Here is a 57,671-nt window from a genome sequence, read left to right as displayed (position 1 = left end):
TCGTATTATAATACAATAACGAATTAGTTATAACATATTTTCACAATACCGTACTATTCAATTTTCAAAGATCAAATTTTCTTAATTAGCTCGCAATATAATCAAACTGCTAAAAATATATTTGAATTGCGCACTAAAAAATACCGCATATTCACTTTGAATAATACGGTATTTTTCTTAAATTAATATTTAATTATAGTTTATTCTTTTCTTAAAATTTCTTTTGGGGCTTCTATTTCATTTGCAATTGTATGCTCAGTTAGTTCAGAAAGAATCCTTATCTTATTATTGATTAATGGTCTCATACAATTTGGTACATGCTCCATATGTGCTCTATGAATTGCTACACATTCCTTACAGTTTCCATGGTAACGACATGCTTTTTTACATGAGCAATGATCTTTGTCCTTATATTCTTCACGAAAAGCAGAGGCAAATTCTTCTTGTAATCTTAATCCTTCTTTTCGATCTCCTCTTCTAAATGCTTCCATAGCATCCTTTTCTTTTTGGTTTCCATCAATAATCATCTTATTGCCTCCTGTAAACTCTTATGTATAGAAAAATTATTTAATAAGATTGTCCAGTCCTTATATTTTTATTATATATAATATATGGTTATTATTCAATGATTTGCATTAATAAAACGGATTTTATATAAATATGAAATATATTCAATATTTAGATTTTATTATAATTATAAAGCTGCTCTACATATGAATAATACTGAAAATTTCATTCTTCCTGATAATGCTCCAGTAATAAGCGCTGGTGTAATTATTACAAACATCATTTTAAATGCTGCAAAAAGTTCATGTGGTATAGTAGGTGCAAGTGCTGAAGGTTCTGCTACTACTCCATTGAATAATATTTAACATTTACCTTCTTCCTCTTCTTCTATTTCCCCTAAATATTCTCTTATATCTAAAGTCCTTACCTTCATTCATCAATTCCTTACAAGCTCTACATCTTTCACTTGGATAATCCCAAGATAGCTTTTTACCACAGTTTATACAAACTCTTTCATGATCTAATAGATTAGTTAAAAGAAGTTCATTTATTCTATTTGCTGTATCTTCCTTTTCCATTGCAATATATCTATTATTTATCATCATATTAAAATTCTTACCAAAAGAATAATTTAATTCTAATGACTTATAATAACACTCAAGCTCATCAAGCTCCTTTTTTGAACTTACATTTTTCTTAAGGATTGGCTTCTTTAAGTTTACTGCTCCAGAGCTATACATCATGCAGTATTCTTCCCATAATGCACATACTGCCTTATTATTTTCTTCAAAGGGTATTGTTGCCATTTTTAAAAGGTCTTCTTTTGAAGCCTTTATATTAAGCTTCTTTAATCTATTTAAAAGATAAATTATTGTTGTTACATCTGATTTTTCATAATACCCTTTTACAGACATTACACTCCATGTTTTTAATGCATCTACAAGATCTATATTTATTTCAAGAAGAGAATCTGGTATTCCTATATAGCATTTTTCAATTTTCTTTGTTTTTGCAGTTAAAGCACCCTTTATTAAACTAGGATCGCTCATAGTAGCAACATATCCTGTATCATAAATTCCTCTTCTTCCTGCTCTTCCTGCTATTTGTTTTATTTCAGAAACATTTAATTTTCTTAAAGATACACCATCATATTTTCTTGTTTCTAAAAATACAATACGTTTTATAGGAAGATTTACTCCCATTCCTATAGCATCTGTACAAACTATTACTTCTGTTTCTCCATCTAAAAATCTTTCAAATTGCTTCTTTCTTGTGGAATATGGTAATGATCCATAAATTATGCTTGTTTTTATATTGTTATTAAGAAGCTGTGCTGAAACTGCAAGCGCCTTCTTTTTACCAAATACAACAAGTGCATCTCCTGGCTTAACATCTTTATTTAAATCAAACTTTTTATCTTCAAAAATAAGCTCTGTATCTCTTTTATGTTCCACAACTTCATATGTATCATTACAATCTTTTATTAACTTAATTATTACATCTTTTGCTTCTGGTGCCATACATATATGAACTTCTGGAGCCATTACACCTATTATGGCCCTTGTCCATGCCCATCCTCTTTGTTTATCTGCAATCATTTGAGCTTCATCTATAACACATATGTCATAAGGCGTTCCAAGCTGTAGCTTTTCAATTGTTGATGATACATGTCCTGCATATGAAATAATATCTTCTTCTTCTCCTGTTAATAAAGAACAAGATATATTTTCAGAATTAAGCTTATCTTGAATTTCAAGAGCTAATAATCTTAATGGAGCTAAATAAACACCAGTTTCTGCTTCCATAAGTCTTTCAATACTTGCATGTGTCTTTCCTGTATTAGTTTCACCAACATGAAGATAAAAGTGTCTTTTCATCTCTCTAGTTTCTTTATATTCATATATTGGATTATCTAAAATTACTTCTTGAATTTCATCTTTTGCTTTATTTTTAATATATATATTTTCTGATGTCCATACTAAACCTTTTATACATATCCAAGGAATACATTCCTTAAATTCTAACATGTCATCAATAGATGGTGCTTTTTTATTTTCTTTTAAATAACTCTTATAAAGGATGTTTTCAACTACTGCAATTCTTTTTATTATTTCATGAATTTTACCTTCTTTAGATATAAGATTTCTTCTAAAACCTGGTAAATTAACACTTTTATAATATCCAAAAACCATATTTTTAGCATCTTCTAAAAATAAACTCATATGTTCTTTTGTTTTATAAATATTCACATTAATAAGATTATCTAACCTTTTATCAATTGAATTAACAACCTTAACTTTAAGTCTATTTATTCCTTTTGTTGATGAACTTGCCTCTTCACAGCTTTCCACCATAAGCTTTATTAATTTTTCTTCATCATGACTTTTATCTTCTTCTACAATTTCTGTATAACAATCATTAGCAATTCCAAGTGCTGCACAGCCTTTATCATAAATATCTAATAAAAGTTTTTCTTCTAATGGTGCTACCTTAACTGCAACTGCTGCTCCCCATCTTGTTTTAAATCCATTTCCTATTTCTACTTTTATTTTTTCTTCTATGCTTCTCTTTTTATCATCATTTAATTCTTCTAAATCTAAATCATAATATACTTTTCCATCTCTAGTTCTCTTATACCACCTAACACTATTCCATATGAATTCATCATTATATTTACTTTTAAATCTTTTATATAATTCGCCTTTTTTTTGCTCCATTATAGTTGCTACTTTTTCATATATAACAGTAGCAATATCCTTTGGTTCATACTTATATACTGGTGTATCATCATCATTTTCTTCAATTTCTTTTAAGTCCTGAATATATGAACCTTCCCATGATACTTCATATAAAAAATCTTTCACATATGTATAATCATAAATATTAAACGATCCATTATCTATTAAATCAACTTTAGAATTTATATCATACTTATTGTAATTTGAATCATCTATTTGAACTTTATTAACTTCTTTTATATATTTAACAATTTCTTTTATTGTTTCATTAATAAATTCATTATCTATGTATTTAGCTATTTCATTTTTTGTTTCTTTTCTTAGTGTACACTTAATTGAGCTCATCCCATCATTCCTTTATAAATTACTTTGTTATATTTTATGAATCTTAATTCTTTATCTTATACCTAGTCATTATAATACTTCCATTTCTTTAAGAATAAGATATAAGCAGATATCACTCCAAGAGTAACTCCCCTTATGTTATAACAAATTCTAACTCTTAGATTGAGTTGAAATTCCATCTTACTCTAAAATCTCAGCTTATACTACATACATTTTCTCACTATAGGTAGTTTAACAAAAATATATGTATTTGGGTATTTATTTACACAATATATATAAAGAAATATTAAAAATAAAAGGTAGAAAACAGTTAAAAATATTGTTCTCTACCTTGTTATAGTTTTATATTTCTAAAATCAGTTATAAATTGCACCTTCACATTAAGATTAGTTTTATAAGAAACTATACCATATCAAACTAATAAATTCAATCTGATACAGCTCTCTCTTCAAATTTTTCTCCATTTTTATTTGTCAAATTTATATATTATAAAACAAGCCGTATTCACATTAAATTTAATAATTTAATCTGAATACGGCTTCTTTCTATTTCAATTAAATTTTATACACTAATCTTTACAGGTATCTTTATTACAAATTCTGTAATTGAATCACTACTAGAAACTGATACTTTTCCATTATTTCTTTCTACTATCTCCTTAACGATAGCTAGTCCAAGTCCATGTTCCCCATTATTATCTTCTTTTGTAGTAAATCCAATTTCAAAAATTCTATCTATTATTTTATCTTCAATTTTAGGTCCATTATTTTGTATTTTAATAACAACACTATTAAGATTATAATAAGTTCTAATTGTAATAAGACCTTTTTCATTCATAGCTGTAACAGAGTTATTTAATATATTTGAAATAACCCTTTGTATCTCCATTTCAGATACATTGACATCTTCCAATGAGGCTTGTTCGTCAACAAAAACATTAATACCTTTATGTTTTATACCATTAACTATCATAGAAATAATTGAATCATTATTAGATATCTCAACCTCAGATACAATATTATTATGTCCATCTATTATTGACTTTAAAGAATTTCCAAGCTTATCGTATTTTTCCATAAGACACATTCCATATAAATATGAAATTTGAGCACCATAATCATGTTTTACTTTCTTTAAATCATTTATTTTTTCTTCTAATGCTTTATTCAATAACATAATTTCTTTTGCCTTCTTTTCAACACCTGCAAAATATAATATAATCGCTATAATAAATAATCCTGTCATCGCAAATATGATATTCTTAAATATTGGATTGTCTAAATCATATATTATAAATTTATAAGATATTATAAAATCAACTACTACAGTAGTTATTATTAATGATATCATAGATAAGTTTTTACTTCTAACAAACAAGTAAATTCTATAAATTAAATCTTTTCTTAACAATATAAAAATATCCATTATAAAATGTGGTATATATATAATCATTACATATGCCAATTCTAAATTCTCAACTGGAATTACATGTTTAAAATATAAAAATAAATTAGACATAATAAGTGTATTAATAATTATAAATAAATACACTATAGATATAGAAGTAGTTGCTCCTAATGAATCTTTTTTAAATACAATAATCCCCATAAACATTAATGCCACATGAGTGAGAATTGTCCCTAAACTTGAATTCCCTACCAAATATGTTGTTAAAGTAATAATAAACCAAAAAGCTACTATTAAAAATCCGAGCCTTAACTTACTATTCTTATATTTAGTACAAAAATTGGGAATCAAAACTATCACTAGACTCTGAAGTATTGTATTAATTACATCTGCTAACTTTATAATTTCTGTTTTCATTACTTTTTACCTTTCATTATCTATCCATTCTATTTTCCTATTTTTCAACATTTTTCCCTATTAAATAACTATATAGCTTAATTTTTTCATATTTTCTTCTTAAATTATATCATATTTTTCCTTATTATTATATATTTTTATAATTAATATTAAATCTTTATAAGTTGTTTTCATATTATTAAGTAATGTACTAAATATATGTTATACGTCAACATATTAAAATATAAAATATATAAATAATTTTTATTATGTTATCATAGCATTAGAAATCAATAACGAAAAATATACAAGCAGTTATAAAACTTTCTTTATAACTGCTTGTATATTTACTTTTCATCCATTCAAAATTTTATTTTCAGCTCCTCATTCTGTACAAAATCCTGGAACATTAGTTACACGTAAATTATTTTCTGTTGCTGATTTTATATCTACGTTATTGTATCCAATACTTTGAAGTGAAATAATTTTTAAATTAGGAAGATTTTCTATAATATCTTTAGTCATTTCTTGATATTAAATAACTATCCCATCAAAATCATAGGCATATTCTATAAAAGATTTTTTCTTTATCTTTAACTTCAACAAGTTCTAAATTACTTACTCCCCACTCCTTTAATAAGGTTTTTTCATAATCTAAATTATCATCAACATTATAATAAAGAACCCTAGCGCTAACTACGGTTCTTTCTTTACCCTCAATATTACTCAACTTTAGTTTTATAAGCTTCCATCATTACAAATACAGCTGTTAAAATATGCATAATCATTCCTAAAAATGGTATCCATCCAAGTGCATTACCTACAATACCTAAAATACTACCTGTTATAGGCAAGTCTTCTTTTTTTGATAATACTAAATTTACAATATGGAATGCTAGCATAGCTGCTAATGGTACCCACACTAATCCTATTATTATACTTGCACCTATTACTGGAATTCCTAATAAAGCTTCAATTCCTCCTGCAACCCATTTGGTTACTCTTACTGTCTCCTTCATAATTCTCTCCTAATAAACTATTTATTAATTCCATATTATATATTCAAAATACCTTAATAAAATTCCTATATATTTAACTTAGTACCATCTATACATTTTTATTGGATTACATATATTATTGAGGCTACTTTTAATATATTATTTATACTAAATCTACACTACTAATCATTCTCTTATTAAAAGAAGGAATATCATCAACTTCTTTAAAATCATCATTAATAATTATAATTTCATTTCCATCAGTAACAATTCCATATTTAACAGTATCAAAAATATTCATACACATCTTAAGATGATTAATTTCATTATCTGTTCCTGTCCCTAATTTATTACTCTTAATAAAGATAAATGGTACTTTATCTTTATTTTCATAAATATATACAACAATATCAACTAATTCAGCCTTAACCTCTATATTAACTTTAACTTCAACATCTATTAACTCCCTAGGATATCCATATCTCTTCATAAGTTCATTAATAATCCATTGTCTAGTGATTTCTTCATTTTTATAAATATCGTCAATCTTATAAGTAAATAAATACTCATCAATATCAATCCTATGTAATTTTCTAAAATTACACTTAGAATTAATTCTTAAATACTTACAGCTTATATCTTTAATAAATTTAGATGGATTTCCATAACTACTTAAAAATAATTCTTCTGTAGCTCTAGTCATTCCTACATATAATAATCTTCTATCTATAGATTCAATAAAATCACTATCTTCAAATTCATTTGCAAAATCTCTTGAAGGTATAATCTTATCATTAAGTCCAGCTATTATAACAGCCTTAAACTGTAACCCCTTAGCACAATGCATAGTAAGAAGTTTTACACAATCTTCATTAAAATCTAATTCTTCATTACTTTTTAGCTCTCTATAAGGAATATTATTTTTTTCTAAGAAAATCTTAATATCCTTAAGCTGATTTTTAAACTTACTTATTATTGCAATATCTTTATAGTCATACTTATTTTTTAGCTCATTTTCTATTGTTTCAGCAATATATTCTGCTTCTGATACTTTATTTTTAAATCCTCTATATACTGGATAAACCCCTTGTTTATCAATTAATGATGGTTTTACAAAATTATCATCCTCAAGGATATTTTTATCATCTTCAATTAAACTATATGCTGCATATGCTATTTGCATTGTTGTTCTATAACTCTTTGATAGTGATGTAGATTTCCCTGTCATATCAAGCCCTATACTAGTAAAGCTTCTTCCCTTTACAAGCCAAGCTTCTGGATAAATGCTTTGTGCTGTATCTGAAACAAATAACATACTAGAATAGCTTCTATTCATATATAATGTTTTAATAAACTCTAATTGTACTCTTGTTAAATCTTGTGTTTCATCAACTATAATATGAGTGTATTTTTCTCCAACTTCCTTTTTTGATTGCTTTAATGCCATTAATGCAACATCTTGAAGATCAACTAACTTTTCTTTTTCTAAGTTATCATTATATTGAATCATTACTTCAAAAATAGCTTTTCTTATCTTAGAATTCTTTCTTAATTTATGTGTTGATTCCACATTATTATTTGATATTCTTCCTATTCTATCAATTGTTTGATATTCTTCAATGTCTATATAATTACAGGATTTCATCCACCTTATTTCTTCTATAATAAAGGTAAGATTCTTTCTATCTAATACGTTTACTTTTTCATACTCTTTTTTTACTACATCTATTGCATCTACCATAGCTTTATTTATTTGCTTTTCAGTAGCAACTCTTAATTTTTCTAGCTTTTCCTCTTTAATATATGAAGTAAAATACTTAAACATCATATTATCAATAGTTTCTATATATAGCTTGTCCTCATCTCCACTTTCATATATTCCTAATGTTAATTGTTCATTTTCTTTATTTCTTTCTATTTCTTCATATATATATTTAATATAATTTATTAATGATTTGTTATATGTAATAACAAGGATTTTATCATCTTTTTCATAAGTATAATCTTTTAATAAAAATGGTATTTTGTGTACTGCTACCGTAGTTTTTCCTGAACCTGCTACCCCTTTAACTAGTACATGCCCATTAGGTTTGTTTTCAATTATTCTTCTTTGTTCAACATTCAACCTCATTGTACTCTCTCGTTTCCCCTTTTATTTTATCTATAGCTCAATTATACCATATTTTGTATATCAACTCTTCTATAAATCCTTTTTTCTTCACTATTAAAACCTTAACTTTTTTAATTCTTACCATCCACTACTCTAAACTTGAATATTCTCATTTGTATTACACATAATAATCTTGAAAGGAGATTATTTTATGAAAAAATATATTTCTATATTTCTGATTTTAATTGGATTAATATCTACTACATTTATTTCAATACCTGCATTTACTAAAAATATCTTTAAAGAAGGCGTTTATAAATCATCTGATTTTAACTTTTCAGAAAATGAAACTTATTTTGTACAGAACGTTTCATCAGAAAATGCTGTTTTCTTAACCCTTTATGACGAAAATCAACTTATAATTCAAAGTATCCGCTTAGAACCTAATTCAAATAGATATGACTTAATTCCACTTAAGCCTGCTTATAGGATAGTCATAGTTGGAAATGGAGAGGTTTTTATTGACCCTAGAGCACAATAAAGTGCTCTTTTTATTACTTTGGTATTATTTAATACTTCAAATTTAACGAATAATTCTTTCATATTATTCGTTAATCTATTGCAAGGTTATCTTTTTATAAAATTTATTCATTCTTTACTTCTCAAATTTTATATTTCTACTAATATTTTAATAAATTACTCTTTAATATCTTTAAGCTTTTTATTTGAGTAATAATTTTATTTGCACAAAAAATACTAGTAAAAATAACCGTAATAGCAACTGAAACTCCAATTTTTTCTTGTTTAAATCCCATACGTTCAAATAGATATTTTGTCATGATTGCAAAAAAGGCAACATTTTCCCTTATTAAATCTATTTTCAGCGATTTCTTCATTTACAGAGTTACTAATTACATTTGACATCAATACATTCTTCAAAAATTCAAATACCTTACCTTGCTCATATGTATTATAAAATAGTTCCACTAATTCCTTGCAATATGATGTTTCATATCTTCTTATAATCACTGCTTATCTCCACTATAAATTATAATTTAATACTCTATATAAATAAATTGTAACATATTTTGTAAATATCATACTATTCAAATTTTAAAGCTTATTTTTTTATTGATTAATAAAAAAATACCGCATATTCATTTTTGAATAATACGGTACGGATATCTATTTGTTATAATATCTCATTGTTTCTCTAATGAATTTTCATCTAATTGGTTATATATTCATACTATAGCATAGCCTATTATTTTATTTTTTAAATTCCTTTCACCATATGAACTGTTTTCTCTTCATTATCTTCTTCTACTATAATAAAAAAACCTTTCTTTATCCAAAAATCAAATCCACCTGGAAGATGTCTATGAGTATGTAAGTATATATCCTCATAACCATTTTCTTTACAAAACTGAACTATACTGTCGAATAAAAGAGTCCCTACTCCTTGCCTTCTTAAATCTTGATTTATATAGCATCTTCCTATTTCTGCTGTTGTATCCTGCTTGTACCTTCCCTTTATAACGTCAAACCTATCGATAAATGGTTTTACAGCTATGGTTCCAACTAAATTATTTTCTCTATCAAAAGCCCCTATAATAGTATTTCTTTTTTCATTTATATAAAATTCTTGCATATTTATAATATCATTATGATACATTGGGTCTATATCATAGTTAAATAATTTTCTTATCATTTTAAATAAGAACTCTTGAGCAATAGGTACTTCTTCTATACCTATATTTCTAATGCTTATCTTGCATTCCATAAAATAATCCTCCTCATCTTTAAATTATGTTAATATATTTATTTCTATTGTAAAGTATGACCATGCATATTGATGTAGTTAACCATGTAATTGGATAAGTAATTGCTACTCCCCTAATACTATTCATTGACGGTACAATAAAGTATAATAAAATTACTCTAAGAAGACATATATTCACTAAAATTATTATCATAGGCTGAATTGATTTTCCCATACCTCTAATAGAAGCTGATAAAACTTCTAAAATAACATATAAGAAATAAAATGGGAAAGTTATTGATATTATTTCTATCCCCTTATTTATAACAATATTATCATTATTAAATAATCCAAACCAGGTTTCCCCACTCCATAATAATAATCTTGAGTTTATAAATGTTAATATAATTCCAAATATAATACATAATTTTGTTCCTTTTTTTACTCGTAAAATTTTATTTGCCCCAATATTCTGGCCAGTAAATGTCATAATTGCTTGTCCCATTGCAAGTATCGGATAATATAAAAATAATTCAACTTTAAAATATGCCGTGAATGCCGCTATAGAATCTATATCAAGCGAATTAATATATGATTGAGCTACTACATTAGATAACGATATTACTAATGTCTGTACTCCAGCCGGAATTCCAACAATTGCAATTTGTGAAAGTATTCTATTGTCTACCTTTAAATCCCTTAAATTTAAATTAAAATCTCTTTTATCTTTAATTATATATAGCATTACTAAAATAGCTGCTGTAGTTTGTGAGAAAAATGTTGCCCAGGCAGCACCTTTTATCCCTAATCCTAATATTAGAACAAATAGTGTATTTGCAACTATATTTGTTAGCCCTCCTATAAATTGTGAAATCATCGGGATACGTGAATTTCCTGATGCTCTAATAATTCCAGATGCCATATTATATGTAAGCATAGATGGTATAGAAATGAAATAAATTCTAATATATTCAAGTGCTGAATTCATTATTTCATCTGGTGTATTCATTAACTTTAAGAAGAATTCTGAACCTATTATACCTACAAATGTGAGCACAACTCCACCAATCAAAGCTATAGTTACTGCTGTATGCATTCCATTTTTAAATTTATTTTTATCTCCTGTACCAAATATTCTTGCCAATATTACATTTGTTCCTACTGCGATTCCTGAAAAAAATCCTATAATGCATGTAATAAGCATAGAACTTGCTCCTACAGCAGCTGCCGCATTCTTACCTAATATATTTCCAACAAAAAGTAAATCTACAGTATTGTACATTTGCTGAATAATACTTGATAGTAATAACGGTATAGCAAATAAAATAAGACTTTTTCCTATGCTACCTTTTGTCATATCCATTAAATTTTCTCCTCTTTTATAACTTATTTTAATCACTAATTATAGTATATTAATTTAAAACATATCTCCATATAATATTATAAAAATTAATCTCACAAATAATTTCTATTTGAGAGATTAATTTTTATGTTTTAGTGAATTTTATTTACATATTAAACAGCAACTACTAATTCTAAAATAAATGACATGCAACTTCATGATTCTGAGTAATTTCTTTCAATTTAGGTTTTTCTATCTTACATATTTCTTTACAATACTTACATCGTCTTGCAAATGCACAACCTTCTTTAATATCAATTGCACTAACTATTTCACCTTCAATAGCTTTTATTTCTTTATTTTTATCCATATTAATTGAAAATAATGATTCTAATAACATGTTAGTATATGGATGAAGCGAATTCTTCCCAACTTGGTCACTCGGTATTTTCTCAACTATATTTCCTAAATACATAACTGCAATTTGATGTGAAAAAGCTTTTATTAAAGCAATATCATGACATATAAATATTATGCTTATTCCTTTTTCTTTCTGTAATTTAACTAACAATTTAATAATTTTATTTTGAACAGAAACATCAAGTGCAGATGTAGATTCATCACAAATTAATATTTCTGGCTCAAGAGATAAAGCCCTTGCAATACCAATACGCTGTCTTTGTCCTCCACTTAAATTATGTGGATATCTATATAATATTTCTGATGAAAGTTCTACCATTTCAAGAAGTTTAAGTGCTTTTTCTTCTTTATCTTTTTTACTAATCATTCCAAAGTTTAAAAGTGGTTCCGTTAAAATATCAATTATTTTCATCTTAGGATTAAAAGATGCCAATGGATCCTGAAAGACCATCTGTATTTTTTTGCGATTATTCCTTTTTTCTTTTTTATTAAAAAACAAAATATTTTTCCCTTCAAAAATAATTTCACCACAAGTAGGATTTTCTAATTGAATTAATATTCTTGCTAGAGTAGACTTTCCGCAACCACTTTCCCCAACTATCCCTAGTGTTTTTCCCTTTAAAACTTGAAGGTTTATATCATCGCAAGCCGTTAACATTCTATTTCTAGAAGCTTTGAATTGTTTAGAAATATTATTCACCTCTAATATTACATCGCATTTATTAAACAAAACTTTCTCCTTCCATTTCAGGTATTGAATTTAGTAATTCTTTAGTATAATCACTTTTAGAATTATATAACAAATCTTCTTTTGTACCATAATCCATAACCTTACCATCCTTCATAACAATTATTTTATCTGCCATATATGTAGCTATCCCAATATTATGTGTAACTAATATAATAGATGTATTATATTCTCTTCTTAACTCCATCATTTGCCTTACAATTTGGGCTTGATTAGTTAGATCTAATGCACTTGTTGGCTCATCTGCTAATAGTAAAACTGGTTTGAAAGTCATTGCAATAGCAATACCTACTCTTTGACACATTCCTCCACTTAATTGATAAGGATAACTGTTCATTATATTTTCTCCGTCAGGAAGTCTCATTTTTTCTAACATATTAACTGCAAGATTCCATGCCTCTTTTTTATTCATTTGTGAATGATTGCGTATATATTCTACATACTGCTTTCCTATTTTCCTTATTGGATTTAATGTTCCAGCACACTCTTGAAAAATCATTGAAATTTTAGTTCCTCTTAATTTTCTTAAGTCCTCTTTTGCTTTTCCTATAAGTGATTCACCCTCAAATATTATTTTTCCTCCACTTATTTCACCAGAAGCAGATAATACTCCTAATATTGACTTAATAACAGTACTTTTTCCACTCCCACTCTCACCGACTATACTTATAATCTCTCCCTTTTCCATTGAAAGATTAAATTTATCTACTGCAACCTTTTTATTGTTATCGTAGTTTATAGATAAATTCTCTATTTTTAGCATATTAATCTCCTTTATTCTACTAACTTAATATCTTTTGTAAGCCAATAATAATCCATAGGATACATTGTTACGCCAGTTACTTTCTTAGAAGATATTAAATATGTTGTTTCATATCCAAAGAAAATTGTTGCTGCATCATCCATAATTAATTGCTGAATATCAATAATTAACTCTTTTCTTTTATTATCATCAAATGTTGTAGATAATTCATCTAATAACTTATCTACTTCCGGATTACTATACCTAGTTTGATTCGATGTAGATGTACTATACCAATTTTCTCTTAAATACTTTTCTGGATCTCCTGTATTTGCAACTAATACATTCCAAATTAGCATATCAAAATTTCCTGAATCTCTCATATCAAGCAATGTTTCATAACTTACAGTATTAAGCTTAACATTAATACCTACTTCTTTTAAACTTGCTTGAGTTGCTTGCGCATATACATTTAATTCTTCCCTACTTGTATATATAACAAAATTTAATTCAAGTTTTTCACCATTAGGAGTTTCTACAAAACCATCTCCATCAATATCAATATATCCACCATTTAACAATAATTGTTTTGCACCTTCAACATCATATGAATTTTCATCATTTAATTCATCAAAGCCAAAATCTAGTGTTGGTGGAACTGGGGTTTTACCAGCACTTGCTCCTCCTTCTAATAAAATATTACAATATGTTTCTTTATCAAGTGCACGTATTATAGCTTGACGAAGAGCTTTATCTTTTAAGAAACCATTTTGCTTCATAAATGAATATGTTGTACGTAAAGAATCTAGCTCTTGTATTTCAAATTCATCATTATTTTCAAAATCAATTAAATTTTCAGTTTTTAAATTATACGCTATTTCTACTTCACCTGTTTGAAGTGCCATAGAACGTGTTGTTTGATCATCAATACATTTAAAAGTTACTTTATCTAATGGAACTTCCCCATCCCAATAATATTCATTTTTAACTACTTCACAGTATTGAGTTGGATTAAATGTTTGTACTGCATAAGGTCCTGTACAAATAGGCCCTTTCATTGCAAATGAATCAGTATCAACGTTTGTATTTACAATTAAAAAAAGTGGGTCTGCTAAACTTCCAGCTAAGTTTGCAACTGGCTCTTTTGTTGTAATTTTTAATATTTGACCATCTACTATAATAGATTCTGGTTCAAAAAAAGATATCGCACGATTACTTAATTCAAAAGTTCTTTCTAGAGAAGCTTTAACTAGCTCTACTGTCATATCATCACCATTAGAAAATTTAACATTTTCACGTATTTTCAAACTCCAAGTTAATCCATCTTCACTTACTTCCCAATTTTCCGCAAGACAAGGTTCTAATTCACCATTTTCATCAAATCTAATTAAAGTTTCTCCAACTCCATATCTTGAAACAACCCAACTAAAATACTGTTCTGTTGGCTCCAATGTATCAGCAAAACTAGTTACTGCTACAGTAATTTCTTTGCTATTACTTGAATTTTCTTTATAACTATTTGCATTATCACTATTATTAGAACCGCAACCAGTTAATATTGATATAACAAATATTATCATTGCCATAATACTTATACTTTTCTTACTAAAAATCTTAATCATTAATTTTTCTCCCCTAATATTTAATTTGTTATTTTTCCTTTGGATCCCAAATATCTCTAATACTATCCCCTAGCATATTGAACACTACAACTACAATCATAATTGCTATACCTGGATAAATCATTAACCAAGGTGCTTTCGCTAAATAAGTACGACCTTCATTTAGCATTAATCCCCATTCTGGTGTTGGTGCTTGTGCGCCAAACCCTAAAAATGATAATGCAGCAAGCTCAAGCATCATAGTTGCTATATCTGTAGCAGCTGTTACAATCATAGTAGATAGAATATTAGGTACTATATATCTAGTTATTATATTTCTTTTTTTAGTCCCAATAACATATGCTGCTTCTATATATTGACTATTTTTAATTTTAATTACTAAACTTCTAGCTAATCTAGCATATTTTGTCCAACTAACTGCAGTAATTGCTATTATTGCATTTACCATACTTGGTCCTAGTAAACCTGCAATTGCAATTGCAAGTACTAATCCCGGGAAAGAAACCATCATATCAGAGAATCTCATTATAATTTCATCTATTACTCCACCAAAAAATCCTGCTAAAATTCCAAGAGTTGTACCTACTATAAAAATTACTAATACAACACAAAGTGTCATTGTCAATGATGTACGTGTTCCATATATAATTCTTGAAAAGACATCTCTCCCAAGCTTGTCCGTTCCTAAAATATATTCACCCCCAGGTGGCATTAACGAATCTGACATTACTGCTAAATAAGGGTCTTTTGTAGCTATCCATGGTGCAAAGATAGCAATTCCTAAAATTACAAATGCTAAGATAAGAAAAAGCGTAAACTGTTTGTGCTTATTAAAAAATCTTAATGTCTTCAAGTTACTCACGCCCCTTTAATCTTGGGTCTAATAAATTATAAGAAATATCAACTATTAAATTGATTACCATATAAATCATTGCAATCCATAATACATATCCCTGTACTAAAGGATAATCCCTACAAGAAATTGCTCTTACAGCCATATTCCCTAACCCAGGCCAATTATAAATTATTTCAACAACTGCTGTTCCTCCAAGAAGGCTTCCTATTGATAACCCCAATAATGTTATTAAGGGAATCATTGCATTAGGTATTACATTTTTCCAAAGTATTGTGCTTTCTTTTATCCCCCTCATTCTTGCGCCCATTACATAGTCTTGATTCAGTTCCTCTAAGACAGCAATTCTAACCTGTCTTGTATATTTAGATGCCATAGCAATAGCTAATGTAACTGCAGGTAAAATTAATGATTTAAAATCAGTGCTTCCTCCTGATACTGTCACCCACCTTAATTTAACCCCAAAAAAACTTAATAATATCAATCCTATCCAAAAACTTGGTATTGATACTCCTAAAAAGGTAATACCTCTTATTAAATAATCAATAAATCGCCCTTTATAAACTGCTGAAATTACCCCAAGTGGAATTGATATTAAAATCATAATAATAAGAGCTGCAATTGATAATTTTAATGTTGGTATTAAACATGATACTAATTTATTTATTACAGGAACCTTCATAGAATAAGACATTCCCATATCACCTTTGAACACACCCTTTAACCAATTCCAATATTGAGCTAAAAATGGCTTATCCAAACCTAACTCATGTCTTGTTTGCTCAAGTAATTCTGGCGTAGGAATATTTCCACATTCTGTTAACATTATTTCTGCTGGATCTCCAGGTGACAGATAAGTTAATCCAAATGTGAAAAAACTAATTCCAAATAAAACAATGAATACTTGAATAATTCTTTTAAATAATTGTTTTTTAGTCATTTCTCCTCCTTTTTTCTTTAATAAATTTTTGTTATTAACGCCAAAAAAAGATAGCCATTACAGACTATCTTCCTCTTAAAATCACAACAAAATAACCATGTAATAATTCCCTATTACATAGTTCATAATAATCGCTTATTTTAAGAGTTCTCATCTGCCGTGAGTAACATCTTAAAGATATAAGCAGTTCTCCTGACTCCAGATCATTATTTATAAACTCCTTCCCAGATTTTCTCCAGTGGCATTATATGTTTATAAACTCCCTGTTACAGTGGCGGGACCGTTTCGGCTTTTCACCGAATTACCTATTAATGCTTTCGCAACTTATATCCATTTTATTCTTTACCATAATAACTTATATTTTGAAATTAATCAATAAAATATAAATTATACATTTTATTTCTTTATTCAAAATATATCAAAATATTTTTCAAATTATCTAATACCATTTTGTAATTGTTTATTTAATAAAAATATATTTTCTATCTTATTTCCTTGCTCATCATAATAATTTATATCTGCCCCTTCAATATAACCCTTTGTATCTCTATCTAAAACTTGCCCTTGAATCTTTAAAAGTTCTTCCTCTTCTATAGGCAGTTGTACTTCTTTAGTTTCATTATCTACACTACATACCATTTTTATATTCATGATAGTATCCTCCTTAATTATCACTACTTAAAAATAGTATGCTTCAAAATAAGCAAGATATTTAAATTACTATCTCTAAACCTTATCATTATCAACTCAAAATCTACTTATAACTTCAATAAACTTCTGCTCCCAACCTGTATTTGAAATATTATCATTTAATTTATTATTCAAATAATATTTCAATGCTCTTATTTCCTCTTTACTAAGACTATTAACTAATTCCTCTACTTCATCTTCCCAAATACAATTATTTAAAATTTCTACTAAATCCTCTAAGCTTTTAACTTCATTATGAATAATTGCAATCTTATCCTTAGTAAATCTACAAACTCTTATTTCGTCTATTAACTTTCTTAATCTTTCATCATCCATAGCTTTATTATCTACAAAGATATCTTCAGACTTATCTTCTTCTATTTTATAACTTAAAAATATATTTTCTAAATTATTATTTTTAATGCCTTCTTCAATTCTAGGAAGTAAATTTAAAGCTGTCATTTTCACATAATTAATTTCAAAATCACTAACTATTTTTAATTTATTACATACACTATTTGCTGATTTTATAAGTTCCTCTTCTATTTCTTTTATAGTCATATTTTTAAAGGTATATAATACTACTTCTCTTTCATAACTTTTTATTTCTAATTTAAATATATCTGCTTCTACTAAATCTAACCCTATGACATTTGTAAGTACTGGCTCAAATATATTTATTAATAATCCTTTATAATCTTTGCAATAGCTTTTTAAAATTTCTATTATTTTTTCTTTCTCAAAGTTATTACAAAACTTATTTTCAAATAATAATCTTGTAAGATATTCATTAATGAAATCTATTCCTTGTAAATCCTCACTTACAGCATTGGAAAGCTGATAATCTATACTACAAGGTATTTCATGTGCAAAAAATCTATAATCATAAACTTTGATACCCTTTTCAATTTCCACTACAGTATCCTCATATGATATATTTTCTATGCCAGTTGATGTTTTCATTACCTCTTCTAGCAACTCTTTACCTTTTGCTATATCCTTTTCTATTGTTGCCCAAGAGTCCTTCCATGCACTTTCTAGGCTTTCACTTTCAAATAATTTTACTATACTTTGTGAATTCTTCATTTCCTTATTTAATAAAAAAGTAATAGACTTTAAAAGTTCTTCAGCAATTTCAACTGGAACTGACGAACTATCTCCCATAGTATATCTCTCTGTAACCTTTCCTAATAAAGTCCAAAGCTTTATTTGCATGATTTCTTTTTCTTCATTGCTTATATTAGCTAGGTTTGAATTATTTAAAAACTCTAAATAAGAATTATTTTCCGCCATAATATCTCCTTTTATAACCTTAAGTTATTTTATCTTTCTCTATTTAATCCATATCTCGTATCACGGCACAACTCCTCAAGATTTGTTCCGCTTAAGTACTCTATTGAGCCTTGACACTCACCATTAAAATACTCTTTCATAAATTCTATTAATTCATCATCAGCTATTTGATCCATAGCTTCTCCCTTAAAAAAATAAAAAATATCTTGCAACTCTTCTAGTGTTTCTTCATAGTTTTCCTGAATAATATAAGGCGAATCACAAAATGCCTCAATTAACTCTTTTAAAATACCATCTCCAAACTCTACTCTTCCTGTACCCTTTAAACTTTCAAATCTTTTATTAATTAAATTTTCAATTTGTATATCTGACAATGTAACTCCATATTTCATTGTGACTTCATTACACTTTTTTATTTCCATTGCTAATTGTTTTTTCTTCATATTTTGAATAGTTAAAGCAAAGTTCTCACTCATTCCTATCACCTCTCATATAGCTTACTACTGTTGCTACACAAGTACTAGACTTGAAATTTTCGCTATTTTGTGGTATTATAAGGATATAGGAAAAGTGCTATAAAACTTGAAATATCAAGCTTTACAGCACTTTTATTTTTTATCATTTTTTTATTATTCCTTATCTTGTATATTCTCCATCCCATACTATTTTTCTATAATTTTCTTTATCTGTGTCGCCTTCGCTATTAAAAAATAAAATAACTGAATTTTCATCTATCTTTAATTCCTTTTTAAGCCACTCTAAATCTTTATTTCTTAAGACTTCACTTACAAATCCAAAGCTCGAAGCTCCACTTTCACCAGAAATTATTTTTTCATCACCTTTTAATGGATTTCCTAAAATCCTCATTCCTTGTGCTGCTACATAGTCTGGACAAGATATAAAGTTATCAGCATAATCTTTTAAAATTCTCCACCCTACCGTTGTTGGCTCACCACAAGCAAGCCCTGCCATAATAGTTTTCATTTCTCCTGTAACAGGGTGAATTTTACCATCATTAGCTTCAGCAGTTTTAAAAATACAAGCTGCTTCATTTGGTTCTACTATTGTTGTAATTGGTCTGTCTTCACCATAAACATCACCATAAAAGCCTTGTACTGCTGCTGCAAAAGATCCTACTCCTGCTTGTACAAAAATATGCGTTGGCTTTACTCCATTTAATTGTTCATAAGCTTCATAAGCCATTGTAGTATATCCTTGCATAATCCAAGTTGGAATATCTTCATATCCATCCCAAGCAGTATCTTGAACCATTACCCATCCATTTTTTTCTGCTAAATTATTAGAATATCTAACTGCATCATCATAATTAAATTCTGTAATTTCAGCTTCTGCTCCTTCAGCACGAATATTATCTAATCTTTCTTTTGCACTTCCCTTTGGCATATAAATCACACATTTTTGCTTTAATTGATTAGCTGTCCAAGCCACTCCTCTCCCATGATTCCCATCTGTAGCTGAAATGAAAGTTAAATCCCCTAACTTTTCTCTTACTTCTTTAGAAATCATTCTTTCATACGGCATATTTTCAATATCTTCTCCTAACTTTTTAGCTATATAATTTCCAATAGCAAAGCTTCCTCCAAGAACCTTAAAGGCATTTAAACCAAAACGATATGATTCATCCTTAACATAAATATTTTTAACCTTTAATTCCTTTGCTAAATTATTTAATTCTACTAAAGGTGTTTTTTTATAAATTGGAAAGCTTGAGTGAAATCTTTGTACTTTTTTTGCAGTCTCTAATCCTAAATGTTTAACAGAAACCTTTTCTTTTTTTCTCTCATACTTTACTATTTCAAAACTCATTAAATCTCTCTCCTTGTTGCTTTATAAATCTTCGTATACTCATTAGCCTCTTCTCTAGAAACCTCTCTTTTATTAGTTCTTAAAAACATATCTTTATCTAAATAAACTCCATTATTTTTACTATTATCGAAATTTTCCTTTGAACTAAATATAGTAAACTTTTCTTTATATGGACTATGATTATAAATGCAAAACAAAGCACAATTTCCACATTCGTTACATAAGTCATCAATATGAATCGTATATTTCTTACCATCCACATTAACTAACTTATTACTCCTATTAGGACAGACATCAACACAATTTTTGCACTTTGAGCAAAACTCGCTATAATCTACACCTTTAATTTCAGCCTTCTTTTTAGTACTTTTTGAGTAATTAACATCTGAAATTGATTTAGCTGCAAGTGCTTCTAATTTTTCTATATTTATCTTTGCAACCTTATCTCTCTTATAATCCTTGCATTTTTCGTTTAATCTTGTAATATTTTTATATCCACCTTGCTTTAATAACAAAGTTGAAACTGTAACTGGATAAATTCCGGTGTCTAAAATATCTTTTATGTTATTTACATCTGCTCCACCAGAATATGAAATTGGTAAATCACCATTAAATTCTCTTGCTATCATAGCTGCAACATTTATTGAAAATGGATAAAGTGGTGGACCAGACATATACATATCATTTCCCTGTAATTCATTTCTTGTAATCTTAACTGGAAATGTATTAGTTAATTTAACTCCAAAAACTAAGTTTTTATTTTCTGCAATTTTAATTAATCTTCTAATAATATCAGTTAACTCCTTAAAAGAAATATCATGATTAAAGGCTTCTTTCGATAAAACAACATAATCATATCCAAGTCCCTTTAATATTTCCTTTGCTTTATCATATCCCACTAATGTTGGATTGCACTTTATATACACATTTAGGTTTTTCTCATTTAATAAATACTCTGCTATTTTTTCAATTTCTTCTGGCAAACACCCATGCATTGTAGACAAGGTTATAGTATTACAAATGTTAGGTGTTATACTTTCAATATATTCTGACGTAATATTTTCAAATAGCTCTAAATTTTCAAGGGAATACTTTTTGCATTCTTTCCATACCTCAGTTTTTGAAGCATCTTTTAAACCCTCAATAAAGTTATCTATTTTCTTTGATTTAATTCCTTCTAAGTTATATCCCACACTCATATAAAAAATAAAATCATCTTCATCATTAAAATTAAATTCTTTTGAAATTAGCTTAAGTAAAAACCATGCTTTTATATATTCTTCTAAAGCCTCTTGTACAGTTAATTCTGTAGACCATTCAATATTGTAAGCTTCTCCTTCAACATAAATACAAGGTTTTAAAATACCTAGTTCTTTACCTTCTAATACTTGAACTGTTTTTAATTCAAAGTGATTTGCACCACCTGCATATGCTGCTAATATATTTTGAGCTAATTGCGTATGTGGTCCTGCCGCTGGACCTATTGGACTTTTAATTCGTTCCTTTGATACTGGTACATAATATATAGTTTTTTCTTTTTTATATTCTTTAATAGCTTGATTTAAAAGTTCTTCAAATGATATTGGTGTCATTTTATCACTCATACTTTCCCCCCACCTTCTTCCTTACTTTAGTTTATTCCTTTCTGCACTTTACCATTACCTTCTCCTGATTTTAATATTGTAATTTACAATTAATTATCAACACTTTCTATAACCTACTATTATCACCAAAGAAGCTTGTTCCTCTTCTTTTCAAATAAGAGCCTTTACTTTCTAAAAACTTTCCTTTCTCAGATATTAGCTTACCTCTTAAAAATACCTTCTCAATTTTCCCCTGCATTGTTTTGCCATCATAAATACTCTCAGAGTCATTTATAATTTCCTTTATATTTTCATCATAAATAACAATATCAGCATATGAACCAACCATTAAACTTCCCTTTTTGGGATACAATCCATATACCTTTGCTGGTCCATCTGTAAATTTTGAAATAATTTTTCTTCCAAACTCTGTATACATATTTTGAAAAGAATATTGGATTCCTCCTACCCCCATGGCAATTTCACTTGTATATTTTTTATTTTTTAATTCATTTGCAAATGGACAATGATCTGTTCCAATTGTTGTTATAGAATCTATTTGTTCATATAATAATTTTCTTTCCTCTTCAGGCCTTAATGGTGGTGTCATAAGATATAAGTATCCTTCTTCACCTTTATATATAGCACTATTAAATAAATAGTAATGTGGACAACTTTCTAATATAATTTGTTTTGATTCTAACTCCTTAGGAAAGCACTCCTTCAACCTTTTTATACTAGTTCCACAGCTAACATGAACAATATATAATAATCCCCCAGTTTCCCTTGCCATTTCTGCAAGCTTTAAAACTTCTGTTACTTCACTAACTACTGGCCTTGAAACTTCATGATCTTCAACTTTTACTTTTTTGCTATCACTTACTAATTCATCATTTTCTGCATGAATAACAATTCTAATGTTGTACTTTTTGGATAGCTTTAATAAATCATATATGTATTTGTCATATGTTCTTCTATCCGTATCCGCATATGTTGTAAATAACTTTATAGATGTAATCCCCTTTTCAATACCTGCTTTTATTATTTCTTCTGGAGAACTTTTAGGATTTGCAATAGTTGTATGAAAAGTATAATCACTTACACTCTTTTCTGCTAATTTCATTCTATTTTTATATGCTTCTTCAACTTCTTCTACACTTTTTATTGGATCTAAAAAATCAATATATGTTGTAACTCCTCCAAGAACGCCTTTAATTGAACCAGTATAGAAATCATCACTAGATATATTACTTCCTACTCCTAAGCTAAAATGAACATGAGGATCAATAAAACCTGGAAGCACTAGCTTTCCAGAAGCATTTTCTTCTACTTTACACTTTAAATCTTCATTTGTAATATTAGTAATAACAGCATTCTTTATATAAATATTGCAATTTAAAAATTCTCCATTTAAATAAACTGTTCCATTTTTAATTCCTAAATCATACATAATTCTCCCCCCTCAAATTCGATTGTTTAATTTATCAATAAACATTTAAAAATTTTTATAATAAAAAAGACGTAAAATAAGCGTTTAGACTATTTTACGTCTTTAATAACCGATATATGATTATACATTATTAGCTTTCTTTTCATATTGCTATAATACCATTAAACCCTTTTATTATTTAATAAAAAATCTAACTACTTATTCATATATAGTTTCTAAATGTAATTTTCTCCTATAAAATAGCCTATAAAGGTACATATTAGAAACATTAAGAATACTTTTTTATAAATTAATAATTAAAAAAATATTAAATAATTATATTTTTTTGTAATTGGAGTTTAAGATGAAAAATATTATCGATTATGCTAAAACTGAGTTAAATACCATAAATGTAAAAGAATTTAATGATGTAGATTCATTAATCCTTTCTCAAATAAGCTACATAGTACTAGATGAATTAGTAGGTTCCATAGATAGTGATAGTCCTCCCGTAACATTTAAGGACTTACTACGAGCAGAGTTTTTTCCTAAGATGTTTGATACTATTCCGTTTGCAGATCAAACTAAAGATTTACTTTTTTATCTTTGCTCTAATCCTAGATTTAGAGATATAAAAATTAATTATCATATATCAAAAACAGATCCTATTTTTGAAAAACAATTTTCTGCAACAACATTTATTTTAAATGAAAATTTAGCTTATATAGCCTTTCGCGGTACCGACCGTAGTGTTGTTGGATGGAAAGAAGATTTTAATATGGCCTTTACTACTCCAGTTCCTTCACAATTAGAAGGTGTTGGTTACATAAATAAAGTTTCAAAACTAATTCCTCATGATTTTTATGTAGGAGGTCATTCTAAAGGTGGAAATATTGCTGTTTATGCTTCTATGTTCTGTGATTTTGAAGCCTCACCTCGTATAAAAAAAATCTATAGCCATGATGGTCCTGGTTTCCGAGAAGAGATTATAAAAAGCGATGCTTTTATTAAAGTGCAAGATAAGATAAGTAAAACATTGCCATATTCTTCACTTATAGGAATGCTTCTAGAAAATCATGAAGATTATCATGTAATAAAAAGTAATAAGATTGGAGGCATAGGACAACATGATCCTTTTTCCTGGGAAATAAAAGATTCCAATTTTATTTATTTAGAAAAGATTTCTCATGGTTCTAAATATACTTGTGATACGTTACATCAATGGTTAAAAAATATTGATGATAAAAAGAGAAAATTATTTATTGATGGCTTATTTGATATTTTTACTTGTACTAAATCTGAAAGTTTTATTGAAATTTTTCATGATTGGAAGAAAAATCTTCCTCTTATATGGGATTCTGCAAAACATGTAGATAAGGAAATTAAAACTATGATTTTTGAATTATTTAAAGAACTTTCAACTTTCAATATTAAAACCTTCACTCATAACGATTAATATTTATTTCCTTCTAACCCTCTTATTTGTTTCATTATACATTTATACAATTTATTTATTAATTAATTATTTTCACATTTAATTCTTACTAATCCATAAACTTCATGTATTAAAATCTGAATTAAACATAAAACAATATTAATAAAAGTATTTTATTTTAAGGAGGTTATTATGGGTACACGCAAAAGCAAAAAAATATCTGAAGTAATAAATAAAAGTGATGAAGATCTTAATTTACATGAAATAAAGGCTAAAACTGGTGCTGGTAATGGACTTAGTTCTACTAATACAACACCATCAGAAATGATAGATAATAATAAGCCAATACATAAAAGCCATAAAATAAATGAGGTTATTAATGAACATGGAAGTGATTTAAACTTACATGAAATTAAAGCTAAAACTGGTGCTGGAAGTGGTCATAAATATACTACTATTCCATCTAATGATAATGTATCAAAAACTCAACATAAAAGTCATAATATCTATAATGTAGTAACAAAAATTGAAGGAAAAGTTAATGCACATAAAATGAAAACACAAAACGATGTTGACACCAGTTATAAGGATTATAGTAAGAGCGCTGTAAATAGTACATATTCTACTACTACAGTTACCCAAAAAAGCCATAGAATTCATGCATTATTCCATAAATCCGATAGAAAACTTAATCTTCATGAAATTAAAGCTAGAACAGGTGCTGGTAGCGGTTATAAACATTAATATTTAGTAGCTAACAAATATCAATACTTATAAAGTGAATTTAGGAAGCATCACTTTAAAATATTAATTATTACTAAAAATCAGCTAACTTTATGCACTTTAAACAAAATTATTTACATGCTTCTAATTTATTTTCTAATTTTAGATTCTATTGTTAATCCCCATAGATAAACATAAAGTTATTGTTTAGCTATGGGGATTATAATTTTTTATATCTCTATCTGTTTTTATTTAGCTGTGTATCTATATTTAGCTCTATTTCTCTACTATTTAAATCTCTTTATAAGTAAAAATAAATCTAATGCCTTCTAAATAAATAAATTCTATATCGGCCTTAATAATGCACACATTTCTCTTTCCCTTCTTAGTTTTAACTTCGTTATATCTTCTTAATGCATCAATTTCATAGTCAAAAATTCCATAGACTTCTTCATTATCCTGTCCCTTATCAGATATAACCATATATTTCCCATATTCAAACTCTGAACCTTTTTCCTCTGCACTCATTTCATTTAATTCTTTTTCAAATTTATCAAAGACCTTTTCTAAAATTTCTGCAATATTTTGTTTATCTTCATCATAACTCATCAATTTTTCCTCTACTTCCAACTAATTTATATTAATTTCAGCTCCAGATAATTTTAGATATTGTCCATCTTGTACTGTTATATAAGAATCTTCCATTAGATTATCATTAGTTATGATTGAATTAAGAACTCCTCTGCTGTCACTAGACACTTCAATATATCCCATGCCAATATTTGAATTAACAGTTACCTTATACTCTCCAGCTGGTATATCTTTCCCTACAATATACTTTCCATCTTTATATATTCCATCTGTTGGTACTACGGATGGTGCATCTGCAACTGCATAAGCTTCACCACTTCTAAGCTTTAGATATTCTCCATCATTAACTGTTATATATGTATGACCTGATACATTATCATTTGTAATAATGCTATCTAGTGATCCTGTTGAATCTGAAGCAACTTCTATATACCCCATTCCTTTTGCAAAAAATACATATTCTCCTGCTGGTAAATCTACACCAATTTTATAAGTTCCAGCTTTAATTTTAGTATTCTTCTTTTCTTCCTCATTTGTATTACTTTCTTCATTTACAGTATCTATGCTTACTTCTTCTACTGTATCAGTGCCTTCTTTTTGGGATACAATACCCTGATTACTATTATTACTATCATCAGAGATCTTATCACTCTCTCCTCCTGATGTAATTGCACCTACTATAATAACAGCAAGTATCCATACCCACCATTTCTTCCATATTGGTTTTTTAACTTTTTTCTCCATAAAAATAACCTCCAAAAAATAAATAATAATATCAAACTTCACTTGATAATATTATTTTAATTACTTTTTGAAGGTCTTTGTTATGCTGTCAGCATACATTTAAATTATTTCTAATAAAATTCCATATATAATAAAAATAACAAGGTTATATAAAATACTACCTACTATTGCCTTACTTTTTGCATTACCTCTAGTCAAAGGTAATCTTTCTTTTATATTTTTAAAATTTCCATTAAATAAAGTAAACGATAATAATAAAGCTACAGTGATTATATCTGAAAAAATTAAAGAAATATCACCACTTCCCCAATTACAAAAGAATCCAAAAATTAAAAAGAAATACCACAAACTCGCTCCCAATATCAGTAATGGATTTTTCCTTCTGTATCCTGGTAGATCTTTTATTATAGCTATTATACTAAACTTTTTATTTTTCTTTTCCTTATTTAAATTAAATGTTTCTGCTTCATCTATTTTATCCAAATTAAGCTTTTCTTTTTCATCCACTTTATTTAAATTAAGCTTCTCTTTTTCACCAAATTTATTTAAGTTCATCTTCTCTTTTATATCTAATTTATTTAAATTATCAGATATGCTCTCTTTATTTGAAAATAAATTTTCATTATTTGAAATTTCTTTCTCTTCATCATCATAAATTAATACCATTTCTAATGCTTCTTTTAACTCCTTAACTGAAGAATACCTATTATCTGGTGAAATGTTTGTACACTTTTCGATTATTCTCTTTAATTTTCCTTTATTTAGCTCTTCCTTTATATGCTTTCCTGTAGTTAAAACATTAAGCATTACACCAACTGAATAAATATCACTTCTACAATCTGTTTGTTCAAAGCCAAACTGCTCAGGTGATGCATACCCCTTAGTTCCTAATATATGAGTATCTCTATTTCTTTCCTCTTTATATACCCTTGAAACATCAAAATCTATAAGCTTTAATATCCCATTATTATCTATTATTATATTAGAAGGCTTTATATCTCTATGTATAACTGCTGGATTCAAATTATGTAATACATCTAAAACTGAACATAAATTAATCATATATTTTATTGCTTTTGTTTCTTCTAATGGCCCTTCATTATCTAATATAGATTGTAATGTTTGTCCATTAATAAACTCTTCAATTACTATTAATGAATCATCGCATTTAAATATTTCATATACTCTAGCCATATAGAAGTTTTCTATATTCATTATTTGCTTATATACGTCAATATTATAATTCTTTAATTCCTTTTTTATATAGATTCTTCCATCTACTACACTTTGGACTAAATATACGTTGTTTTTTGCTGAGTTATTAAGTTCTGTCAGCTCGCTGTACTTTGATTCTATTTCATCAAAGCTAACATTTTCCATACTCCTCTACCCCTTAGTTATTTGATTTTTAGCAAGTTTTATTTTATCATTATTATATGAATTACTCAATTTTAAGTGTAAAAATAATAATGGAGAATAATAATAATGTTAGATAATAATACTACTGAACTTGATGATATAATTAATAATATTAATTCTGAAAGTGAACTTGATAATTTTATTAAAAATACACTTTCACCAATTCCTAAATTAACATTTTCTAAGTATTTAGATAGTTTAAGAATTTCTAAAAAAATAAAAAAAAGCACCCTTATAGCCGATGCTGACATTCATAGAAATTATGGTTATCAAATACTAAATGGAACAAAAAATCCAAGTAGAGATAATGTATTAAAGTTATGCCTTGCTTGCAAATTATCTATTGATGAATCTAACAGATGTCTTACTCTTGCTGGATTTAATAAGCTATATTCTAAAAATGCTCGTGATGGCTTAATAATTTATTTTATAAATAATGGCTACTCTGTTATTGATGTAAATTTAAAATTAGCTGAGCTAAACTTAGACCTTTTAGGCAATGTAGAATAGGCTCCTTTTAAACTTATATAAATTAGCCCCAGAAGCAAAAAAGCTAATTAGTTTACTCTTGGGGCCAATCTATTTATCCACATCAACTATATACAACATTAATTTTACTTTAAATAATTTTTTTCAAACTCATCTAAGTCACTATATTTTACAACATCGATAATGAACAATAATACATGAAGTCATAAAACGAAAATTTAATTTATTCTTATTATAAAAAAAAGGAGTTACTACTTATTGTAACTCCGTTAAATGCTTCCAGTATCTTCTTGGCATATGCTGATTTCTACATTTATGATTTTTACGTTCTTCAATATTTACGGAATTATAAAAAGTCCTCCATAAATCTTCAAAATCACTATCATCAATTTTATTACTTAACTTTTCTCCATCTTCTTTAGTTAAGTCTGTAATAATTGCTTCTTGTGTGTTATAAACTATTGCTTTCTCTCTTTTTAAATCATGTATTATAAAATTTTGATCAGAAAACCTACTAGTAAAATGTCTTAATATTATAGGTAATATATTATGATCTGGCTCAATAACTGAGTAATAACTTAAAGGACCTATTTCCTTAAACCTTACAAACCCAGTAAAATTATGTGCTTCCCTACTTACTTTTTTGCAATATTTATCGACTAAAATTATAGTTTCATTATTTTTAGCTAAGTTAATATCTATTCCATACTTATAACATAATCTTAAATAATCTAATGCAATATTTTCTGACCCATTTATATCACTAAGGTATAAGTAATATATATTTCTTAAAACATTATTATTAAGCTTTTCTAATATACTTTTATAAACTCTCTCAAACTTATCAATTTCTGTATTTATGTCTATTACTTCATCTATTAAATTGGGAATATATTCTTTTGACTTTACAATAATACAACTATCCTTACAGCTATAAGAATAAAAAATAGCTGTTAAAAACCCTTCAAAGCTTCCATCATATAAATATGAATTCAATATACCATCACCTCTTATAACTCTCCACTTATTGACGTATTTTTATCATTTAATAATAGCAATTTCTTTTTGCTACCATAACTGGTGCTATCTTCTAAAATAATATTTCCTATATCTTTATTAAAAAATGATATTTGTTCAACATCTTCATCAATAATATTTAAATCAAATTTAGGTTTTAATGCGCTTCTTATCTTAACATCATCAAAAGCAACAGCTCCAAAATACTTTCCTCTGCAAGTAACAAAATATTGTGCTCTCTTTATTACTATTCCTAACTTTTTTAAATCTATAAAATCTAAAGAATTTATTCTTCTAGCACTAATAATTTTTCTTGCTCCCCTTATTCCTATTCCTGGTACTCTAATTAACATTTCATATGATGCTATATTCACTTCCACTGGAAATTTATCTATATTATTTAAAGCCCATGTTGTTTTTGGATCAAAATTAATATCAAAATTAGGATTCTTTTCATCTAATAATTCATTGGCCTTGAATCCATATACCCTTAAGAGCCAATCCCCTTGATACAATCTATGTTCTCTAAGTGTTGGTGGATTTTTAATTTCTGGTAAGCTTCCACCATTATTAACTGGTACATAAGCTGAATAATAAACTCTTTTTAAATCAAATTTATTATAAAGATTTTCTGTTAAATTTAATATATTTAAATCATTTTCCTTTGTTGCACCAACAATAAGCTGTGTACTTTGTCCTCCTGGTACAAATATTGGTGACGATTTATACCTTTTACGCTCATCTTTATTGGAGATTATGCTATTTTTTATTAAACTCATTGGCTTAAATATTTCTTCTTTTTTCTTTTCTGGAGCTAAAAGCTTTAATGAATTTGACGATGGTAATTCAATATTTACACTCATTCTATCAACATATGAACCTGCTTTTTTAATAAGTTCCTCATCAGCACCTGGAATTGCCTTTAAATGAATATATCCTCTAAAATTGTATTCCACCCTAAGCTTTTCCACTACTGTAGTAAGTAATTCCATAGTAAAGTTAGGACTATTAATTATTGCCGAACTTAAAAATAATCCTTCTATATAATTACGTCTATAAAAATTCATAGTTAAACTTATTACTTCCTCTGCTGTAAAAGAAGCTCTTTCCACTTCATTAGATTTTCTGTTTACACAATAAGCACAATCATATATACAACAATTGCTTAATAATATTTTAAGTAAAGATATGCAACGTCCATCTGGAGTAAAGCTATGGCAAATACCACTTGATGAAACTGAACCTATTGCGCCCTTTTTTAAACTTCTATTGGAGCCTGAGGATGAACAAGACACGTCATATTTAGCAGCACCACTTAAAATTCTTAGCTTTTCATTAATATCCATTTTAATCACCAGCTTTATTAATAATCTATAGCTACATTATAGATCAACAAAGCTCGATGAACAAGTGTTCTTTTTATGTTTTAGCCATATATATTATTTTTTATTTCAACCTTATTTATAAATATAAACTCCCTATGGAAACTTCAAATGGCTTATTTATATAATATAAAATATAAAAACAGTTACTTAGATGATATATTTTCTTAAATAATAAAACTATAATTATAAAAGGAAAATATCAATTATAACTGCTCTTATCAATAACTTTATTTTTTTATAAATCAGTATCTCTTGGCTCTCTTTTTTCTTTCTTTGGAAATTCTAATTCAAATTTTTCTAATTCCTCATCAGTAACATTAAATAGAGGATCAAAATTATACACTCCACTATGCTTTGATAAATAACCTTTTTCTAATTCCATTGCCATAAAAAATTCTGCCTTATCCTCTACAGACATTCCTGGCAAAGTAACTCCATAATTATATGCCCCTTCAAATCCTAATGGATTATAAAACTTATCATTTCCAGTAATAAGAACTGCTTTATACCCTAATTCTTTTGCCCTATTTATTGATATTTCAATTATCTTCTTTCCTATACCTCTTTTTTGATATTCAGGATCTACACTAATTGGTCCAAAGGCAATTACATCATTAAGCATTTCACCCTTCTCATCAAACATCTTTGTATAAACAATATTAGCTACAATTTTCTTATCTACTACAAAAACATAATCTAAATCACTAATAAATGATTTTGCATTTCTCAATTTATGCAATACTAAATGTTCACTACATCCAGGGCGATATACATCCCAAAATGCTTCTCTTGTTAGATTTTCTACTTTTTTATAATCATCTTTTTGTTCTAATCTTACTACTAATTGCTCTAACCTAATTTCCATAACTGCTCTCCTTTTATTTTAACTCATGATAGATTGATTTAAATATGAATCTATCCTCTCTAGAGATACTTTTGTATCATTTAACTAATATAAATTAAACTATTATAAAAAATTGTTTTTTATATTATACATTATTTTTATATAACATTAAACATTCTAATTAAAATGGCACTTTAGTATAAATTTATAGATACATTCAAAAGGAAAAACTAAATATCAACATACTCCCTTATTAGTATTTAAACTTTTATTAATACCTATTTCGAGAATATTGCAAATCCATATGACACTATCCAACTTGTCCCTATTATAAGTACAAGTAGTAATAATAATACATTTTTATTTTCAGGCTTAGATTTCTTTAAGTTCTTTCTTTGCTCTTTTACTATTAGGAAATTTATAATCATTCCACATAAAATTACAATAAGAAATGAAATTCTAACATAAGACATTGATATTTTATCAGTATATCCTAAAATATTAATTATAGTACTACACACCATTAATATTATTTCTATTGCACTAATAACTTTTAATGACTTCAAAACACTGACTCCCTTTTTTACTCATTATCTTTGTTTTGAGATATTTTTTTATTTTGTATATAAGCATTTATAAAAGATAAAATAACTACAACTATGTCTAATAAAATCAAAGCAAATGTCTTTTCAGTAAAAATATTTATTATACAAGCTATCAAAAAAAGTACTCCAGCAACTATCCACAAATTCCTAGTTAACTTGTAATTCATAATATATACCCCCATAATATAATTCACTCAATAAATAATTATACATTAATATTTTGTAAAAATATAACTTAATTTGAACTTATATTTATAACAACTAATTTTCTCCTTATTAATTTATAAAAATAACTGCAAAATTTCAAGTCTCACAGTTACTATTTTGTCTTTATTATTATTTATATTATTTAGTATTACTACCTTTTATCAATAATATCTGCTTTTTATAATTCTCTATAATATTGAGGAACATCTTCATAATGTCCATACTTCATTAAATTTACCAATATAATACCTTTTATCTCAAATCTTTAATTACATACTTCTTGAACTCTTCTATAGTTTTCGAAGGATATACATTACTATTCCACCCCATATAAATATTCTTACGTCCAATATCATCCTTTATTTTTATAATAGATAGTTTATTAGTATTTATCATTGGTGTATTTAAAATTATTGCAATTCCTGCTCCTGCAGCAACTAAACTTGAAAGCATAGTTGCTTCTGTTGGCTCAACTGCTATTTTAGGGGTATATCCTATAAGTTCTGAATAAGATATTTTTTTCTCATTATTCCTATCATTATAAGCTATAAAATATTCATCTTTTAACTCTTTCAGCTCAACTTCCTCTCTATTTGCTAAATAATGATTTTTAGGTACTATTAAAACATAATCCTCTTTCTTAACTAATATTGTTTCTATTTCTGAATACTTATCAATATTTTCAATACTATCAAAAAATCCTAAATCTATTCTTTGATACTTTAAATCTTTTAAAATTTCTTCTGTACTTTGATTATTAAAATTAAATCTTGTTTGAATATGTGAATTTATAAAATTACTTATTAAAAATGGAATAAATGTAGCACCTATACAATAAGTGGATGCTATTGAAATAATATTATCATTATTTGTCTTCATATCTTGTATTTTCTCTATGCCTTTTTCAATATCATTTAATGCTGATTCGGCATATTTTAAAAACACTTCTCCATATTTAGTTATTTTTATATTACGACCTTGTCTTTCAAATAGCTGTACATCTAATTCTTCTTCTAATTTTGAAATTGCTTTACTTAAAGCAGGCTGAGTTATTGATAATATATTTGATGCTGTAGTAAAATTCTTAGTTTGTGAAATCACTTTAAAGTATTCTAATTGTTGTAAATTCATTTTTTATATCTCCTATTGATTTTCATCTAATTTGTTAAAGGAATATAACTTAAAGTTATAATACGCTTAATTTCATTAATGTAATTACTGCATATTGTGTAAATCAATCTAAAAATTCAATTTATATATATGCTTAAGCCAAAACAAAACTATAACTTTTAGTTATATATTTATGAATATATTGAATTAGACCTACCCTAACAAATGATGCTATAATCTCAATATTGATTCATTATTTTTTATTAACTAATGGATTAATTATAAATTTTATGAATATAAAAGTCAAAAAATACTAACTATAAAAATGTAAAAGAGGAGTGTGTTTATATGTTTAAAGTAGATAGAGAAAAATGTATCGCTTGTACACAATGTATTCAAGATTGTCCTACACGTGTTATTTCATTAAAAGATGGTAAAGCTGATATAAATAATGAAGGTTGTATAAAATGTGCTCACTGTGTTGCAGTCTGTCCTGTGGATGCTGTTTCGACTGATGATTATAATATGTCTGAAGTAAAACCTTATAATAAAGAAACTTTTACTGTAGAATCTGAAAATCTTTTAAACTTTATTAAATTTAGAAGAAGTGTTAGACGCTTTAAAAATATGCCTGTAGAAAAAGAAAAATTAGAGCAAATTATTGAAGCTGGAAGATTCACTCAAACTTCAACTAATAGCCAAGATGTTTCTTATACTGTAGTTACAGATAAATTACATGAACTTAGGGAATTAGCTTATGAAAGCTTAAAGAAAAAGGGAGAATATATATTAGCCAATTTAACTCCTGAAACTGAGCATTTAAAAAGGTATGCAAATATGTGGATTCATAGTTATGCTAAATTTAAAGAAGATCCTATAAAAAATGATAGAATATTCTTTAATGCACCATCAGTAATATTTGTTACTACTCCTAACCCTATTAATGGTGGATTAGCTTCTTCTAATATGGAGCTTATGACAGATGCTTTAGGCCTTGGCACTTTCTTTAGTGGATTTTTATTAATTGCTTCTAAAGACAATAAAGAAATCTTAGATTTACTTGGAATTAAGGATGGTAATACAATAGTTTCTTGCTTAGTTGTTGGATATCCAGATGTTAGATATAAGAGAACTGTTCCTAGAAAAGAAGCTAATGTAAATTGGATCTAAAAAACTTCTCCATATTAATATTAATGTTTTTATATATATAAAGCATCATATTTAATTTATGATGCTTTTTACATGTACAATACATTTTACTTTTCCCATGAAAGCTTTCCTGTTTTTACTGCATCTTCATATACTGAAATTTTATAATTAAGTCTATCTAAAGTTTCATCTATTTTCTTTTTTTGTTCTAAAAGTGATTGCCTTTGTTCTAATAATAACTGCAATCTTGCTGGTATTGTTGAATCTCCCTCTTGATACAACCTTACATATTCAATCATTGCTTCAACTGGAAGCCCTGCACTTCTCATACATTTAGCAAGACTAACCCATCCTAAATCACTTTCTTGATAATCTCTAATACCACTTGCTGTACGAGTTACTGGTGGAATCATTCCTACTCTCTCATAATATCTTAATGTATCTGCTGAAACATCGTATTTTTTACTAACCTCTGCAATTGTCATACTACTAACCTCAACTTCCTTTTAAGTATTTAATTAACTTTATCTATTTCCCTATAAAATATTATCTTTCATTTTTCTTAATAATTTAATAATACCCCTTGGAGCTAACTCCAAGTCAATATTTTTTGTAAATTTCTAGCCTAAAACCAAAAGTTAAATTATTTATTATAATACTAAATTTACCTTTGATAAACTTATTCTTCAACTACTAAAATATTATACTGTATAAATAATTATTGAAATTTTCTATTAAGAAGTAAAAAAGCAGCAGACAATTTAAAAATATCTACTGCTTTATATTTATTATAATTAATTTTCTTTAAATATACTAACTTTACATTCCTCTAATAATTCATTTGTATTACTATCTTTCATAGTAATTGAACATTCTAAATTAACTAACTGATCAACATTAGTATTAAATATCATTTTATCAAACACTCTTGTTTCTGCTGAAATATTGCAGTTAAATACTGGTTCTGTGCTTCTTCCATCAACTATAACTTCTTTACTTTCTACTACAACATTTTTGTCAGTTTTATTTTCAATACATAAATTTAAATTTAAAGCATCATCTTCATTTCTGCTTATTCTAATAAAATACACCTTAATTTTATCAGTATTAACTATTATGTCTCCATCAACATCATCACTAACATTTTCAACAACTACTGAAGCATCTGATGCAACCTCTTCATTGCTTTCTTCATTAGTAACTTCAGCTTCTTCTATCTTTTCCTCTTCCTTTACTATAGGTTTAAGTCCAGTAAACTTTTGAATAGCTTCATCATCACTTAATACTTCTTTTACTTTGTTTAATTTACCATTACACTTATTATATGCTAAATTTAAAGTATCCCATGCACTTTCATTTTCAGCATATAAATCAAGTGAATTATTAAATAACACCACTAAAGCCTCTAATGAATATGGGAATATCTTATCTTTTTCTTTTGTATCACTAGCAATAGTATATTCATTATCATAATATTCTTCTAATGATTTGTTTAAACCTTTTAATGCCTCTTCTAATTCTTCTCTTGCTTCATTAAGATATTTTACCTCTAATTTATCTTTGCTATATATATCTAACATACTTTCATCTACTAAATATTTTGAAGCTAAATCTTCTACTTCACCTAATAAATCACTAGTCACTCCATAATATTCTGGAACTTTATGTTCAATTTTTTCTACGTTATTTTTCTTTTTATTAAATATATCAAATATCCCCATCCTAGTACTCCTTTACATACAAATGATTTTCTACTGTATTTTTATTAAACATATATATTTAAAACTATACTATATTAATTATAATTTTCAAGTAATTATTTAAAATAACTTTTAAATGAATATTTTTTTATTTATTACTAATTCAAATATATTATTTAATTATTAAATAATAAAGCCATAAATATTTGATGCTTAAACATCCAATATTTATGGCTTTATTTTATCCTTGAATCTTATTATGTTGGCTTTCTTCTTTTACTAATTCTTTAAATTCCATGTCATATAGCTTATCTTGTAATTCTTGAATTTTATTATCTAATTCCTGTACTTTTTCCTTTGCATGGAGCATTTTCATATCTACTTTCCAATCATCTCTTTCTCGCTTATAGTATTTTATCTCTTCCCTTAGCTTTTCAATTTCTGATAGCATATTTACACTTCCTTACAACATTTCATGTACTACTTTTTTAAGCACACTTACTAAATTTATGCTCTTATTATAAGGTATGCGCAAATACAAAATTTATATTCTAAATTTAACCACTCATCTATAATAATTACTTCACCCTAAAACTCCACTTTCATCTACATTAAACAAGGATTAGAACTTTCTTAATTATGTCACAACACTTCTTAATAACCAAATTTTATACATGTTAAACTCTTATTTTATTGCATCTTTCATTTTTCTCACATAATTAAATAATTCTTCATGTGCATTATCCCCATATTTTGCAATTATCTTAACAATTGCACTTCCAACAATAACTCCATCTGATACTTCTGCCATTTGCCTTGCTTGTTTTGGATTATTAATACCAAAACCTATAGCACAAGGAATATCCGTAACTTCCTTAATAGCTTCTACTATACGTGATATATCTGTTTTTATTTCACTCCTAACACCCGTAACCCCTATAGATGAAACTACATAAACAAATCCTTTAGCTTCCTTTGCTATTTTTTTAATTCTATCCTCTGAAGTAGGTGCAATTAAAGAAATAATATCAACATCAAATTTATTTGCTGTATCTTCAATTTCATGTTTTTCTTCATAAGGAACATCTGGAATAATAATTCCATCAACTCCAACTTCTTTACATTCTTCAAAGAACTTTTCATATCCATAGTTATAAACTGGATTAATATACGTTAAAAATACTAATGGAATATTGCTCTTTTCTCTTACCTTTTTTACAATTTCAAAAACTCCACTAGTTGTCATTCCACCTTTTAATGCTCTGATATTAGCTTCTTGAATTACTATACCTTCAGCCGTTGGATCTGAAAAAGGTATTCCTATTTCAATTAAATCAGCCCCTGCCCTTTCCATTTCTAAAATATATTCTACAGTCTTATCTGCTCCTGGATCACCTGCAGTTAAAAATCCTATAAATGCCTTTTTATTTTCAAATGCTTTATCTATTTTACTCATAAATTTCTTCCCCCTTATATTTAGCTATTGCTGCAACATCTTTATCTCCTCTTCCTGAAAGATTAATAATAATATTTTCATCAGAGCTAAAATTCTTTGCTATTTTCATAGCATAAGCTACAGCATGTGCACTTTCTATTGCACAAATAATTCCTTCTGTTCTTGCTAAATACTCAAAGGCTTCAACTGCTTCATCATCAGTTATAGGTACATACTTAGCTCTTTTTATATCATTTAAATATGCATGTTCAGGTCCAATCCCTGGATAATCTAATCCTGCCGATATTGAGTAAACTGGAGCAATTTGCCCAAATTCATCTTGGCAAAAATAAGACTTCATTCCATGAAATATACCTACTGTTCCATTAGCCATAGTTGCTGCATTTAATGCTGTATCTACACCTTTTCCTGCGGCTTCACATCCAATAAGCTGTACATCTTTATCTTCTATAAAGTTATAAAAAGCTCCAATTGCATTACTTCCACCACCAACACAAGCAATAACTGCACTAGGTAGCTTTCCTTCTGCCTTTAATATTTGTTCCCTTGCTTCTTTACTTATAACACTTTGAAAATCCCTTACTATTGTAGGAAATGGATGTGGCCCCATTACGGATCCTAAAACATAATGAGTATCGGAAATTCTACTTACCCACTCTCTCATAGTTTCATTGACTGCATCCTTTAATGTCATTGTTCCACTAGTTACAGAATGAACTTTTGCCCCTAAAAGCTTCATTCTATATACATTTAGAGCCTGTCTATCTGTATCTTCCTTACCCATGAATATTTCACACTCTAACCCTAAAAGAGCTGCTGCAGTAGCTGTTGCTACACCATGTTGCCCTGCTCCTGTTTCTGCTATTATTCTTGTTTTACCTAATTTTTTAGCTAATAAAGCTTGTCCTAAAACATTATTTATTTTATGGGAGCCTGTATGATTTAAATCCTCCCTTTTTAAATAAATCTTTGCTCCTCCAAGATCTTTACTCATTTTTTCTGCGTAATACAATAATGATGGTCGACCTGCATATTCATTAAGTAATTTATTTAATTCCTCATTAAATTCTTTATCCTTTTTATAAAATTCATATTTTTCTTCAAGATTAATAAGTTCATTCATTAATGTTTCTGCTATATACTGTCCTCCGTAAATTCCAAATCTCCCTTTACTCATAAAATTACCTACCTTCCTACAATCTTTATTACTTCCTTCATTTTTTCAAAATCCTTAACTCCATTAGTTTCAATACCACTGCTAATATCTATAGCCATTGGTTTTATCTTTAAAATAGCTTCATTTATATTTTCTAAATTTAATCCACCAGCAAGAAAAAATGGTCTATTAAGTCCTTGTATATTATCCCAGTTGAATGTCCTTCCTGTCCCTTGTCCACTATCTAACAATAAATAATCTGCACAAGAATCCTTCCATACTTCAATATCTTCAAAACAACTTACCTTTATTGCTTTTATAACTTCTTTTGTACTCCTTTCTTTTATAGTCTTTATATAATCTTCACTTTCAATTCCATGAAGCTGAACTATATCAATAATATTTTTATCTAATATCTTTAAAACTTTTTCTATATCTTCATTAACAAAAACTCCAACAGCCTTAATATTAGTATTTAACTTACTTTTTAATTTTATTGCTTGTTTTATACTCACTTGTCTTTTGCTTTTAGCAAATACAAGGCCTATATAATCTGGATTTAACTTATTTACATATTCAATATCTTTTTCTCTAAACAGCCCACAAAATTTTATTTTTACTTTACTCATATTTACATCCTCTTAAATACTCTAAGGCTTTCTTTTTATCTTCACTTCTCATAAGAGTTTCACCTATTAATACTGCATTTACATTTGCTTTTCTTAATTTTTCTATATCTTCTGAAGTTTTTATTCCACTTTCAGCTATAAAAACAATGTCTTCTGGTACTAGCTTTCTTAAATTTATAGAATTATTTATATTAACAGTAAAATCCTTAAGATTTCTATTATTTACTCCTATAATTCTTGCTCCAGCTCTTAAAGCCATTTTAATTTCATCTTCATCATGAGCCTCCACTAATGCTGATAATCCTAAGCTATCTGCTATTTTTATATACTTTTTTAAAGTATCTTCATTTAATATTGAACAAATAAGTAATACTGCACTTGCTCCTAAGATTTTAGCTTCATATATCATATATTCATCTATTACAAAGTCTTTTCTTAATACAGGAATTTTTACTTCATCGGCTATTTCTTCTAAGAACTTATCTTCACCTTTAAAGAAATATGGCTCTGTTAAGACTGATATTGCATTGGCTCCGCTTTTTTCATAATCCTTTGCTATTTCTAAATAAGGAAATTTTTCTGCTATTATTCCCTTTGATGGTGATGCTTTTTTAACTTCACAAATAAATGATATTTCTTTGCTTTTTAATACTTTTTCAAAGTAAAATTGCTGTTCAACTATTGATAGTGCTTCTTTTTTTACTAAATTAAAAGGCTTTTCATTTTTCTTCTGTTCTAATCTAACCTTTGTCTTTTCAACTATTTCATCTAAAATCATTTCATCACCTACTCATTAGAAAACTTAATGAAATCTTCTAATTTCTTTTTAGCCTTACCACTATCAATAATATCTTCTGCTAATCTAACACCATCTTTTATTGAATCAGCTTTTCCACCTAAATATAAAGCTGCTCCAGCATTTAAAACCACAGCATTTCTTTTAGCTCCCTTTTCTCCATTTAAAATAGAAAGAGTAATTTTTGCATTTTCATTAGGACTGCCTCCAACTAGTTCTTCTTTATTACATCTTTCAAATCCAAAGTCCTCAGGATGGATTTTATAAGAATAAAATTTTCCATCCTTAATTTCACAAACTTTAGTAGCTGCACTCATAGATATTTCATCTAATTTGTCTTCTCCATAAACTACTAATGCTCTTTTTACGCCTAAATTATCTAATACCCTAGCTAAAGGTTCTATCAATTCTTCATCATAAACACCCATTAGTTCAATATTTGCTCCTGCTGGATTACTAAGTGGTCCTAAAACATTAAATACAGTTCTTATTCCAAGTTCCTTTCTTACTGGTGCTACATACTTCATTGCAATATGATAATTTTGTGCAAATAAAAAGCAAATACCTATTTTATTTAATAATTCAGTACTTTTTTCTGGAGAAATATTTATATTTACTCCTAAAGCTTCTAATACATCTGCAGCTCCACACTTGCTACTTGCAGCTCTATTTCCATGTTTAGCAACTAGTACACCTCCAGCTGCAATTACAATTGCTGATGTAGTTGAAATATTAAATGAATTAGATCCATCTCCACCAGTTCCCACTATTTCTAGTACATCTTTATCATGTAAAAGCTTTATGCAGTGATTTCTCATTTCTTCTGCTGAAGCAGTGATTTCTCCAATCGTTTCACCTTTCATACTTAATGCCGTTAAATATGCACTTTTTTGAATATCACTTGCTTTACCACTCATAATTTCATTCATAACTACTTTGGCCATGTTATATCCTATATCTTGCTTATTGCTTAGTTTGATAATTGCTTCTTTAATCATTTAAATTGCCCCCTCTTTTATTTCGCCTCCAGAAAACTTTATATTTGTGAATGTTCTCAATTTAATTTTTTAAAATTCATCATTAAATTTATAAATATTTTCCTAAAGCAAAGTAAACTAAACTATTTTTAACTTAATAAATTATTTATTATTTTTAACCCACCCTTAGTTAATATTGATTCAGGATGGAACTGAACTCCATATACTTTATTTTTCCTATCTTCAACTGCCATTACCTCATTATCATCAGTCATTGCTATTACTGATAACTCTGATGGTAAAGTATTTTTATCTACAGCTAAAGAATGATATCTTCCAACCTTTATTTTTTCATTAAGTCCTCTAAACAACTTGCTATCATTGTTCACACTAGCTATGCTTGTCTTACCGTGCATTAAATTTTTAGCATAGGTAACTGTTGCTCCATAAGCTTCACATATTGCCTGATGACCTAAACATACTCCAAACATAGGTATCTTTCCTTTAAAATACTTAACTACATCAATACAAATCCCTGCATTCTTAGGTTTTCCTGGTCCTGGTGAAATAACTATTATTTCTGGATTCATTGCTTCAACTTCTCTAATACTCTTTTCATCATTTCTTATTACAGTAATATTAGAATCAACAGCTCCAATAAGCTGATAAAGGTTATAAGAAAAACTATCATAATTATCTATTAAAAGTATCATTATCTAATACCCTCCTTTGCAATGTTTAATGCATTAATCACAGCTTTAGATTTATTTATGCACTCCTCATATTCATTTTCTGGAATACTATCTGCAACGATACCAGCACCTGATCTTACAAAGACCTTTCCATTCTTTGCAAATGCAAGTCTTATTGAAATACACATATCTAAATTTCCCGTAAAATCTATATATCCAATAGCCCCACCATATATCCCCCTTTTATTTCCTTCTAATGCATTTATTATTTCACAAGCCCTAAGCTTTGGTGCTCCTGATAATGTGCCTGCTGGTAAGATTGAATCTATTGCATCTAATGCATCCTTATCTGCTCTTAACACCCCCGATACTGTAGAACCTATATGCATTACATGAGAAAACTTTTCTATACTCATATATTTATCTACTTTTACTGAATTGATTTCACTTATTTTACCTATATCATTCCTACCTAAATCAACAAGCATATTATGCTCAGCTAATTCCTTTTCATCCGCTAAAAGTTCTTTTTCTAATTCTAAATCTTCCTTTTCATCTTTTCCTCTTTTTCTAGTTCCAGCTAGTGGAAAAGTATATAACTTATTATTTTCAAGTTTTACTAAGGTTTCTGGTGAAGCTCCTGATATCTCAATATCATTACTATAAAAATAAAACATATAAGGTGATGGATTAGTACTTCTTAAAACTCTATAGGCATCTAAAATACTCCCTTCTATTTCAGCTTCAATTCTATTTGATAATACTACTTGAAAAATATCCCCCTCTTTTATATATTCCTTGGCCCTTACTACCATATCGCAATATTGTTCTTTAGAAAAATAGTTCCTATAATCTGACTTTATCTTTAATGGCCTTTCTTCTACTTGTTTACCATTAATAATTAAATCTGCTATTGTCTTTAATTCAATCTCTGCCTTTCTATAATTAACCTCTAAATCTTCCACCTTAATATTTACAATTAAAATGATTTTTTGCCTATAATTATCAAATGCTATTACTTTATCAAAAAGCATTAAATCTACATCATTAAATTTTTCTTCATCATCAGCATCTAAACTTAAACTTTCTTCTCCATACTTTATATAGTCATAAGAAAAATATCCTACAAGACCTCCAGTAAATGTAGGCATTCCTACAATTTTAGGACTTTTATTTTCCCTTAAAATTTTTCTAATATATTCATTCGGATGCTTTACTTCTTCCTCAATATCAGTTCCTGTAGTAATTTTCAGTTTATGATTGTAACAAGTAATCTCTAGCTTTGGGTCATATCCTAAAAAAGTGTATCTTCCCGTTTTATGAGTACTATCAACACTTTCTAAAATAAAAACATTAGTACTGATTCCTTTTAGAATTTTTAAAGTTTCAATAGGCGTTTTTATATCAGAATATAACTCCATACTTATAGGTATAACCTTATAATCTTCATTTGTAATAAATTTTTTTACTTCTTTTAAACTTGGATAAATCATCTTTTCCCTCCTAATGTACTATTAATAATTTTAAAATCTATAATAGTATATTTCTGTCAAAGAACGTAAAAAAGCCCGTCCTTGACAGTATAATTTACTGTCAAGGACGGGCAGAATATACTACACCCGCGGTGCCACCTTGATTTACGAACTAATCGTACACTTTATCGGATACTAACATATCCTAGACAACTAACGTATGTCAAACGTCATAGAATACTAGGAGTAAAACTCTTTTCACTATGCCCTCAATGGTCCATTTAATAGGCTGCGTCTGCTTGGCTCTCAGCTTTCCAAACTCTCTGTAAGTGCACGATCTATTTTTATCTCCACTTCAACGGTTTATTCTTTTACTAATTTTAACATTTATATCAATTTATTTCAACACCTTTTTTAATAAAAATATATTTACTATAAAAAGTAAAAAATACATAATAAATCTATCTTAATTTATTTGCTTATTATCCTACTTAAAATTATATTTCATCAAAAAAAGATAAGCCTAATATCACCAAATAGCTTTCTTCTAATTTGACAATGTCAGACTTACCTTATTTATAATTTCTAACTTATTTCTTTTTTATTTTTAAATCTTTTCATTTAATTTAAGCACATGTATCTATTGTTTTTTCTTTTTTTTCATAATAATTTAAAATATTTATTATAAAATTTCTTGTATCTACATCTAATTTTCTTGTACTTGATAACTCATTGACTGAAAAGTTTCTAGTATAAAAACTATGTGCTAACTCAACTATAAATTTTGAAGTATTTACAATTCTATTATCATTTAATAATTCCTTAAATTTAATAGTCGTACCATAAATATATTCTCTAGCTACACTATAAACTTCATTAATACTCAATAACTTTAATACTATATATAAATCTTTATTTAAATTTCCCATAAAGTTTTTCACTAATTCTATATAATTTCTTTCGTGATAAGAATCTACAAACGCTATATTATTTTCCATAATCAATCACTCCTTATGTAAACATAATACTATATAAATTTGTCAATTTTGTTACAATAATCTTAATATTCTCTTAAAAGCACTTATCCTATATATTTTATCCCTCCTCTTATTGCAGTTTTTATATTTATATTATATAGTATTTTATACCTTTTGTAAATATGATTCATATTTTATCTTTTGTTAAATAACTATAAACAAAATGAGTATATCCCTTTACAGATATACTCATTTTTAATTACTCTTTATTATTCATTTTATTTCTTCTAAAAATTAAGTTTTTTAATTTTCCCCATCCATGCTCACTATCATTATTATCTATATCTTTATTTTTTATTTCGACTTTTGGATTAGTGCTTTTATCTTTTTCAATTTTGAAAGTATTATTTATATCTTTATTTTTTATCTGACCTTTATCACTCTCAAGTTCATTTATCTTACTATTTGTTTTTTTATTAGATACTTCTTTTCTCCAAATGTTAATCTCTTCTTCAACAGCATTCTTTGAACTATTGTCATAATTTAATTTTAATATAGAAATAGCACTTTCTAGCATATATAGTTTATTATTATCACTAGAGTATAACCCCTCAACAAGTTTCCATTTGACTTCGTCTTTTTTCTTTACCCAAGCTTTAATGTTTAGTGTATCTACACCATAAGCAATATCATTAATTGAAAATACTTCATCAAAGTTTTTATAAATAATATGATTGATTTTTTCTATAATATTAACTTTAATAATTGTTTCTAGAGAATTAAATATCTTTTTATTACTCTTTAAAATATTATTAACACTTAAATCTACTTCTTTGTTTAAAGCAAACTCTTTTTCATCAATAATCATTTTTAATAATTTACTTTCCTCATTTTCTGATATGTAAAATTCATTTATAACTTCACTCTTTTCAAGCAAATCATTTAACTTATCATAAAAATAGCTTAAATATAACAATACAATTTTTTCTTTATCAAGTAACTCTTTCTCTATTTCATTTATCTCATCAATTATTTTATTTAATGTTATTATACATTCATAATTATTATTTTCTATAAAAGCTTTCTTTATTTTGCTCAATAATTCTTTATTTTCAACATTATTATCTTCTTTTATTTTATTTTCTATAGCTTCAATTATATGCTCTACATTGGTTATTGTATCTTCCTTTTGTCTTTCGCTACCTTCTAACATTACATCTTTAGATGTTATTAAAATTTCATCTTCAATAATTATTGCTTGATCTTTAACTTCCTCCTCTTTTTCTACCTCTTTAACTTCAAACATTTCTTCTTTTAATTCAGATATAGCCAGAACTATTTCTTCCTCAACAGTAATTTCATCAGCTATATTATTAAATCCTATTTCAATTTCTTCTGAAATTTTTTCTAATCCTAATTGAACTTCTTCATCAATTTCTTCAATTGATATTTCTTTGTTTTTTTCTTTAGTTTCTTGAAGTACTAAATCAATAATCTCCTCTTCTTGCTCTTTAATCTCCACACAAATCTTATCTTTTTCTTGCTCCCCTATAGAGTCTTCTTCAACAACAAATTCTAAAATTGATTTATTCTCTTCTTTATCTTGTATATTTTCTTTTTTCTCTTTAGAAATATTTTCACTTAACAATTCTTGTCCACTTATTGTCAGTTCTTCTATTACTTTTGAAGTCTCACTCAGACTTACATCCATATCATCTTCATTAATCAAGCTAATACTACTTTCCTTACTAACTTTATTTGGATTAATATTTGTATTTTCAACATCAATATTGATAGCCTTTTTTAATATTTCTATATCTTTTTTTAGTTTTTTAATTTCAGTATTGGCTAAAGCCAAGCTTACTTTTAACTTTTCTATTTCTTGTACATCTAACTTCTTTTCATCAATAGCTTTTCCCAATTTTTCATTCTCCTCTCGCGACGGATTTCAAATCTCCATTTTCCAGACCATTTTAGCCTGTTTTTCTCTTACCCAAAAACAAAGCCTTTCAAAGCTTTATTGCTTGTGTCTACCGAACTTGAAATTACCTTAAGTACACTTGGTAAAAATATAGAAATTACGAATCCAATAGCACAAATTACAAATATATTATATTCACTGGATATTTGACCTGTATAAATTCTATAACCATGAATAGCACTAATTGCAATTGCTCCAATAATTATGACCTTTGATACTATCCAAGATGATACACTTAAGACCTTACAAATTATGCTTAATAATGTTAAAATAACTATAATAGGAAGAGCCAAAATTTTAAAAGGTATCAATAGTATATTAGTAAGACCTACTGACTTTTCTTTACTTAAAACTTTATTAGCTCTATTTTTCACAGCTTGTCTTCCTACCCTATCTGATTTTACTGTACTTCCACTTTGATAATTTTCAGTCTGTCTATTATTGTTACTCAAATCATCACTTTTACTGTTACTTCTATTACTTTTCTCAGTATTATTGTACCCTTTATTTCTTTCAGAATCATTACTTTTTTTCTTAATATTTTCTTTTTTATTTTTTATATTATTTTTCTTTTTATTTTTCTTATTTTTAATTAACCTTCCTATATAATCATTCTCATATTCGTCTTCACTCTCAAAGTCATCATCATAATCATTGTTAAAAAACTCATTTACACTTTCAAATTCCACTTTAGATTTATATATAGGTACTTCGCTTTTTTTAGAATTTTCTTTAAGTGCTTCCTTAACTATTTCTTCTCTACTCAATATTACAGTAGCTGCATAGCTTTCATTTATATTTTGTGGTTCTTTCATCTCTATATTGTCATTTATACTTTTCTTCTCATATTCTACCTTAGTATTATCTACTTCATCTTTAACTTTATTTTCTTTTATAGAAGATCTTATACCATTATTTGAATTAAGAATATTTTTTTCATCAGATAATACACTATTGCTATCAACATTACAACTTTCATTAAAGTCTCCACCTAAAATTTCTTTACATTTCACCTTTGAATATTCTTCAAAGCTATCCTTTGGACACTCCCCTATAGCTTCAGATATCTCATTAATACCACTTGATTTTTCCTTTTCTTCTACCGCTTTAAATAATTTACTTACTTCCTCATCAAATATACTTTTATCTTCTTTTATTGGCTGAATGATTTCTTTTTCTTCTACATTTAATGTAGCTAATGCCTCATCAAATAATTCCAAAAATTTATTTAATCTTTTTTCATCTTTAACTTCACTTTTGAAATAAGCAACTTGTTTTTCATAAGCCTTTTTAATTTCTTCTTTTGAGGCATTTTCTTCAACACCTAATACTTTATAATAATTCACAAAATCGCCTCCTTATTGTCACATTACATATTTTTATTTAAATATATAAAAACATATGCTGTCCTTATTACTGATTATATCAATTTTATGAAAAATAAAAAGGTACAAATTATACTAAAAAACTAATTTCATTATAATTACACCTTCTGTTTATATTATATCAGTTATAATTTTATTCAAATTATTTCTCCTAATATACTCATTAAAATTCTAAAATAATTAATTCCTTCATAAACTCTTACATTTTTATAATATCCTATAATAAATATTTATTAACAATTTATTTGTAATATCTTTATTTTTCTACATCCTTTTTATCCTTTTATTCATAAATAAGTCAAATAACTTGCAAATTTTCAACAATAGGATTATAATCTAATTATTAACAAATAATAATTTCTTCTTCTTTTTATAATATATTTAGTAATAATACAAATACTATATTTAAAAATTAAATGAGGTGAAATTATGAGTAAAATATCAATAATTGGAGCAGGTGCTATTGGTGCAACTACTGCATTTGCATTGCTACAAAAAGGAATCGCAAGAGAAATAGTAATAAATGATATAAATCAAGACAAAGCATTAGGTGAAGTTATGGACTTGATGCATGGAAGTTCTTTATGCCGTCCATGTAATGTTACTTTAGGAACTTTAGAAGATACAAAAAATTCAGATATAATCATAATCACTGCTGGTTCTCCACAAAAACCTGGTGAAACAAGATTGGACTTAGTAGATAAAAACTATTTAATATTTAAAAGTTTCATTCCAAAACTTGCTGAGTTAAGTCCTAACTCAATTTTACTAGTTGTTTCTAACCCTGTTGATATACTTGCCTATATGACTTATAAATTATCAGGATTCCCAAAAGAAAGAGTTATCGGTTCTGGAACAGTTTTAGATACTGCAAGACTTAGAAGCTTATTAGGTAAGTACTTTTGCATAGATGGAAGAAATGTTGAAGGATATGTTCTTGGTGAACATGGTGATAGCGAATTTGTGACTTGGTCTACATTAAAGATTGGAAGTATTCCAGTTAAAAGCTTCTCTGAACAAAATTTAATAACATGGGATGAAGGAAATGAAACTGTTATTGCAGAAGATGTTAAAAACTGTGCTTACGAAGTTATAAAGAGAAAAGGCGCAACAGCATTTGCAGTTGCAATTGCATTAACAAGAATCGTTGAAGCTATTATTAGAGATGAAAAAAGTATTTTAACTGTTTCAACACTTTTAAATGATTACTATGGAGTTAGTGATGCTTACTTAAGTGTTCCAACTATCCTTGGTAAAAATGGTGTTGAAAAAGTATTAAACATTCAATTGTCTAAAGAAGAAGAAGAAAAATTCCTTTCATCAGCAAACTTAATGAAACAATACATCGATAGAATTAACGATAAATAAAATTTTAATAATAAAAAATGGTCATGAAATTAATAACTATTATTATTAATTTCATGAACCTATTTTTCGCCTTAGAACACCCTTCTAGCTCTTGTAGCTGAATCCCAACGTACATCTGTTATTCTAACAGTTTTACCAGTACTAGGTGATTCAATCCATTGTCCATTTCCTATATACATAGCAACATGTCCAAGATTACTATCAAATAATAAATCTCCTGGTTGAATATTGTTTATAGATACTTCAACACCAGCATTTATTTGATCATAAGTAGTTCTTCCAATATTAATATTTGCTTTAGCAAATCCCCATTGCATAAGTCCTGAACAATCAAAAGCTCTTAATCCACTATCTACATATTGCTCTAGTGCATCATATTTCCCTTGTGCTGCATCACTTGGGAATCTTCCTTTTAAGCTATCAATTGAAGCTCTAGTAACTAATTCTCCAGCTGCACCATAAGCATAAGGTGAACCTATTTGTGATTTTAAAGCTTCTAAAACTATTTCATATGAACTAGATACAGACTCTGTACCACTATTATTGCCTGTACTACCTCCATTATTAGTAGTTCCAGTTGTTATCTTTACATAATCAGCACTTACGTAACCTGTAGATCCATTAAAGTTAATCTTATACCAATTACCTTCTTTACCTGTAATAGTTACAGTTTGGTTATTTAAAAGGTATCCTAAAACCAATGAACTTGATGAAGCTTCTTTTCTTACTCTAAGATTTGAAGAAACATTTACTACTACACCAGTTTCATTCATAGCTTCACTTGATGAAGAATTTCCATTTGAAACTGAATCATTGCTTGTACTACTATTATTATCACTACCAGAAGATGGTTTATTTTCAGTTATATAATCCTTATGAACATAAGCTGTTGATGAATTATATGTTATCTTATACCAACTTCCACTTTCACCTATAATATTAACAGAGCTTCCTGAATATAAAGTACCTAAAATAGTAGAACTTGTTGATGCCTCACTTCTTACATTTAATCCACTACTTACATTGTACACATATCCTATTTTATTAATTACAGTTTCAGAAGAATTATTGCTACCATTACTTGCATTATTATTTGTATTATCACTTGAACTTCCATCAACTGATATATAGTCTTTATGAACATAGCCATAACCACTATTATATTTAATCTTGTACCAGCTTCCACTTTCACCTATAATATTAACAGAGCTTCCTGAATATAAAGTACCTAAAATAGTAGAACTTGTTGATGCAGCACTTCTTACATTTAATCCACTACTTACATTGTACACATATCCTGTTTTATTAATTACAGTTTCAGAAGAATTATTGTTACCATTACTTGCATTATTATTTGTATTATCACTTGAACTTCCATCAACTGATATATAGTCTTTATGAACATAGCCATAACCACTATTATATTTAATCTTGTACCAGCTTCCCTCTACTCCAACTATACTTACTGAAGTGTTATTAGTTATATATCCTAATACTGATGCACTCGTTGATGCTCCACTTCTTACTCTCAAATTTGAAGTAACATTAACTACCTTTCCAGTTGCTGAAACTGTTGAAGATTCTGTAATTTCTTTAACATAATCTTCATGAACAAATCCACTTCCACCATTATAGTTAATTTCATACCAACTTCCACTTTTTGAAATAATATCAAATGTAGAACCATTTCTCAATGTTCCAAGTACTGTTGAATTTGTATTAGCAGCTGATCTAACTCTTAAAGTTGAAGTTACATTAACTACTTGTCCTTTACTTACAGATGCCACTGCAATTCCACTATTATTAATAGTAGTTGCATTTACAGGTATAGTTTTAGCACTTAACATAGCTCCAACAACACCTGAAACAGCAATTATTTTTTTTAGCTTTTTCTTCTGCATTCTATTTTTCACATCCCCACCTATTAAAATATACATTTTGACATAATAAATTATATATTTTAATCAATGATTTTTCCATATATTTTACTACTTTTCTCATAAAATTCATTATTAAGATTAAATTTGCCACTTTAACCTTAATTTTTTATGAAAATTAAATATTTTATAGCCTGAACTATCAATTTTACAATCTCATTTCTTTACATGAATACCTTAAATTTTCAAAGTTATATTTTGCATTTTATCTATAGATTTATAACTTTACTTAAAACTCATATATATCCGAAAATTCAACAGTGCATCTTTCAATTTTTGTTGATTTAATCATTTCTCTATGTTCCATTGAATACTCATTAACTGTTCTAATTGGAATAGAAAAAATAAATTCAGCTCCTTGTCCAATTTCACTCTTTACTTTTATTTCACCATCGTGCATTTCAACTAAAGATTTTACTAGAGCTAAGCCAATTCCACTTCCTTCAGTCATTCTATTTAATTTATTATTAATTCTCTTAAATCTATTAAATATAATACCTATTTCTTCTTGTGAAATTCCAATTCCATTATCTTTAATAGAAATTAATACATATCCATTATCAATAGACAAACTCACATCTATCTTTCCAACTTTGGTATTATCCTTACTGGTGTACTTAATTGCATTAGAAATCAAATTTAATACTATTCTCTCTATTTTTTCCTGATCACAAGCTAACATAATTTCTTCTACTTCAGTATCAAAAGTTATTTCAATATTTTTTCCTTCAACATAACTAATTACAGATGTAACCATATCTTCAACTAAATAAACTATATTACAATTCTTCATATTTAAATTATAATAACCCATATCAAACTCACTAGCATCTATAATATTAGTTACTAATCTCAATAGTCTATAGGAATTTTGTTTAATTGAATTTATATATTTGTCTAAATTAAAACTATCTACACTTATAATTTGATTGTTTTTAATACCATGCTCTATTAATTGCAGTGCAGAAAATATTATGTTTAATGGTGTTTTAAATTCATGAGACATATTTGTAAAAAACTCATTTTTTATTAATTCTGCATGAAAGGCTTCTTCATACTTTTTACTTTCTGATTCATATTTTTTCTCTTCAGTAATATCACTTCCTGACCCTACAAATATTCCCCATTTATTAATATATATGCCTTTCCAGTAAATAATTTTATACTCGCCATTCTTACATCTACATCTATTTGTACCTTCACATATTTCTCCTTCTTTTTTACTAGCCCTAGCCATAGCTATGACTTGATTTTTTTCATCTGGATGAAATAAATCTTGCCACTTTATATTTTTCAAATCCTCATCTGTCCATCCTAAACATTTCTGCCATTCTTGATTAACTCTAAGTATTCTTCCTTGTTCATCTAAAAATCCAAGCAAATCAATAGTTGTGTTTAAAAGCATAGAAATTTTTGCTTCGGCTCCCTCATACTTATTAATTGCTAATTTCAAATCCCTATCTAAATCATTTATTATATTATCACTTTTCTCTTTATCATCATATTTTTTCGGATCAAATCTCATTAAATATGCTTCTTCATTATTCCATTTCGTTTTATATACTTTTCCAATAAAACTTTCAATACAATTTTCTTTACTTTTAAAACTATATATATTATCATTCTCATTTAAAACCTTATATGAATGTTTAATATTCCAAAGCAATTTACTATTATATAGTAAATCTTCTTCTAAATTCCTACCTATTATTTCTTCTTTTTTATACTTTAGTTTCTCCACAAATTTTTTATTACAAAACTTAATTATTTTACTCTCATTAACAACAACAATATAGTCGCTTATATCCTCAAATATATTCTCCATAGTTTTCCTCTTTTTTTATATTTTCCTATTTTTCTTGTATTTTCACCCTGCATTCTTACTATTATATCCAACTAACTCACAATTTTCAAGATATAACTACATATAACACAAAAAAGCTACATTAAACCCTTTTCAGTTCAATATAGCTTTATTCAAAATAAAATTTTAACCATTCTTATGAATAACATACATTATATAATTTGACCTTTGCCATGCTTTCATAAATTCTTCAAACTTATACTTCAACCTAACACTTTCATCGTCTTTCCCTGCTGGATCATTTACCATAATCCATTTTCCCCCTTTATTAACTTCAATTCCACAAACAACAATTAAATGTCCACTTGTAGTTAAGGGTGCATTCTTAACATATGGATATTCTTTATTATCAATATCATTGGTATACTTTACACTAACCACAACCGGACTCTCATTGCCAATTTCTCTAATAAGTGAATTTATTCCTCCATATTCAACATATGCTTTATATCCAAGACTGCCTGCATAAGCAACATTGTACGTCCAATTTCCAAACTCATTATAATTATAATCAAAACAACTATATGCAACATCTTCAACCTTTAAATTTTCCCCTAATCTATTTAACAGCATAGTTAAGCTTGTTGGACTACAAATTTTATGCGCTATCCTTTCATCTCTTTGCATTTGTGAAATACATGGAGTTTCTATTAATTTATTTATTAACTCATATCCTTTATTATTTAAATCATCATTATTTTCTTTATAATAAGTAATAGCTAATTCCCTTACATCCGCTGCCCCTTCAATATTATCATAATAACTAACTATTCTTAGTTGAATAGCCTTACCACAATATCCTTCATTTATACTTAAAGTATCAACATCAATTTTTACTTCATCATATTTAATACTTTCTGAACCTCTTTTTATATTTGTCCCCCATTTTCCCCAAGATATCCATTCTGACCATTTTTTCTTTTTATCCTTTTTATTCTGAACATAAACTTTTGCCTGAACTATAATATAAGATTGCTGTGGAGTTGCTACATTCCATGAAACTATAAGTTTCTTAAAGCCCTCAATTTTAATTATCTTAGATAAATATATGTCCTTATTTTCTTCCTTTATTAATTTTAGTTCTTTCTTGCTAATAAATATCATTGAATCTAAAGATTTATTACTCACCTATTCCCTCCATTATTAAATAGTATTCAACTATCATTATATTTAATTAATAATAAATTGATAATATAACCACTACCTTTATAATAATTTAAAAAATTTTTATTTTACAATTATAAATATTATTATTAAAAAATCAATTGTTGAAATTTGGTAAAATCAGCTGTGCAATTATCTTATAAAAGTTATTTTATACTATGTAAAGTATTGCTTTAAGCTTCAATATAGACGAGTCGAATATTTATTTATAATAAAATTAATTTAATGATAAGCAATTCTAATAAGTTTGATGAAATAAATAAAATCTTTGAAAATAATATATTCAAAAAGTGCAATGCATTATCACTTGATTTAAAAAAATAAATCTAACTAATTATTAAAAAAGTAATAAAAAAGCACTTTAAATATAAATATTATTAAATTTTTGTTATTTACTCCAAACAAATCCTCATTTGAACCAATAACCTCTAATTAATACTTTACATTTTTAGTGCTTATTTTATTTATTATTATTTACTTAATCTGCATATAATTATATTAGAAAATGTTTTGTAATAAATATGTCAAAATCCCTGTATGTTCATTAAATATATTTATTCCTATAAGAATTAAAATAATACCACCTACAAGTTCTGCATAATCTTTAAATAACCCACCTATTTTTTTACCTGCAATTACACCAATAAAACAGACAATAAATGTTATTATTCCTATTATAATTGAAGATGAAACTATATTAACATTTAAAAACGCAAAACTTATCCCTACAGCTAATGCATCTATACTTGTTGCTATAGATAATGTTGTTAATTCCTTATTTGATAATTCTTCTCCTCTTACACTTTCTTCCTCTAAAGTTGTACTAGCTTCATTAACAGCTTCATTTTTTTCTTCTTTTGCTTCTTTTCTATTTTCATAAAACTCATAAATCATTTTTCCACCTAAAATAGAAAGTAAAATCAAAGCAACCCAATGGTCTATTGCTTGAATATATCCTTGAAAACTTATTCCTAAAAGCCATCCTATTAAAGGCATAGCAGCTTGGAATACTCCAAAAAACAAAGCTATTTTTATAGCCATTTTCTTAGTTAAATTTTTAAGTGTCATTCCCTTTGTTACTGATACTGCAAATGCATCCATTGCTAATGCAAAACCAGTAAGTATAATTGTAATAATGTTCATGTTTATTCTCCTTCTTTTTATTATTATTTGCAAAAAAAATAACGAGATTCATAGATGCTCAAAAAAGCATCCATGAGTCTCGTTATTTAAGATTAAGCCAGGCTTTTAATAACCATTATGTTGACCTAACCACATTTTCATGCTAACTACTCCCTCATCAGGACTAATAAATAATAACATCTTTATTCTTTATTGTCAATTGATAATACCATTACTTTTATTTTCATTGAAAGTCTTTTATCACTTTAGACATAGAGAAAGCTAAATTATCATTATTTAAATTATTTCTTATAAAAGCAAGTTCTTTCTTTAATGTTTTTGTTAACTCTTCATTCTCATTTGATATTATAGAAAATCCTTTTAGGTCTTTTAATGATATTTTTTCTAAACCTCTTATTTCTTCAGCATATCCAATTGCTGCATGCCCTATATATTCTAAATAAAGTGTATCGTTAGTTAATATTATATTTACTTTATCTGCTATATCTCCACCAGCTCTAGTTAACAAATTACCTATAAACTTTGTAATAACCTCTTTATTATTGATAATCTTTGTAACTGTAATCTTCATTAAAATATCTTCACTATTTAAATTTAATTTGAACATTAAAATCCTTCCTAAATGTCTATATATATTTAAATCATATAGTAATATAATACATTTTTAAATATAATTAACACATTAGCTTTGACAATGAAAAGAGCAATAATCAAGCATTCCAGCTGTATATAATAATTACTTATATACATTAATTACTATATAATTTTAAATTAATAAATAAAAATCTCACCTATATAATTTTTTAAAAAATAATATAGATGAGACTTAATTTATTTAACTAGCTCATATATAAAGATTTATTATATCTTTTAAACTAATGTGACTCCTGCACTGGCATAACCAGCAACTGTGGTTGCAACTGTTATACCAGATACTTGAACTGAATATACCATTAATAATCTAGTTTGTGGTGCAACTGATATATTTAGTCCAGTTGTAATACCATTTAAAGTTCCACCAACTGCAATACCAAGAGCTGGAAGTGGCATACTAACAACAGCTCCAGGTATTGGTGTGAAGGTATTATTTGGTGTAGTTGATTGATAAAGTTGAGCGGTAAGAGTTACTGTACCTAGAGTAATTGAAACTGCTGCTGTTGCACTAAAATAAGCTGCAATAGATGTTATTGTAGCTTGACGAGGAACTGAAAATGCCATATTTAATAATGTTCCTGCAGCACCAGTTAAATCAACATTTCCACCTAGAAGAGTTACTGTATTTGCTGAATTACCAAATCCAACCACTCCTACTGTTCCTGCAACTCCTGCAAGTGCTGATATTGGTATTATTGGCAATCCTGATGCAAATGGTATTATTGCACCAACTCCAGTTGGTCCAGTTGGACCTGTTACTCCGGTTACTCCTGTTGGACCTGTTACTCCAGTGATTCCTACTCCTGTTGGTCCTGTAATTCCTCTTTCTCCTGTTGGGCCTGTTACTCCT

General features: G+C 27.2%; 54 protein-coding genes, 2 pseudogenes and 1 riboswitch. Of the genes and pseudogenes, 6 read left to right on the top strand and 50 right to left on the bottom strand.

All coding sequences use genetic code 11. The annotated features are described in order from the left end of the window. Positions 1-200: 200 nt before the first annotated feature. The 8 genes and pseudogenes from I4V63_RS06180 to I4V63_RS06150 form a co-directional block, all read right to left on the bottom strand. On the bottom strand, positions 201-527 hold the full coding sequence (locus I4V63_RS06180) for an LPS biosynthesis protein (protein WP_196000413.1): 327 nt from the start codon (positions 525-527) through the stop codon (positions 201-203). 185 nt (positions 528-712) lie between these two features. Next, positions 713-865, bottom strand: a pseudogene (locus I4V63_RS06175) (ammonia permease); the annotation flags it as partial. Between the two features lie 10 nt (positions 866-875). Next, positions 876-3,590: a DEAD/DEAH box helicase gene (locus I4V63_RS06170; protein WP_196000412.1), complete on the bottom strand. Its 2,715-nt coding sequence runs from the start codon at positions 3,588-3,590 to the stop codon at positions 876-878. Between the two features lie 561 nt (positions 3,591-4,151). Further along, positions 4,152-5,414: an ATP-binding protein gene (locus I4V63_RS06165; RefSeq protein WP_207746511.1), complete on the bottom strand. Its 1,263-nt coding sequence runs from the start codon at positions 5,412-5,414 to the stop codon at positions 4,152-4,154. A 363-nt stretch (positions 5,415-5,777) separates the two neighbouring features. Next, a complete protein-coding gene (locus I4V63_RS15620; RefSeq protein WP_243280461.1) occupies positions 5,778-5,918 on the bottom strand; it encodes a hypothetical protein in 141 nt (46 codons plus the stop codon). Positions 5,919-5,949: 31 nt separating this feature from the next. Continuing rightward, positions 5,950-6,123, bottom strand: coding sequence for a hypothetical protein (locus I4V63_RS15615; protein ID WP_243280460.1), 174 nt, complete (start codon positions 6,121-6,123; stop codon positions 5,950-5,952). Beyond that, positions 6,116-6,412 carry a hypothetical protein gene (locus I4V63_RS06155; protein WP_196000411.1) on the bottom strand — a complete coding sequence of 99 codons (297 nt, stop codon included), beginning with the start codon at positions 6,410-6,412 and terminating at the stop codon, positions 6,116-6,118. The genes I4V63_RS15615 and I4V63_RS06155 overlap by 8 nt, the downstream gene beginning before the upstream one ends. Before the next feature lie 142 nt (positions 6,413-6,554). Further along, complete coding sequence (locus tag I4V63_RS06150; protein ID WP_196000410.1) at positions 6,555-8,522, bottom strand: UvrD-helicase domain-containing protein; 1,968 nt, start codon at positions 8,520-8,522, stop codon at positions 6,555-6,557. 190 nt (positions 8,523-8,712) lie between these two features. On the opposite strand from I4V63_RS06150, the gene I4V63_RS06145 reads away from it, so the two are divergent. Then, positions 8,713-9,042, top strand: a complete 330-nt coding sequence (locus I4V63_RS06145; protein ID WP_196000409.1) for a hypothetical protein — start codon at positions 8,713-8,715, stop codon at positions 9,040-9,042. 284 nt (positions 9,043-9,326) lie between these two features. Here I4V63_RS06145 and I4V63_RS06140 read toward each other — a convergent pair. From I4V63_RS06140 to I4V63_RS06075, 14 genes and pseudogenes are all read right to left on the bottom strand, one after another. After that, positions 9,327-9,524, bottom strand: a pseudogene (locus tag I4V63_RS06140) (hypothetical protein); the annotation flags it as partial. Between the two features lie 253 nt (positions 9,525-9,777). Next, positions 9,778-10,284, bottom strand: a complete 507-nt coding sequence (locus I4V63_RS06135; protein ID WP_196000408.1) for a GNAT family N-acetyltransferase — start codon at positions 10,282-10,284, stop codon at positions 9,778-9,780. Between the two features lie 19 nt (positions 10,285-10,303). After that, complete coding sequence (locus I4V63_RS06130; protein ID WP_196000407.1) at positions 10,304-11,626, bottom strand: MATE family efflux transporter; 1,323 nt, start codon at positions 11,624-11,626, stop codon at positions 10,304-10,306. Between the two features lie 172 nt (positions 11,627-11,798). Next, entirely contained in the window at positions 11,799-12,755 is a 957-nt protein-coding gene (locus tag I4V63_RS06125) for an ABC transporter ATP-binding protein (RefSeq protein WP_207746510.1), read from the bottom strand. Then, positions 12,748-13,536, bottom strand: coding sequence for an ABC transporter ATP-binding protein (locus I4V63_RS06120; RefSeq protein ID WP_196000406.1), 789 nt, complete (start codon positions 13,534-13,536; stop codon positions 12,748-12,750). Before I4V63_RS06120 ends, I4V63_RS06125 begins: the two co-directional genes overlap by 8 nt. An 11-nt stretch (positions 13,537-13,547) precedes the next feature. After that, positions 13,548-15,137, bottom strand: coding sequence for an ABC transporter substrate-binding protein (locus I4V63_RS06115; protein WP_207746509.1), 1,590 nt, complete (start codon positions 15,135-15,137; stop codon positions 13,548-13,550). A gap of 28 nt (positions 15,138-15,165) precedes the next feature. After that, positions 15,166-15,990: a nickel transporter permease gene (nikC, locus tag I4V63_RS06110; RefSeq protein ID WP_196000405.1), complete on the bottom strand. Its 825-nt coding sequence runs from the start codon at positions 15,988-15,990 to the stop codon at positions 15,166-15,168. A gap of 1 nt (position 15,991) precedes the next feature. After that, positions 15,992-16,930, bottom strand: a complete 939-nt coding sequence (nikB, locus tag I4V63_RS06105; protein ID WP_196000404.1) for a nickel ABC transporter permease — start codon at positions 16,928-16,930, stop codon at positions 15,992-15,994. A gap of 164 nt (positions 16,931-17,094) precedes the next feature. Next, positions 17,095-17,273, bottom strand: a riboswitch (cobalamin riboswitch). A gap of 92 nt (positions 17,274-17,365) precedes the next feature. Beyond that, positions 17,366-17,581 (bottom strand): hypothetical protein, encoded by a 216-nt coding sequence (locus I4V63_RS06100; RefSeq protein ID WP_196000403.1) that lies wholly within the window; start codon positions 17,579-17,581, stop codon positions 17,366-17,368. A gap of 96 nt (positions 17,582-17,677) precedes the next feature. Continuing rightward, on the bottom strand, positions 17,678-18,913 hold the full coding sequence (locus I4V63_RS06095; RefSeq protein WP_196000402.1) for a DUF6179 domain-containing protein: 1,236 nt from the start codon (positions 18,911-18,913) through the stop codon (positions 17,678-17,680). Between the two features lie 29 nt (positions 18,914-18,942). Next, entirely contained in the window at positions 18,943-19,389 is a 447-nt protein-coding gene (locus I4V63_RS06090; RefSeq protein WP_196000401.1) for a DUF6323 family protein, read from the bottom strand. Positions 19,390-19,549: 160 nt separating this feature from the next. Next, entirely contained in the window at positions 19,550-20,740 is a 1,191-nt protein-coding gene (gene dpaL / locus I4V63_RS06085; RefSeq protein ID WP_196000400.1) for a diaminopropionate ammonia-lyase, read from the bottom strand. After that, positions 20,740-22,344 carry a selenate reductase gene (locus I4V63_RS06080; protein WP_196000399.1) on the bottom strand — a complete coding sequence of 535 codons (1,605 nt, stop codon included), beginning with the start codon at positions 22,342-22,344 and terminating at the stop codon, positions 20,740-20,742. Before I4V63_RS06080 ends, dpaL begins: the two co-directional genes overlap by 1 nt. Positions 22,345-22,450: 106 nt before the next feature. Next, positions 22,451-23,773, bottom strand: a complete 1,323-nt coding sequence (locus tag I4V63_RS06075) for an amidohydrolase family protein (RefSeq protein ID WP_196000398.1) — start codon at positions 23,771-23,773, stop codon at positions 22,451-22,453. Positions 23,774-24,116: 343 nt separating this feature from the next. Here I4V63_RS06075 and I4V63_RS06070 point away from each other — a divergent pair, with 343 nt between their 5' ends. Both I4V63_RS06070 and I4V63_RS06065 read left to right on the top strand, forming a co-directional pair. Beyond that, positions 24,117-25,208 (top strand): Mbeg1-like protein, encoded by a 1,092-nt coding sequence (locus tag I4V63_RS06070; RefSeq protein ID WP_196000397.1) that lies wholly within the window; start codon positions 24,117-24,119, stop codon positions 25,206-25,208. A gap of 171 nt (positions 25,209-25,379) precedes the next feature. After that, on the top strand, positions 25,380-25,931 hold the full coding sequence (locus I4V63_RS06065; protein ID WP_196000396.1) for a hypothetical protein: 552 nt from the start codon (positions 25,380-25,382) through the stop codon (positions 25,929-25,931). 270 nt (positions 25,932-26,201) lie between these two features. Here the strand turns inward: I4V63_RS06065 and I4V63_RS06060 are convergent, their stop codons facing one another. The 3 genes from I4V63_RS06060 to I4V63_RS06050 form a co-directional block, all read right to left on the bottom strand. Further along, positions 26,202-26,519 (bottom strand): hypothetical protein, encoded by a 318-nt coding sequence (locus I4V63_RS06060; protein WP_196000395.1) that lies wholly within the window; start codon positions 26,517-26,519, stop codon positions 26,202-26,204. Between the two features lie 21 nt (positions 26,520-26,540). Then, positions 26,541-27,245 carry a hypothetical protein gene (locus tag I4V63_RS06055; RefSeq protein WP_196000394.1) on the bottom strand — a complete coding sequence of 235 codons (705 nt, stop codon included), beginning with the start codon at positions 27,243-27,245 and terminating at the stop codon, positions 26,541-26,543. 99 nt (positions 27,246-27,344) lie between these two features. Then, positions 27,345-28,625, bottom strand: a complete 1,281-nt coding sequence (locus tag I4V63_RS06050) for a serine/threonine-protein kinase (RefSeq protein ID WP_196000393.1) — start codon at positions 28,623-28,625, stop codon at positions 27,345-27,347. 105 nt (positions 28,626-28,730) lie between these two features. Here I4V63_RS06050 and I4V63_RS06045 point away from each other — a divergent pair, with 105 nt between their 5' ends. After that, positions 28,731-29,174, top strand: coding sequence for a helix-turn-helix transcriptional regulator (locus tag I4V63_RS06045; RefSeq protein WP_196000392.1), 444 nt, complete (start codon positions 28,731-28,733; stop codon positions 29,172-29,174). Between the two features lie 234 nt (positions 29,175-29,408). Here I4V63_RS06045 and I4V63_RS06040 read toward each other — a convergent pair whose 3' ends face one another. From I4V63_RS06040 to I4V63_RS06015, 6 genes are all read right to left on the bottom strand, one after another. Beyond that, positions 29,409-30,149 (bottom strand): TIGR03915 family putative DNA repair protein, encoded by a 741-nt coding sequence (locus I4V63_RS06040; RefSeq protein ID WP_196000391.1) that lies wholly within the window; start codon positions 30,147-30,149, stop codon positions 29,409-29,411. A 14-nt stretch (positions 30,150-30,163) separates the two neighbouring features. Further along, complete coding sequence (locus I4V63_RS06035; protein ID WP_196000390.1) at positions 30,164-31,516, bottom strand: putative DNA modification/repair radical SAM protein; 1,353 nt, start codon at positions 31,514-31,516, stop codon at positions 30,164-30,166. A gap of 274 nt (positions 31,517-31,790) precedes the next feature. After that, positions 31,791-32,420, bottom strand: a complete 630-nt coding sequence (locus I4V63_RS06030) for an N-acetyltransferase (protein WP_196000389.1) — start codon at positions 32,418-32,420, stop codon at positions 31,791-31,793. Between the two features lie 257 nt (positions 32,421-32,677). Next, positions 32,678-32,965 carry a hypothetical protein gene (locus I4V63_RS06025; protein ID WP_196000388.1) on the bottom strand — a complete coding sequence of 96 codons (288 nt, stop codon included), beginning with the start codon at positions 32,963-32,965 and terminating at the stop codon, positions 32,678-32,680. Between the two features lie 17 nt (positions 32,966-32,982). Then, a complete protein-coding gene (locus I4V63_RS06020) occupies positions 32,983-33,171 on the bottom strand; it encodes a hypothetical protein (protein ID WP_196000387.1) in 189 nt (62 codons plus the stop codon). A 292-nt stretch (positions 33,172-33,463) separates the two neighbouring features. Continuing rightward, entirely contained in the window at positions 33,464-34,342 is an 879-nt protein-coding gene (locus I4V63_RS06015) for a LysR family transcriptional regulator (protein ID WP_196000386.1), read from the bottom strand. Positions 34,343-34,669: 327 nt separating this feature from the next. On the opposite strand from I4V63_RS06015, the gene I4V63_RS06010 reads away from it, so the two are divergent. Next, positions 34,670-35,491: a nitroreductase family protein gene (locus I4V63_RS06010; RefSeq protein WP_196000385.1), complete on the top strand. Its 822-nt coding sequence runs from the start codon at positions 34,670-34,672 to the stop codon at positions 35,489-35,491. Positions 35,492-35,577: 86 nt separating this feature from the next. On the opposite strand, the gene I4V63_RS06005 is transcribed toward I4V63_RS06010, so the two are convergent. The 13 genes from I4V63_RS06005 to I4V63_RS05945 all read right to left on the bottom strand — a co-directional run bounded on the left by I4V63_RS06005 (position 35,578) and on the right by I4V63_RS05945 (position 48,652). Continuing rightward, positions 35,578-35,955, bottom strand: coding sequence for a MerR family transcriptional regulator (locus I4V63_RS06005; protein WP_196000384.1), 378 nt, complete (start codon positions 35,953-35,955; stop codon positions 35,578-35,580). A 309-nt stretch (positions 35,956-36,264) separates the two neighbouring features. Next, complete coding sequence (locus tag I4V63_RS06000) at positions 36,265-37,191, bottom strand: hypothetical protein (protein WP_196000383.1); 927 nt, start codon at positions 37,189-37,191, stop codon at positions 36,265-36,267. Positions 37,192-37,411: 220 nt separating this feature from the next. Further along, entirely contained in the window at positions 37,412-37,621 is a 210-nt protein-coding gene (locus I4V63_RS05995) for a hypothetical protein (protein ID WP_196000382.1), read from the bottom strand. A gap of 234 nt (positions 37,622-37,855) precedes the next feature. Then, a complete protein-coding gene (gene trpA, locus I4V63_RS05990; protein WP_196000381.1) occupies positions 37,856-38,626 on the bottom strand; it encodes a tryptophan synthase subunit alpha in 771 nt (256 codons plus the stop codon). Beyond that, positions 38,619-39,803 carry a tryptophan synthase subunit beta gene (gene trpB / locus I4V63_RS05985; RefSeq protein WP_196000380.1) on the bottom strand — a complete coding sequence of 395 codons (1,185 nt, stop codon included), beginning with the start codon at positions 39,801-39,803 and terminating at the stop codon, positions 38,619-38,621. Before trpB ends, trpA begins: the two co-directional genes overlap by 8 nt. A gap of 8 nt (positions 39,804-39,811) precedes the next feature. Next, the gene (locus I4V63_RS05980; protein ID WP_196000379.1) at positions 39,812-40,411 is read right to left on the bottom strand and encodes a phosphoribosylanthranilate isomerase; all 600 of its coding nucleotides are present in this window, start codon (positions 40,409-40,411) and stop codon (positions 39,812-39,814) included. Then, positions 40,404-41,189 (bottom strand): indole-3-glycerol phosphate synthase TrpC, encoded by a 786-nt coding sequence (gene trpC / locus I4V63_RS05975; protein WP_196000378.1) that lies wholly within the window; start codon positions 41,187-41,189, stop codon positions 40,404-40,406. The genes I4V63_RS05980 and trpC overlap by 8 nt, the downstream gene beginning before the upstream one ends. Before the next feature lie 8 nt (positions 41,190-41,197). Beyond that, positions 41,198-42,205: an anthranilate phosphoribosyltransferase gene (gene trpD, locus I4V63_RS05970; RefSeq protein WP_196000377.1), complete on the bottom strand. Its 1,008-nt coding sequence runs from the start codon at positions 42,203-42,205 to the stop codon at positions 41,198-41,200. Between the two features lie 128 nt (positions 42,206-42,333). Further along, entirely contained in the window at positions 42,334-42,897 is a 564-nt protein-coding gene (locus tag I4V63_RS05965) for an aminodeoxychorismate/anthranilate synthase component II (protein ID WP_196000376.1), read from the bottom strand. Further along, positions 42,897-44,369 carry an anthranilate synthase component I gene (gene trpE / locus I4V63_RS05960; protein WP_196000375.1) on the bottom strand — a complete coding sequence of 491 codons (1,473 nt, stop codon included), beginning with the start codon at positions 44,367-44,369 and terminating at the stop codon, positions 42,897-42,899. The genes I4V63_RS05965 and trpE overlap by 1 nt, the downstream gene beginning before the upstream one ends. A gap of 605 nt (positions 44,370-44,974) precedes the next feature. After that, positions 44,975-45,346: a hypothetical protein gene (locus I4V63_RS05955; protein WP_196000374.1), complete on the bottom strand. Its 372-nt coding sequence runs from the start codon at positions 45,344-45,346 to the stop codon at positions 44,975-44,977. Positions 45,347-45,584: 238 nt separating this feature from the next. Continuing rightward, positions 45,585-47,246, bottom strand: a complete 1,662-nt coding sequence (locus I4V63_RS05950) for a hypothetical protein (RefSeq protein WP_196000373.1) — start codon at positions 47,244-47,246, stop codon at positions 45,585-45,587. Positions 47,247-47,314: 68 nt separating this feature from the next. Continuing rightward, positions 47,315-48,652 carry a DnaJ domain-containing protein gene (locus I4V63_RS05945; RefSeq protein ID WP_196000372.1) on the bottom strand — a complete coding sequence of 446 codons (1,338 nt, stop codon included), beginning with the start codon at positions 48,650-48,652 and terminating at the stop codon, positions 47,315-47,317. Positions 48,653-49,120: 468 nt separating this feature from the next. Between I4V63_RS05945 and I4V63_RS05940 the strand changes: the two genes are divergently transcribed. Further along, positions 49,121-50,059, top strand: a complete 939-nt coding sequence (locus tag I4V63_RS05940) for an L-lactate dehydrogenase (RefSeq protein WP_196000371.1) — start codon at positions 49,121-49,123, stop codon at positions 50,057-50,059. A gap of 71 nt (positions 50,060-50,130) precedes the next feature. Here I4V63_RS05940 and I4V63_RS05935 read toward each other — a convergent pair whose 3' ends face one another. From I4V63_RS05935 to I4V63_RS15605, 6 genes are all read right to left on the bottom strand, one after another. Next, a complete protein-coding gene (locus tag I4V63_RS05935) occupies positions 50,131-51,972 on the bottom strand; it encodes an SH3 domain-containing protein (protein ID WP_196000370.1) in 1,842 nt (613 codons plus the stop codon). 253 nt (positions 51,973-52,225) lie between these two features. Beyond that, complete coding sequence (locus tag I4V63_RS05930; RefSeq protein ID WP_196000369.1) at positions 52,226-53,821, bottom strand: ATP-binding protein; 1,596 nt, start codon at positions 53,819-53,821, stop codon at positions 52,226-52,228. 165 nt (positions 53,822-53,986) lie between these two features. Next, positions 53,987-54,988 carry a C39 family peptidase gene (locus tag I4V63_RS15790; RefSeq protein ID WP_196000368.1) on the bottom strand — a complete coding sequence of 334 codons (1,002 nt, stop codon included), beginning with the start codon at positions 54,986-54,988 and terminating at the stop codon, positions 53,987-53,989. Positions 54,989-55,522: 534 nt separating this feature from the next. Continuing rightward, the gene (locus I4V63_RS05920) at positions 55,523-56,167 is read right to left on the bottom strand and encodes a manganese efflux pump MntP family protein (protein ID WP_196000367.1); all 645 of its coding nucleotides are present in this window, start codon (positions 56,165-56,167) and stop codon (positions 55,523-55,525) included. 223 nt (positions 56,168-56,390) lie between these two features. Further along, the gene (locus I4V63_RS05915; protein WP_196000366.1) at positions 56,391-56,774 is read right to left on the bottom strand and encodes a hypothetical protein; all 384 of its coding nucleotides are present in this window, start codon (positions 56,772-56,774) and stop codon (positions 56,391-56,393) included. 263 nt (positions 56,775-57,037) lie between these two features. Beyond that, positions 57,038-57,671: exosporium glycoprotein BclB-related protein (locus I4V63_RS15605; RefSeq protein WP_279325747.1), on the bottom strand; the 634-nt coding region annotated here is incomplete at its 5' end.

The organism is Clostridium sp. 1001271B_151109_B4, assembly GCF_015670405.1.
Lineage (GTDB): Bacteria > Bacillota > Clostridia > Clostridiales > Clostridiaceae > Clostridium.
This window is presented reverse-complemented; position numbering and strand designations above follow the sequence as displayed.

Excerpts from the sequence above, each read along its gene's own strand:
- I4V63_RS06180 (WP_196000413.1), bottom strand. The coding sequence starts at position 527 with ATGATTATTGATGGAAACCAAAAAGAAAAGGATGCTATGGAAGCATTT.
- I4V63_RS06170 (WP_196000412.1), bottom strand. The coding sequence starts at position 3,590 with ATGAGCTCAATTAAGTGTACACTAAGAAAAGAAACAAAAAATGAAATA.
- I4V63_RS06165 (WP_207746511.1), bottom strand. The coding sequence starts at position 5,414 with ATGAAAACAGAAATTATAAAGTTAGCAGATGTAATTAATACAATACTT.
- I4V63_RS15620 (WP_243280461.1), bottom strand. The coding sequence starts at position 5,918 with ATGACTAAAGATATTATAGAAAATCTTCCTAATTTAAAAATTATTTCA.
- I4V63_RS06155 (WP_196000411.1), bottom strand. The coding sequence starts at position 6,412 with ATGAAGGAGACAGTAAGAGTAACCAAATGGGTTGCAGGAGGAATTGAA.
- I4V63_RS06150 (WP_196000410.1), bottom strand. The coding sequence starts at position 8,522 with ATGAGGTTGAATGTTGAACAAAGAAGAATAATTGAAAACAAACCTAAT.
- I4V63_RS06145 (WP_196000409.1), top strand. The coding sequence starts at position 8,713 with ATGAAAAAATATATTTCTATATTTCTGATTTTAATTGGATTAATATCT.
- I4V63_RS06135 (WP_196000408.1), bottom strand. The coding sequence starts at position 10,284 with ATGGAATGCAAGATAAGCATTAGAAATATAGGTATAGAAGAAGTACCT.
- I4V63_RS06130 (WP_196000407.1), bottom strand. The coding sequence starts at position 11,626 with ATGGATATGACAAAAGGTAGCATAGGAAAAAGTCTTATTTTATTTGCT.
- I4V63_RS06120 (WP_196000406.1), bottom strand. The coding sequence starts at position 13,536 with ATGCTAAAAATAGAGAATTTATCTATAAACTACGATAACAATAAAAAG.
- I4V63_RS06115 (WP_207746509.1), bottom strand. The coding sequence starts at position 15,137 with ATGATTAAGATTTTTAGTAAGAAAAGTATAAGTATTATGGCAATGATA.
- nikB (WP_196000404.1), bottom strand. The coding sequence starts at position 16,930 with ATGACTAAAAAACAATTATTTAAAAGAATTATTCAAGTATTCATTGTT.
- I4V63_RS06100 (WP_196000403.1), bottom strand. The coding sequence starts at position 17,581 with ATGAATATAAAAATGGTATGTAGTGTAGATAATGAAACTAAAGAAGTA.
- I4V63_RS06095 (WP_196000402.1), bottom strand. The coding sequence starts at position 18,913 with ATGGCGGAAAATAATTCTTATTTAGAGTTTTTAAATAATTCAAACCTA.
- I4V63_RS06090 (WP_196000401.1), bottom strand. The coding sequence starts at position 19,389 with ATGAGTGAGAACTTTGCTTTAACTATTCAAAATATGAAGAAAAAACAA.
- dpaL (WP_196000400.1), bottom strand. The coding sequence starts at position 20,740 with ATGAGTTTTGAAATAGTAAAGTATGAGAGAAAAAAAGAAAAGGTTTCT.
- I4V63_RS06080 (WP_196000399.1), bottom strand. The coding sequence starts at position 22,344 with ATGAGTGATAAAATGACACCAATATCATTTGAAGAACTTTTAAATCAA.
- I4V63_RS06075 (WP_196000398.1), bottom strand. The coding sequence starts at position 23,773 with ATGTATGATTTAGGAATTAAAAATGGAACAGTTTATTTAAATGGAGAA.
- I4V63_RS06070 (WP_196000397.1), top strand. The coding sequence starts at position 24,117 with ATGAAAAATATTATCGATTATGCTAAAACTGAGTTAAATACCATAAAT.
- I4V63_RS06065 (WP_196000396.1), top strand. The coding sequence starts at position 25,380 with ATGGGTACACGCAAAAGCAAAAAAATATCTGAAGTAATAAATAAAAGT.
- I4V63_RS06060 (WP_196000395.1), bottom strand. The coding sequence starts at position 26,519 with ATGAGTTATGATGAAGATAAACAAAATATTGCAGAAATTTTAGAAAAG.
- I4V63_RS06055 (WP_196000394.1), bottom strand. The coding sequence starts at position 27,245 with ATGGAGAAAAAAGTTAAAAAACCAATATGGAAGAAATGGTGGGTATGG.
- I4V63_RS06050 (WP_196000393.1), bottom strand. The coding sequence starts at position 28,625 with ATGGAAAATGTTAGCTTTGATGAAATAGAATCAAAGTACAGCGAGCTG.
- I4V63_RS06045 (WP_196000392.1), top strand. The coding sequence starts at position 28,731 with ATGTTAGATAATAATACTACTGAACTTGATGATATAATTAATAATATT.
- I4V63_RS06035 (WP_196000390.1), bottom strand. The coding sequence starts at position 31,516 with ATGGATATTAATGAAAAGCTAAGAATTTTAAGTGGTGCTGCTAAATAT.
- I4V63_RS06030 (WP_196000389.1), bottom strand. The coding sequence starts at position 32,420 with ATGGAAATTAGGTTAGAGCAATTAGTAGTAAGATTAGAACAAAAAGAT.
- I4V63_RS06020 (WP_196000387.1), bottom strand. The coding sequence starts at position 33,171 with ATGAATTACAAGTTAACTAGGAATTTGTGGATAGTTGCTGGAGTACTT.
- I4V63_RS06015 (WP_196000386.1), bottom strand. The coding sequence starts at position 34,342 with ATGAATTTACAACAATTAGAATACTTTAAAGTGATTTCACAAACTAAG.
- I4V63_RS06010 (WP_196000385.1), top strand. The coding sequence starts at position 34,670 with ATGTTTAAAGTAGATAGAGAAAAATGTATCGCTTGTACACAATGTATT.
- I4V63_RS06005 (WP_196000384.1), bottom strand. The coding sequence starts at position 35,955 with ATGACAATTGCAGAGGTTAGTAAAAAATACGATGTTTCAGCAGATACA.
- I4V63_RS06000 (WP_196000383.1), bottom strand. The coding sequence starts at position 37,191 with ATGGGGATATTTGATATATTTAATAAAAAGAAAAATAACGTAGAAAAA.
- I4V63_RS05995 (WP_196000382.1), bottom strand. The coding sequence starts at position 37,621 with ATGCTATCAGAAATTGAAAAGCTAAGGGAAGAGATAAAATACTATAAG.
- trpA (WP_196000381.1), bottom strand. The coding sequence starts at position 38,626 with ATGAGTAAAATAGATAAAGCATTTGAAAATAAAAAGGCATTTATAGGA.
- trpB (WP_196000380.1), bottom strand. The coding sequence starts at position 39,803 with ATGAGTAAAGGGAGATTTGGAATTTACGGAGGACAGTATATAGCAGAA.
- I4V63_RS05980 (WP_196000379.1), bottom strand. The coding sequence starts at position 40,411 with ATGAGTAAAGTAAAAATAAAATTTTGTGGGCTGTTTAGAGAAAAAGAT.
- trpC (WP_196000378.1), bottom strand. The coding sequence starts at position 41,189 with ATGATTTTAGATGAAATAGTTGAAAAGACAAAGGTTAGATTAGAACAG.
- trpD (WP_196000377.1), bottom strand. The coding sequence starts at position 42,205 with ATGATTAAAGAAGCAATTATCAAACTAAGCAATAAGCAAGATATAGGA.
- I4V63_RS05965 (WP_196000376.1), bottom strand. The coding sequence starts at position 42,897 with ATGATACTTTTAATAGATAATTATGATAGTTTTTCTTATAACCTTTAT.
- trpE (WP_196000375.1), bottom strand. The coding sequence starts at position 44,369 with ATGATTTATCCAAGTTTAAAAGAAGTAAAAAAATTTATTACAAATGAA.
- I4V63_RS05955 (WP_196000374.1), bottom strand. The coding sequence starts at position 45,346 with ATGGAAAATAATATAGCGTTTGTAGATTCTTATCACGAAAGAAATTAT.
- I4V63_RS05940 (WP_196000371.1), top strand. The coding sequence starts at position 49,121 with ATGAGTAAAATATCAATAATTGGAGCAGGTGCTATTGGTGCAACTACT.
- I4V63_RS05930 (WP_196000369.1), bottom strand. The coding sequence starts at position 53,821 with ATGGAGAATATATTTGAGGATATAAGCGACTATATTGTTGTTGTTAAT.
- I4V63_RS05920 (WP_196000367.1), bottom strand. The coding sequence starts at position 56,167 with ATGAACATTATTACAATTATACTTACTGGTTTTGCATTAGCAATGGAT.
- I4V63_RS05915 (WP_196000366.1), bottom strand. The coding sequence starts at position 56,774 with ATGTTCAAATTAAATTTAAATAGTGAAGATATTTTAATGAAGATTACA.